Below are 57038 nucleotides of genomic sequence, written 5' to 3'. Positions count from 1 at the left end.
GAGCAACCGGTCGTAGGCCGCCAGCAAGTCCCGCAGGTTGTCCTCGCGCGTGACCCGCGACAGCGGAATCCCGGCCCCACCGGTGTGGCCGCGCAAGTCAAAGGTCAGGCACACGCAGCCCAGGCCGGCGATGCCTTTGGCCCGCTCGAGATCTCGCTCCTGGCTGCCGCCCCAACCGTGTACGAACAACACACCGGGAACCTTCGACTTGGGGCTGAGGAAGGTCCCGTTCATGTGTTCATCATCAATCGCAATCTGGATGGTCTCGCTTCTAGCCGTCATAGGATTGAACCGTTACATATTTGAGTAGGAAATCACCATTTTCCGCAGCGCCGCGATAAACCTCCGTGGCGCCGGGCGGCAGCGGTTGGTCGGTGTAGGTTTCGACTGAGGACACGCGAACCGCGCGGATCGATGGGTCCTCGACGAACACCTGCAAGGCAGCCAGTTCCGCGCTGCTGGCGCCGCCCATTCGCCAGGACTGCTCCAGCACGCCACCGCGAGGCTGGCCCCCGGTATCCGTCCCCTGGGCAATGTCGTAGTTGCGCCGCGAAGCAAAGAACGTGGGGAAAGCCTGGTTGGCGGCGTCATCGAATACCTGCGCCAGCCGGACCGCTTCGCGCACATCGTCCGGCAATTCCAGGCCGAGAAGCTCGATGTAGCCCCCTTGCGCCACCAGCAGGTCGGAGCCGCCGTAGACCTCTTCCCCTTCGTTGTCGTGGGTCAGGTGCTGCACGCCGCAGTAGCTCAAGACCTTGCCGTCGATAAAGCTTTGGCCGACGCTCTGGGTCTTGACCTCACTGAGATTCTGTTCCAGCACGATTCCCTCGCTGAACAATGCCTGGGCGTCTGGAGCCGCGACGATCTCATCGAATTGCCCGATGCTCCGGATGACTCGCTGGCCACGTCCGGCGCAAGCATGGATTGGCTTGAAGCGAATCGGCCCGGCGTAGAGCAAATGCTCTGCGGCCTGGCGCGCATCCTTGAGCGAAAACACGCTGATGCCGTCGAGCACAACGCCCCGGGTCAGCTTGGCGAAAAGCGGTGACCAGCCCTTCGGCGCGACCGCATCCTTATTCAACAGACCATGGGCAATCGCCTTGGTGCAGATGAAATCGTGGTCGACGTAACCGCCCCAAAGATCGTCCGGTCCCTCGACGCCCAGGCGCAACGCAGCCTCGGGACCGATCAGGGTTTGCGTAGGCAACAGGTACAGATCCCGCCCGGCGTGTTGCTGGCTGTCGTAACTGCCGCCGAACTCAAGGCCAAGGATATTCGCCAGCCAGCGCGCCAGCGCCCGATTGGTCTCGACTTCATGCAGGGGTGCCTGGGGATTGACCGAGTGGGCCACTACACATTTGTCACGATGGATCTGAGTCATGCGTTGTCCTTTCAACTGCGCTAAATAGCCGTAGCTATAAGGATTGCAGAGATCAGGCCAACGGCACGGCGGGGGACGAACGGTCAAGGAAACGGGGGGGATGAACGGATAATGTGGCACCGGGCCTGTTTCATTCTGCACGACGGGAAGCGGATGTCCGGCAATTTGCACGAAGTCTGAAGCCACAGAGGCTCCGTGTCAGCTTTTGGCAGCACTCGGGTTCACCCCGAACCTTGCCCGGTAATCACTCGGCGCCAGCCCGGTGATTTTCTTGAAGGTCGCTCGAAAGGCAGAAGGATCCTGATAACCGACGGTCCAGGCAATGTGGTCGATGGTACCGTTGGTGTACTCCAGCATTTCCCGCGCCTTGCCGACCCGCAGGTGCTGACAGTATTCGGTGGGTTTGAGGCCGGTAGCCGCGCGAAACCGGCGCAGGAACGTGCGTTCCTCCAGCCCGGCCTGTTCGGCCATCGCGCCAAGGGAAACATCCACCGCGCCGCTGCGTTGCAGCCAGTGCTGGACCTTCAGGATCGCTGCGTCGCCGTGACCCAGGATCGGCGCGAAATTGCTGCCGCACTGGCTCGCGCTGTCGCTGTGCTCGATCACCAGAAACTGCGCGGTGCGTGTGGCGATGCCGGGGCCGAGCAAGCGGTCCACCAGCCGCAGCCCGAGCTCCGACCAGGCCATGAGCCCGGCGGTGGTGATCAGGTCGCCGTCGTCGACAATGGGTTTATCGGCGTTGAGCTTGATCTTCGGATAACGTGCCGCAAAGGTCTTGGCCGAGGTCCAGTGGGTCGTGGCACTACGCCCATCCAGCAAACCGCTTTCAGCCAGCAGGATGGAGCCGACGCAAACCCCGCCCAGTACCGTGCCGCTAGCGTGTTGCGCCCGGAGCCAATCCATCAGCGTCTGTGTTGCGACAGCTTCATTGAAGCCGGCAATGGACGGTGGGATCAACAAGGCGACCAATGGCGCGTGCGGACCGGCATCACTGGCAAACACCCGCAACGGCGTTTCTCCGCCCGCCGTTTGCCAGTGGCTCACGCGTAGCCGCGGCAGCTGCACACTGGCATGCTCCGCCGCAATGCCATCCGCCACGGCGAACAGATCGGTCAAACCATGCACCGCGGCCATTTGCGCGCCGGGGTAGATCAGCACGCCGAGTTCGACGAATGCCCTTTCCTGCGCCATTTCAGTTTCCCAGTCTTTTTTTCAATCAATCGTTGCAAATCCCTGCTACGCACCAGAGTTCCATCGGTCGGCTTTCAAAGGCCAAATGAAAGTGTAATGATAATACCTATCATTAACACCTTTCCGACGAGCCCGTCATGTCAGCAACTTCCAATGGCAACGCTCAACTGCATGAACTCTACCGCGATCATCACGGCTGGCTGCACGCCTGGTTGCGTCGAAAGCTGGGCAACCATGACCACGCGGCGGACATCGCGCAAGACACATTCCTGCGCCTGCTGGTTTCCGGACGTATTCCCGGGGTAGTGGAAGGTCGCAGTTACCTGACCCAGATCGCCCGCAACCTGGTGATCGATCAGTGGCGTCGACAGCGAATCGAACGGGCCTACCTTGAAAGTATCGCTCATTTGCCCGAACCCCAGACGCCTTGCCTGGAGACACGAGCAATCATTCTCGAAACGCTTCAGAGAATCGACGCGATGCTCGACCGCATGCCAGGCAATGTGCGGACGGCCTTCCTGCTGTCGCAATTCGAAGGCCTGGGCTATGCGCAAATTGCCGAACGCCTGCAAGTCACCGTCAGCTCCGTACAAAAATACATGACCCGCGCCATCCTGGCCTGCTACCAGACGGTCTACGAAGAATGAATCGCCGCGCCGAGCTTCCGGTTTCGCCGGCCGTCGTCGAACAGGCGAGCGAGTGGCTGATGCTGCATTGGGGCGGCGAGATGACTGACGCTCAACAGCGGGCCTTTGTCCTGTGGCAGCGCGCCGATGCCGAACACGCCAGGGCCTGGCAGTGCTTGCAGGATCTGCAGCAGACCTTGGGTCGCGTCCCGCGCGACTGCGCTCAGGCCGTGCTCAAGGATGCGCCGCAGCGCTCGCGGCGGGACATGCTCAAGTTGCTTTCGCTGATGCTGGTCACTGGCGCAACCGGTTATTCGCTGCACAGCCAGAAACCCTGGCGCGGCGCATTGGCCGATCAACACACGGCGGTCGGCGAGATCCGTCGGCTGACGCTGGAGGACGGCACGCGCCTGGACCTGGATACCGACAGCGCCGTGGACGTGCGTTTTTCTGCCAGCCATCGACGCATTCGCCTGATCAAGGGGGCCATCCTACTGGAGACCGGACACAAACCCGAGTACCTCCAGCGGCCGTTGATCGTGCAGACCGGGGCAGGCGAGATACAGGCGCTGGGCACGCGCTTCTGCGTGGCCGAGGCCCAGCAAGGCATCCGAGTCGACCTTTACACGGGAATGCTGGAAGTACGGCCTATCGCCGCTGCCGCCCAAAGGCTGGTGGGAGGCCAGAGTCTCTGGTTCGACCAGGACCGACTCGGTGTCGTCACCGCCACCGACCCAAACGCCGGCGCCTGGAGCGAGGGCCACCTGATCGCCGAGCGCCAGCCGCTGGGTCAGTTTCTGTCGCAACTGAGCCGCTACCGGCCCGGCATCCTGCGCTGCGATCCGGCCGCCGCACCGTTGCTGATCACCGGTGTATTTCCTCTGGCCGACACCGACGCCATCCTGGCGGCGCTGGCCCGCTCGCTGCCCGTGCGTGTCCACCAGGCAACGCGTTATTGGGTCACGGTGAAGCGTCTCACGTGATTTTTTCGCCGGGCATTGTCGGTTTTTCCTGTTGATACGGGATAGCTCTGAAACCCTTCAATTGCTATCGCCAGGGAGTATCGCAGTGCCCGTCCAAGCCCCTCTCCATTTCTTGCGCAACGGTTTGTTCCTCGGTGCCCTGGCTGCAACGCCAATATTCTGCGCAACAGCCCAGGCTGAGCCCGCCAACATCGATGATGTTCGCCAGTACGATATCGCCGCGGGCCAGCTCGACCAGGCGTTGAACCAATTCGCCAGGACAGCCGGTGTGTTGCTGTCGGTGGACGCGCAACTGACCACCGGCAAGAGCACGCCGGGGCTCCACGGGCAATTCAACATTCCCGGGGCGCTGCAGCGTCTATTGGCGGGCTCGGGCTTGCAGGCCGTCAACAGCGGCAACGCCTGGTCTCTGCAGCTCGCACCCGCCAGCGCAACCTTGCAACTGGACGCCACACTGATCGGTGCCCGCAACCTTGGCGAAACCCCCTGGGGGCCCGTCGATGGCATCGTCGCCACGCGCAGCGCCACGGGCAGCAAGACCGACAGCGCCCTGGTGGAGGTGCCGCAAACCATCAACGTGGTCACGGCTGACGAGATCAAGGCCCGAGGCGCCCAAACCGTCACCCAAGCGTTGCGCTACACACCAGGCATCACTGGCGGCGGCTTCTCCGACCGGGTGAAGATTTTCGACGAGCCGACATCTCGCGGCATAACCCCAGTCCCTTTGTATCTGGACGGCCTGCACTTGCCATACGGCGGAGGCAGCACCGGCGGCGCGCTGCAGATCGAACCGTACTCGCTGGAGCGCATTGAAGTGCTCAAAGGACCGGCCTCGGTGCTGTACGGTCAGAACCAGCCTGGCGGCATCGTCAACATGGTCAGCAAGCGGCCAACCCTCGAACCCGTCCACGAAGTGGTGTTGAAGGCGGGCAGCTACGACCAGATGGGTGTCGGCGTGGATATCGGCGGGCCCCTGGATGAGCAAGGCACGCTGCTGTATCGCTTGACCGGGCTGGTCAACGACAGCAATTCGAGCATCGACTATGCCCAGCAGAAACGTCAATTCCTCGCGCCGAGCCTGACCTGGCTGCCCAACGAAGACACCAGCCTGACCCTGTTCGCCCAGTACCAACGCGATGACGCGGTTCCGGAAGCGCAAGGATTGCCCGCCCTGGGGACGGTGTTCAACAACCCCAACGGCAAGATTTCGCGGGACCTTTTCCTGGGCGAGCCGGGCGTGAATGACTACAAGCGCAACCAATATGCCCTGGGCTATGAGCTGAGCCATCGCCTGGACGATGTCTGGACCTTGAAGCAAAACGCTCGTTATGCCGTGGTGGACGACCATTACACCGCCCCGCTGCATGGCTATCGCTTCGTCAACAACCCCGTCACCGGCGCCGACGACAAACGCTACATGACCCGCTACGGCGTCGACTGGTCGCAGACCAACAAGGTCTTCGGCGTGGACAATATCGCCCAGGCCGAATTCGACAGTGGCCCGCTGAAACACACGCTGATCACCGGCCTGGATTACTACCGGTTCAATTCAAAGTTCAAAGGGCTGTACGACTACAATCCGCCGATCATCGACATCTTCAACCCGGTCCATGGGCAACCGCTCAACTTCGGCAATCTGTATCGATGGGACAACACCATCACCCAGACCGGCCTGTACATGCAGGACCAGATCAAGCTTGACCAATGGGTGCTGGTGCTCGGTGGCCGCTACGACTGGACCGAAGTGGACAACAAGGAACCGGTCAGCGGTGCCCATAGCAACGTTCGCGACAGTGCCTTCACCGGACGCGCCGGCCTGGTGTACCTGTTCGACAACGGCCTGGCTCCGTTCATCAGCTATGCCGAGTCATTCCAGCCGGTCAGCGGCCGTGATGTGTCCGGCAAACCGTTCGAGGCCACTACCGGCAAGCAGTATGAAATAGGCCTAAAGTTCCAGCCGCCAGGACAGCAGAGCTTTGTGCAGTTATCCGTTTATCAACTGGACCAGGAGAACATGCTGACCACCGACCTGGACAACCCGGGCTTCAACGGTCAGACCGGTGCCGTGCGCTCGACGGGTATCGAACTGGAAGGCAAGGCCAGCCTGAACAAATCACTGGACGTCATCGCTTCGGTCTCGCGCAACGATATTGAATACACCAAGGATAATGATGGCCGCCAAGGCAACCATCTGGCCGGCATCTCGCCGCTGACCGCCTCCGCCTGGGTCAACTACACGTTCCTGGGCGATACCCCGCTGGCCGGATTCGGTGCCGGGCTTGGTGTCCGTTATGTGCGCAGCAGTCCGGGAACCGAATACCCGGGCACTGCCACCGCGCCCTCCTTCGATGTGCCGTCCTTTACTGTTTACGACGCGCGCCTCTCCTACGACCTTGGCCAATCGCCGCTGGGCCTCAAGGGCGTAAAGGTCGACATGAACGTGGAAAACCTCGCCGACAAGAAGTACGTGGCACGCTGTACCAGCAACTGGGACTGCTACTACGGCGATGGTCGAACCATGACGACAAGCCTGACTTATAACTGGTGAACCGAGCCTGACAATGCAGCGCCATTGCCGCATTGTCAGTTTTCCCCCGCTTATTGTCGTTACGGCCAATCCTCGAAACCCGGACAAACGCCAATACTGGCGCCACATCCTGACTTAAACGAGGAAGCCCCCATGTCCAAGCAAGCGCTCATCGTCGTAGATATCCAGAACGACTACTTCCCCCAAGGAAAATGGCCTTTGGTCGGTGCAGAGACCGCCGCCGATAACGCCGCCAGGTTGATCGAGGCGTTTCGCCAGGCCGGAAACCAGGTCGTGCACATCCGTCACGAATTCACCTCCGACGAAGCGCCATTTTTTACGCCCGGCTCTGAAGGTGCGCAGTTGCATCCCAAGGTACTCAACCGCGCCGATGAACCGGTCGTGCTCAAGCACTTCGTCAATTCGTTTCGCGAAACCGAACTGCAAGCGATCCTCGAACAGCACGGCATCGAACGGTTGGTCGTGGTTGGTAGCATGAGCCACATGTGCATCGACGGCATTACCCGCGCTGCCGCTGACATGGGCTATGAGGTCACGGTGGTGCATGATGCCTGTGCCAGCCGCGACCTGGAATTCAACGGCCTCGTCGTCCCTGCGGCCCATGTCCACGCTGCGTTCATGTCGGCACTGGGGTTTGCCTATGCGAATGTGGTGAGTACCGGGCAATTCCTGAGCGGCAACCAGGCGTAGGCGCAGGCATCAACAGCAAGCGGAAATGACTAGGCGTGTGTGAGCGGTTACGACGAGAATGGCCAGATATCTTTCCAAGAGCCAGCCGCATGAAACGCAGACGCCCGCCGCGCCTGGTCGAATCCCCCTTCCCGATCGCTACCTCAGCGCCACGGCACCCGCCCACGTGGGATTGCTCAAGCGGCGTATCCAGGCCGGGATTCCTGGGGACCATGATCTACGTCGCGGCAATCTTGCTGGCCCTGCCTGCCTACTGGCTGGCAGTGTTTACCCTGATGCTGTTCAAGGTCGAAGGCCTGTCGCCGATTCACAAGCAGATAATTTTGGAACCGCTGATTATCGCGCTTATGTTCATCAGTGCGTTCGCGGCCGTCTGTACGATCAACTGGCTCGTCTCCAGGCCCAAGGTGCTTGGCTTCTGCTTTGACGAACGCCAGCAACGCCTCACCTTCACCCAGCGCCGTCCTGCCCGGGAAACCACCGAGAAATGCATCCCCTACAGCGACATCCATTACATCAAGCCCTACACCTTGAGCACTTTCGCTAACGTGAACCACTTTGATGTCGGCTACGCCGGGGTCGATGGCAAACCGATTTCGCTTCGGTTTCGGGTGGATATCACAGTGGCGGAAATGGAGTTCCATGCCACATGGTTGACGCAGTCGATTGGGGAGAGGATGCAGGAATTATTGGATCTTGACTTGTGAGCCGGTGGATCTGCCCTCCTGTAGTGGGAGGGCAAGACCTACCAGCGAATCAATGAAATTGTCCATGCTCCGGAATGTCGGCCAACTTCAAAGCGCGGCCACTATGGCCATTGATTCTCAAGGCTCGCGTGTCCTCGACCTTCAAGGACATTTCAAGCTGCTCCCACGCCGGACAAAAATCCCCCGTTTTTGTGATCGTCAAATCAATGAAGTCCAGGCCATATTCAAGGGTCCATTTGATGACGACGCAGTTGCCGTTTTTCCAGTCATGACTGATGCCGTCATCTTCAAACAACACGCCGCTGGAGGCACCTGAAGGCGCAGGAAAAATTACCAGCTCGCGACGCCGATCAACAGAGGGATCGTTAAGCTTGTGGCATTCACCGATCGGTATCGCAGCGCCCCCTCTCACCAACAAGGGCAAACGTTCCAAAGGCGCATCCAGAACAACGGATTGGCCACCTTCGTACCAGTCACCGGTATGCCAGTCGCACCATCCCGTCGCATTCAGGGGTAACCACACCTCGCGCTCGCGGGCGCCTTCCTCTACCACGCTGGCGACGAGGACGTCTCGGCCAAGAAGGAACTCGTCGTTTTCCTCGAACGTTTCAAGGTCATGCTCGTGGTCAAGAAACGTAGGTCGCAAGATGGGCTCATCTTCGTTACTGGCTTGCCACAGCAAGGTATAGAAGTAAGGCATCAAACTGTATCGGAGCCCGATGGCGTCACGGACCGCATCGGTGACCGTTGGGTGCATCCATGGCTCATTGACGGTGCCATCGTCGTTCCAGGAGTGAATGGTGAAGCGCGGATGCATCACACCATTCTGGACCCAACGGACAAACAGCTCCGGATCCGGCTTGTTACCCGAGAACCCACCTACATCGTGCCCGACGTTGTACAACCCTGACAGACTCATGCCCAGGCCCATGCGGGTGTTGTAGCGGAGGGTTTTCCAGTTGGTTCGGTTATCACCGCTCCAGGTCTGAACGTAGCGCTGCATGCCGGCGCAACCTGAGCGTGAGATGAGATAGGGCCGTTCCGATGGCGAAAACCGCTGTTGTGCCTCTAAAGACGCTCTCATCATCAGCAATGCCATGACAGGCCGGATATGTTTGATTGCTATTTCGCGCCCGAAGCCGTGGCAGCGTGCCTCACCGTCCCACACCTCGAACTCATTGTTATCGTTCCACGTGCATTCAATGCCCAGCTCCAACAGCTGTGTTGTGACATTGGACTGCCACCAGCTGACAGCGTCCGGGTTGGTGAAGTCCAGATGAGAGCCTTCATCGTCCCAAAAGACAGAGCGCTCTGGCATGTCGTGTTCAGAGTCTCCAATGAACATCTTTCGCCTGGCTACCTCGGCGTAGCGCGGATGGTCCTGCAAGAGACAAGGCTTGATGTTGGCAACCAGCCTGACGCCGGCATCACGGTAGGCCTGGGCAAGCGCCTTGGGGTCTGGGACCTTTTCACGGTTCCAGTTGAATACATAGCGTTTTTCGCCAATGGAGGTGTACCCGGATGACAGTTGAAAAGAGTCACACGGAATATCGTGCTGACGGCACAGATCAAGAAACTCCAGCAACTGTTCCTGGGCATTTTCGGCATCGGTGTAGCGCATCGTCGAGCCGCTGTAGCCCAGGCTCCATTTAGGCAGAAACAGGGTGCGTCCGGTCAGTCGAACAAAAGCCTTCGTCACGTCCAGTATGCGCGGGCCTGCAAGTACCCAGTAATCGAGGTCACCGGCATCCGCTTTGTACCGACGGTAGGGTCGGTGATAATTATCCAGCTCGTTCCCCAGATCAAACAGGCTGGTGTTCAGGTTGTCATAGAACATCCCGAAACTGGCCCCCTCCTGGTGCGTGATGACGAAGGGGATATGTTTGTACAGCGGGTCAGTGCTCGCAGCGTCATATCCCATTGCATCCAGGTTACGCATTTCAAAGCGTTTGCCGGCGCGATTCAAATCGCCGGTTTTTTCGCCGAGCCCGTAATAGCGATGTTCCGGCGCGCGAAGCTGGTAATGCTCCAGGCCGTCACCATGAGCATCAAGCGAATAGGCACCGGTGGGCCGATCCGAAACCAACGGCCTCCAGTCCTGGCCATCATGGTATTCCCATTGCAACCACAGCGGACGATTCACCGTGATGCGGAGTTTTCTGGTCGTGAGTACCAACCGGTCCTGAAACTCTTCGACCCGGTACGCGGGCAAAGAAAAATCCGCCAACGACTCGCGGGCCCGGCCCTCCCAGGCAACATCCTCCCGGGGCGCGATGCTCCAGGTCCGATCCAGTGCCAACGCGCCTGCACGCATGAGCAGGACACGCGCCAAACCGTCTTCGAGGATATGAATCCTGAAGAGATGTCGGCCCTCGACCAGAAGCTCGATGTAGCCCTTTTCCTGGGCCTGTAATTTCCAGACTTTAAGTGACTTCATTGGGCACGCACCGCTTCAGGTTTGGACACTCTGTCGGCGATAAACAAAATCATGAAAAATGCACCTATAAAGTCAAAGAGCCCCATGGCAATGAACAATGGGTTGAATCCTATTTTGTCCACGCTGACCCCGATGATCAGCGAGAAAATAAAGCTGGCAATCCAGGCGCATGAACCTCGCATTCCGTTCACAGTCGCCAACTCATCCCGATTAAACGTTTCGACGACCAGTGCGCTTAACATGCAGGAAATAATCTGGTGGCCAAAACCGCCGACGGAAATAAGCGCAATCGCAACATAGGGGTCTTTCACCTGAGTCATCACAGCTAACGAAAACATCAGGAACGCGCCGGTGATTGAACTGGCGATGATCGAGTTCACCCGGGTGCACTTGAAAAACCGATGGTAAGCGCGTGAGAGATAACCGCTGGCGATACTGCCCAGGTCCGCCGCCAGAAACGGAACCCAGGCAAACAGTACGATTTGCTTGAGGTCCATTCCTCTTTCGTTGGCCAGATACAGCGGCACCCAGAAACTCATGACTGCCCATGCCGGCTCTGCCATGAAGGCGGGAAGCGCGATACCGTAAAATCGCTTGTCCCGACCAATCTTTTTCAATGCTTTGAAAAAAGGCATTTGCTGGCCGATTTTTTCGCCGTCTTGTTGGATATGCTTCAACTCATCGGGCGATAAGCGCGGATGAATAGTGGGAGCGTGGTAGAGCCATCCCCAGACGGCGGCCCATATCAGGCCGATCCCGCCGGAAATCAGGAATGCGCCCTGCCAGCCCAGGCTTACATGAGCCAGATAGATGATGGGAGGGGCGAGCATCGCCCCCAGAGAAAAACCAACCCCTGCCCATCCCGCAGCGATAGGTCGTTCTTTCTTGGGAAACCAGTCCCCTATCGCCTTGGCATTGGCGGGTGTAGCCGCTGCCTCCGAAGCGCCCATGAAAAAACGCAGAATCGCCAGATGTACCCAACTCGCTGCCCCGGCATGAAGAAGGCACATCACTGACCATACGACGGCGCATATCACGAAGCCGAGCTTGAGCCCGATCGCATCGATCAGCCAGCCGCAGACGGGTTGGAAAACTGTGTAAGCAAGTTGAAACGAGGCGACGACCCACGAGTACTGTTCCGTCGACATGCTGAACGTGGTTTTCAGTTCCGGCGCCAGGATGCCCAATGAATTGCGGGTTATGTAGTTGACGGTGACGCCGAGTAAAAACAGCGAGAGCATCCACCAACGCAGATGCGGGATGAATTTTAGCTTGGCCGAAAGTCGAGCATTGCGTTCGATATCGATAGTCATCAATTCTTCGCCTGTCGCCGGATTTACCGGCGTTTTGTTTTTATTTGAGGCTTGAACGCTATGGCAACTGCTCATGATCCGTACAGAAGCAGGCGTGTATAAATTTACATCCACATCCGACGCGGCTCGACAGAAACCCAGGCACGCTAGGATTGATGGCCCTTTTCTGCTATGAAAGCTTTTACATAAATTGTCTCAATGGATAAGCCGCGGTGGGGAAGTTACGCATTGCTGAAATTGCGGCACAGACGGGCCTGTCCATCGCGACGGTGTCGCGGGTACTTGCTGGCAAATCCAATACCCGCCCCGCTACAAGAGAAAAAGTGCTGGCCGCGGCTCGTCAGCAGGGCGTGATGGAAGACCTCGCCAATGGCCGTTTCCTGCTCAACGGCCTGACCATCTTCGCGCCCTCGCGGGCCTTCAACGTTCGCTCGGATATCTTCTACTACAAAGTTATCCAGGGCATCACGCAGGCGGTCGCACAGCATGATGTTCGAGTTCGCTATTGCGAGCTTGAAGAGGTTGATAGCGACGCATTGCTGTTTTTACAGAAGATGAATCAGAAGGACACCGGTGCGGCGATCCTGATTGGCATTGATGATCCGCACATACACCAACTCGCGGCCGACCTCAGCAAGCCGACGGTACTGATCAACTGCATTGACCGCAGCATGCGCCTGCCCTCGATATCGCCCGACCACTTCTTGATCGGTCATTATTCGATAAATTATCTGTTTCAGATGGGGCACCGAAATGTACTGACCCTCCAGTGTCTCAGGCGGTACACAATGGATTTGCGGATACGTGGAATTCGTGATGCATGGAAGGAGCAAAATCTCGAATTCATCGAAACAAAACACCTGATGGTTGCCGAGGGTTTCGGCAGTGCTGAATCTGAAGCGCGGGTAGCGGCCTACCTGGAAAACTGCGCCCCCGACGACCGACCGACTGCCATCCTGGCCGGGGGCGACTTCATGGCAGCCGGCGCGGTTAAAGCGCTGCAGGATGCCGGCTTGAGGGTTCCTCAGGATGTTTCAGTGATGAGCATGGACGGGTTCAACCTGGCGGACATCAACGATATACCCCTTACCACGCTTCACGTGCCCCGCGATGAACTGGGCGCAGAGGCGATAAGGGTCTTGAGACAGCAACTTTTCGAACCGCGATCGCCTTGTAGCAATCTTCTTCTCGGTGGACACCTGATCACCGGCAGTTCGGTGCGGCGCATCAAGCACAGCGCCAAGCAAACGCCGGTCTATCAGAAGATTATCTATGACTGATCCATTCGCGGCATAACCCGTCATCCGTGCCTAATAGCACCGTGATTCACCCTGGGGCACCTTGGCTTACGCAGAGCGAAAAAAACCCTCCAGGCTTTGCAGCGAAGAGGGCTTTATCGAGCTTTCAGGTTTCAGTGGATGAGGAGACTCATCGAATGAAACCACTGCGGATCAGAACGGAATATCGTCATCAAAGCTGTCGAAATCCGGCGCCGGTTGCGGTGCGGCCTGTTGCGGAGCTGGGCGCTCGCGCTGTGGCTGTGGCGCCGATTGCGGACGAGGGGCTTGCTGGCGTGGAGCCGACTGCTGGTAGTTGTTGCCACCCTGCTGCTGGTCGCCTTGCGGACGGCCACCCAGCAACTGCATGGTGCCTTGCATGTCGACCACGATTTCGGTGGTGTAACGCTTGATGCCGTCTTTTTCCCACTCGCGGGTCTGCAGCTTGCCTTCGATGTAGACCTGCGAACCCTTGCGCAGGTATTCGCCGGCAATCTCCGCCACTTTGCCGAACATCGACACGCGGTGCCATTCGGTCTTCTCGACCTTCTGGCCCGTCTGCTTGTCGGTCCATTGTTCGCTGGTCGCCAGGCTCAGGTTGGTCACGGCGTTGCCGTTAGGCAGGTAGCGAACTTCTGGATCCTGGCCGCAAGTACCGACCAATATGACTTTGTTAACCCCACGGGCCATAACGTTCTCCTAGGCTTCGCACGCTGCCGGGGCCGGGTTGTTCACCAGGCGCTCAAGCGTCGCACGATCCAATAATTCGGTGTCCAGTTTGATATAAACGGCCGCCTCGTCGGCGACCACCACTGCATCGGTTACTCCAACGACGGCCCTGAGGCGCTCGGCCAGGCCTGCTTCGCGGATGGCTTCGGGCGACAACGGCAAGCGCAGGCTCGTCACATACGGAGGTTCGCGCATGGTAACAGCAAAAACCAGCCAAAGTGCAGCCAGCGCGGCACATCCCAGGAACACAACCGACAAACCGCCATGCTGGAACAGCCAGCCGCCGAGGATCCCGCCCAATGCCGAACCGAGGAACTGGCTGGTGGAATAAACCCCCATCGCCGTGCCCTTGCCGCCCGCCGGTGACACCTTGCTGATCAGCGACGGCAGTGACGCCTCCAACAGGTTGAACGCGGTGAAGAACACCACCGTGCCAATCACCAGGGCGCGCAGGCTGTCGCCGAACTGCCAGAAGAATAGCTCAGTGAGCATGAGCGTCACGACGGCGCCGAGCAAAACTCGTTTCATTTTGCGTCGCTTCTCGCCATAGATAATGAACGGAATCATGGCGAAGAACGAAATGACCAGTGCCGTCAGATAGACCCACCAGTGCTGCTCCTTGGGCAGGCCGGCCTTTTCCACCAGCGCCAGCGGCAAGGCCACGAAGCTGGACATCAACATGGCATGCAGCACGAAGATGCCCAGGTCCAGGCGCAGCAGGTCAGGATGCTTGAGCGTCGGCACCAGCGCCTGGCGGGCCACCCCGGATTCGCGGTGCTGTAATGGCCCGGTGGAGCGCGGCACGATCAACGCGACGATGAGGATGCCCACCAGTGCCATGGCACCGGTCGCCAGGAACAACCCCGACAACCCAAAGGCACGGGTCAACAACGGTCCTACAACCATGGCGACGGCGAACGACAGACCAATCGTCATGCCGATCATCGCCATGGCTTTTGTGCGATGTTGCTCGCGGGTCAGGTCCGACAGTAACGCCATGACGGCAGCGGAAATGGCACCCGCTCCTTGTAGGATCCGTCCGGCGATCACGCCCCAGATCGAATCGGCATTCGCCGCCAGCACACTGCCGAGGGCGAACACGATGAGCCCCAGGTAAATCACCGGGCGCCGGCCGATCCGGTCGGAAATGATCCCGAAGGGAATCTGGAAAATCGCCTGGGTCAGGCCGTAGGCGCCGATGGCGAGCCCGATGAGGGCCGGGGTCGCGCCCGCCAGGTCCATGCCATAGGTCGCCAGTACCGGCAACACCATGAACATGCCGAGCATGCGGAAGGCGAACACCAGGGCCAGACCGCCTGCCGCGCGGGTCTCGCCGCTACTCATGCGTTCGGTGTGGGGATCTTGCATGGAAAAACCTCGTGTGAACCGGCGGGGATTCTACCAGTCCCATCGATTGAGGGGGTATATGGCGACCGTTTGCCGCGCAGTCTTCATGTATGGCTTTCAATAGTGTGCATCCATCCAGTATTTGCCCGTATACTCCTACGTTTTCGACGCCCGCCGAGCGAGGCCACTTTGGACAAGATCCTGATTCGTGGGGCCCGTACCCACAACCTGAAGAACATCGACCTGACCCTGCCCCGGGACAAGCTGATCGTCATCACCGGCCTGTCCGGATCCGGCAAATCATCCCTGGCCTTCGACACCTTGTACGCCGAAGGCCAGCGCCGCTATGTCGAATCGCTGTCGGCCTACGCCCGGCAGTTCCTGTCGATGATGGAAAAACCCGACGTCGATACCATCGAAGGCCTGTCGCCAGCGATCTCCATCGAACAGAAGTCGACGTCCCACAACCCGCGGTCGACGGTCGGCACCATTACCGAGATCTACGACTACCTGCGCTTGCTGTATGCGCGAGTCGGTATCCCCCGCTGCCCTGATCACGACACCCCGTTGGAAGCCCAGACCGTCAGCCAGATGGTCGACCTGGTGCTCGCCCAGCCGGAAGGCAGCAAGCTGATGCTGCTCGCACCGGTGATTCGCGAGCGCAAGGGCGAACACCTGATGGTCTTCGAAGAATTGCGCGCCCAGGGCTTCGTACGCGCCCGGGTCAACGGCAAGCTGTGTGAGCTCGACGAACTGCCGAAGCTGGATAAACAGAAGAAGCACTCGATCGATGTGGTGGTAGACCGCTTCAAGGTCCGCGCCGACCTGCAACAGCGCCTGGCCGAATCCTTCGAGACCGCGCTGAAGCTGGCCGACGGCATCGCCCTGGTGGCGCCGATGGACGACGAACCCGGTGAAGAGATTATCTTCTCGGCACGCTTCGCCTGCCCGATCTGCGGCCACGCCATCAGCGAGCTGGAACCCAAGCTGTTTTCCTTCAACAACCCGGCCGGCGCCTGCCCGACCTGCGACGGCCTGGGGGTCAAGCAGTTCTTCGACACCAAGCGGCTGGTCAACGGCGAGCTGACCCTGGCCGAAGGCGCGATTCGTGGCTGGGACAGGCGCAACGTCTATTACTTCCAGATGCTCGGGTCGCTGGCGGCCCATTACAAGTTCAGCCTGGACAAACCATTCAACGAGCTGCCTGCGGACCAGCAGAAATTCATCCTGCACGGCAGCGGCACGCAGAACGTCGATTTCAAATACCTGAACGACCGTGGTGATATCGTCAAGCGCTCCCACCCGTTCGAAGGCATCGTGCCCAACCTGGAACGGCGTTACCGCGAGACCGAATCGGCCAGCGTGCGCGAAGAACTCGCCAAGTTCCTCAGCACCCAGCCCTGCCCGGACTGCCGCGGCACCCGTTTGCGCCGGGAGGCGCGGCACGTGTGGGTGGGTGAGAAAACCCTGCCGGCGGTGACCAGCCTGCCGATCGGCGATGCCACTGACTATTTCGGCGGCTTGAAGCTCACCGGCCGTCGTGGCGAAATCGCCGACAAGATCCTCAAGGAGATCCGCGAACGCTTGCAGTTCCTGGTGAACGTCGGCCTGGACTACCTGACCCTCGACCGCAGCGCGGATACCCTGTCCGGCGGTGAGGCCCAGCGTATTCGCCTGGCAAGCCAGATCGGTGCCGGGCTCGTGGGCGTCATGTACATCCTCGACGAACCGTCCATTGGCTTGCACCAGCGGGACAACGACCGGTTGCTCGGCACGCTGAAACACCTGCGCGATATCGGCAATACGGTGATCGTGGTCGAACACGATGAAGACGCGATTCGCCTCGCCGATTACGTCGTGGATATCGGCCCCGGCGCGGGCGTGCACGGCGGACACATCGTCGCCCAGGGCACCGCCGCCGAAGTCATGGCGCACCCCGACTCGCTGACCGGCAAATACCTGTCGGGCCGGGTGAAGATCAAGGTGCCGGCCAAGCGTACCCCACGCAATAAAAAGCTGTCGTTGACCCTCAAGGGCGCACGCGGCAACAACCTGCGCAACGTCGACCTGGAAATCCCGATCGGCCTGCTGACCTGCGTAACCGGTGTTTCCGGCTCCGGCAAGTCGACGCTGATCAACAACACGCTGTTTCCCCTCAGTGCCACCGCGCTGAACGGTGCCACCACCCTGGAAGCCGCCGCGCACGACAGCATCAAGGGCCTGGAGCATCTGGATAAAGTTGTCGACATCGACCAGAGCCCGATCGGCAGGACGCCACGCTCCAACCCGGCGACCTATACCGGGTTGTTCACGCCGATCCGCGAACTGTTCGCCGGCGTACCTGAATCACGCTCGCGGGGCTACGGCCCGGGCCGCTTCTCGTTCAACGTCAAGGGCGGGCGCTGCGAAGCCTGCCAGGGCGATGGCCTGATCAAGGTGGAGATGCATTTCCTGCCCGACATCTATGTGCCGTGCGACGTGTGCAAGAGCAAGCGCTATAACCGTGAAACGCTGGAGATCAAGTACAAGGGCAAGAACATCCACGAAACCCTCGAAATGACGATCGAGGAGGCCCGAGCGTTCTTCGACGCAGTACCGGCATTGGCGCGCAAGCTACAGACATTGATGGATGTGGGGCTTTCGTACATCAAGCTCGGGCAGTCGGCGACGACCTTGTCCGGCGGCGAGGCGCAGCGGGTCAAGCTGTCCCGTGAACTGTCCAAGCGCGATACCGGCAAGACCCTGTATATCCTCGACGAGCCGACCACAGGCCTGCACTTCGCCGATATTCAGCAATTGCTCGATGTATTGCATCGGCTTCGCGACCACGGCAACACCGTTGTGGTCATCGAGCACAACCTGGATGTGATCAAGACGGCTGACTGGCTGGTAGACCTCGGGCCGGAAGGCGGCTCCAAGGGCGGCCAGATCATCGCCGTAGGTACGCCGGAGCAAGTGGCAGAGATGAAGCAGTCTCACACCGGCTATTACCTCAAGCCGTTGCTGGAGCGTGACCGGGACTGAAACACCGGGCATGAAAAAGCCCCTGTCATCTCATCGATGGCAGGGGCTTTTTTATCCCGCAATAAATACATCAGAACTGCGATTGCAGGTAATTCTCCAGCCCGATCAACTTGATCAGACCCAACTGCTTTTCAAGCCAGTAAGTGTGGTCTTCTTCAGTATCGTTGAGCTGCACCCGCAGGATCTCGCGAGTGACGTAGTCGTTGTGCTGTTCGCACAGCTCGATGCCTTTGCACAGCGCCGCACGGACTTTGTATTCCAGACGCAGGTCGGCGGCGAGCATGTCAGGTACGGTGGTACCGATGTCCAGGTCGTCCGGGCGCATGCGTGGCGTGCCTTCGAGCATCAGGATCCGGCGCATCAAGGCGTCGGCGTGCTGCGCCTCTTCTTCCATCTCATGGTTGATACGTTCGTAGAGCTCGGTAAAACCCCAATCCTCGTACATCCGCGAGTGGATGAAATATTGATCACGGGCTGCCAGTTCGCCTGTCAGCAACGTGTTGAGGTAATCGATTACGTCTGGGTGACCTTGCATCGCCCTACATCTCCACAAGCTTTGAAAGGCCCTAGTTTGAACCAAGCTGACTGCAAGGTCACTCGCCTATCGCAATAAAAGTGAAGAAAATCCGAGAAAAGCAGGGTAAATAACGCAAAAACCGCCCAAATGAGGGCGGTTCTGCTTCTCGTTTAGACTTAGTTAAGCTGTACGCCCAAGGCTTTTGCGATACCTTCTCCATAGGCAGCGTCTGCCTTGAAGAAATGCTGCAGCTGGCGATCGACAACATCCGCCGAGACCCCCGCCATCGCACCGGCGATATTGCTGATCAACAGCGCTTTCTGCTCATCGTTCATCAAGCGGAACAGTGCACCGGCATGGCTGTAGTAGTCGGTATCTTCGCGATGATCATACCGATCCGCCGCACCGCTGAGGGCCAGTGCCGGCTCCGCATAACGTGGCGCCTGCTTCGGCGCCTCCACGAAGCTGTTTGGCTCATAGTTCGGAGCCGCGCCGCCATTGCTGCCGAACGCCATGGCGCCGTCGCGCTGGTAGGTATTGACCGGGCTGCGCGGCGCGTTCACCGGCAACTGCTGATGGTTGGTACCTACGCGGTAGCGGTGTGCATCAGCATAGGCAAACACACGCCCCTGCAGCATGCGATCAGGCGAGAGACCCACACCCGGCACCATGTTGCTAGGCCCGAATGCCGCTTGCTCCACTTCGGCGAAGTAGTTCAGCGGGTTACGGTTGAGCTCCAGCTCGCCGACTTCGATTAGCGGAAACTCTTTCTGCGACCAGGTCTTGGTCACATCGAACGGGTTTTCGTAATGGGCCGCGGCCTGTGCCTCGGTCATGATCTGGATGCAGACACTCCATTTCGGGAAGTCACCGCGCTCGATCGCGTTGAACAGGTCGCGCTGGGCATAATCCGGATCGGTGCCCGCCAGGCGTGCAGCGTCGGCCGGCGCGAGGTTCTTGATGCCCTGCTTGGTCTTGTAGTGCCATTTCACCCAGTGACGCTCACCCAGGGCATTGATCAGGCTGTAGGTGTGGCTGCCGAAACCGTGCATGTGACGGTAGCCGTCAGGAATACCGCGGTCAGAGAACAGAATGGTGACCTGATGCAACGCTTCGGGCGAGTGCGACCAGAAGTCCCACATCATCTGGGCACTTTTGAGGTTGCTTTGTGGCAGGCGCTTCTGGGTGTGAATGAAGTCTGGAAACTTCAGTGGGTCGCGGATGAAAAACACCGGTGTGTTGTTGCCGACGATGTCCCAGTTACCTTCTTCGGTGTAGAACTTCAGGGCGAAACCGCGTGGATCGCGCTCGGTATCGGCGGAGCCGCGCTCGCCACCCACGGTAGAGAAGCGCAGGAAAGTCGGCGTCTGCTTGCCGACCGACTCGAACAACTTGGCGCTGGTGTATTGAGTGATGTCGCGAGTTACGGTGAAGGTGCCGTAAGCGCCCGAGCCCTTGGCGTGCACACGACGCTCTGGAATGTTTTCGCGATTGAAATGAGCAAGCTTCTCGATCAGGTGGAAATCGTCGAGCAGCAGCGGGCCACGTGGGCCGGCGGAGCGAGAGTTCTGGTTATCGGCGACAGGAGCGCCACTGGCGGTCGTAAGCGTTTTGGTCTGGCTCATGCTCAAATCTTCCTAGGTCGGTTCGGACTGCCGGCTAATCGGCTGGTGAGGAGTATTAATCATGTTAGTGACAGTATCCAAATTCATTAAATCATGGGCTTCGATAGTCATTATCTAATAAGCAAGATTGCCAATAGCCAGGCCAGGCGAAACGGCTAAAGCACTTTTCAATCGAGCACAAAAAACCGGGCACTAGGCCCGGTTCTTCGTTGCAGACTGTCGTCTTACTCGGCGCTTACAGCTTCGCCGGCAGTAGCACGATCAACCAACTCGACGTACGCCATAGGCGCGTTGTCGCCAGCGCGGAAACCGCACTTGAGGATGCGCAGGTAGCCACCCTCACGGGTAGCGTAACGCTTGCCCAGGTCGTTGAAGAGCTTACCAACGATAGCTTTCGAACGGGTACGGTCGAAAGCCAGGCGGCGGTTAGCCAGGCTGTCTGTCTTGGCCAGAGTGATCAGCGGCTCGGCAACGCGGCGCAGTTCTTTGGCTTTCGGCAGTGTAGTTTTGATCAGCTCGTGCTCGAACAGCGACACCGCCATGTTTTGGAACATGGCCTTGCGGTGCGAGCTGGTGCGGCTCAGGTGACGACCACTTTTACGATGACGCATGGTTCATTCCTTACCAAACACAACGTTCGGTGATTACGACGATCAGGCAGTCGCCTTGTCGTCCTTCTTAAGACTTGCAGGCGGCCAGTTGTCGAGGCGCATGCCGAGGGACAGACCGCGGGAGGCCAGAACGTCCTTGATTTCAGTCAAGGATTTCTTGCCAAGGTTCGGAGTCTTCAACAGCTCTACTTCGGTACGCTGAATCAGGTCACCGATGTAGTAGATGTTTTCCGCCTTAAGGCAGTTAGCCGAACGTACAGTCAGTTCCAGATCGTCAACCGGGCGAAGCAGGATCGGATCGATCTCGTCTTCCTGCTCGACAACCACTGGCTCACTGTCACCCTTGAGGTCGACGAACGCAGCCAACTGCTGTTGCAGGATGGTTGCAGCGCGGCGGATAGCCTCTTCAGGATCCAGGGTACCGTTGGTTTCCAGATCAATAACCAGCTTGTCCAGGTTGGTACGCTGTTCGACACGGGCGTTTTCCACCACGTATGCGATACGGCGAACCGGGCTGAACGAAGAGTCAAGCTGCAAGCGACCGATGCTGCGGCTTTCGTCTTCATCGCTCTGACGCGAGTCTGCCGGTTCATAACCACGACCACGAGCTACGGTGAGCTTCATGTTCAGGGCGCCGTTAGACGCCAGGTTAGCGATTACGTGATCGGGGTTAACGATCTCGACATCATGATCCAGCTGAATATCGGCAGCGGTAACCACCCCCGAACCCTTCTTCGACAAGGTCAGCGTAACTTCGTCACGACCGTGCAGCTTGATAGCCAGACCTTTAAGGTTCAACAGGATTTCAATTACGTCTTCCTGTACACCTTCGATGGCGCTGTACTCGTGGAGCACACCGTCAATCTCGGCCTCGACTACTGCACAGCCGGGCATTGAGGACAACAGGATGCGGCGCAGCGCGTTGCCCAGGGTGTGGCCGAAACCACGCTCGAGAGGCTCGAGTGTGATCTTGGCGCGGGTTGGACTGACAACCTGCACATCAATATGGCGGGGTGTCAGGAACTCATTTACCGAAATCTGCATGGATGCACCTATTTTCTAGCCCTTACTTGGAGTAGAGCTCGACAATCAGGCTTTCGTTGATGTCGGCGGACAGATCACTGCGAGCAGGAACGTTCTTGAAAACGCCCGACTTCTTCTCAGTGTCTACTTCTACCCATTCTACGCGGCCACGTTGGGCACACAGATCGAGAGCTTGGACAATGCGAAGTTGGTTTTTTGCTTTCTCGCGAACAGCAACCACGTCACCAGCACGAACCTGGTAGGACGGAACGTTCACGGTCTGGCCGTTAACGCTGATCGACTTGTGCGATACCAGCTGACGGGATTCGGCACGAGTAGAACCGAAACCCATACGGTATACAACGTTGTCCAGACGGCATTCGAGCAGCTGCAACAGGTTTTCGCCGGTTGCGCCTTTCTTGCCAGCAGCTTCTTTGTAGTAGCCGCTGAATTGACGCTCGAGAACGCCGTAGATACGACGGACCTTCTGCTTTTCACGCAGTTGGGTGCCGTAATCGGACTGGCGACCGCGGCGTTGGCCGTGGATACCAGGTGCTGCTTCAATGTTGCACTTCGATTCGATCGCGCGCACGCCGCTCTTCAGGAAGAGATCGGTGCCTTCGCGACGAGCGAGTTTGCATTTTGGACCAATGTAACGAGCCATTCTTTACAATCTCCTGGATTACACGCGGCGCTTCTTCGGCGGACGGCACCCGTTGTGCGGGATTGGCGTCACGTCGGTGATGCTGGCGATCTTGTAGCCACAGCCGTTCAAAGCGCGGACTGCGGATTCACGACCTGGACCTGGACCTTTGACGTTGACGTCGAGGTTTTTCAGGCCGTATTCCAGCGCAGCTTGACCAGCACGTTCAGCAGCTACTTGAGCAGCGAACGGGGTGGACTTGCGGGAACCGCGGAAACCCGAACCACCGGAGGTAGCCCAGGAAAGAGCGTTACCTTGACGGTCGGTAATGGTCACGATGGTGTTGTTAAAAGATGCATGGATGTGGGCGATGCCATCAACCACTGTCTTTTTAACTTTTTTACGAGGACGAGCAGCAGGTTTTGCCATGATTAAATTCCTGTCGATTCGCTGGGGCGATTACTTGCGGATCGGCTTACGCGGACCTTTACGGGTACGCGCGTTGGTCTTGGTACGCTGACCGCGTACTGGCAGACCACGACGATGACGCAGACCGCGATAGCAACCGAGGTCCATCAAGCGCTTGATTTTCATGTTGATTTCGCGACGCAGGTCACCTTCAGTGGTGAACTTCGCCACTTCGCCACGCAGCTGTTCAATTTGCTCGTCGCTCAGATCCTTGATCTTTGCTGCTGGGTTGACCCCAGTCTCTGCACAAATTTTCTGTGCAGTAGTGCGACCAACACCATAGATGTAGGTCAGCGAGATAACAGTATGCTTGTTATCTGGAATGTTGACGCCTGCAATACGGGCCATTCAGTGGGACTCCAATTGACAGCTACCTACGCCCCGGAAGCCAAGAAATAGGGCGCGAGATAATATCGCTGTAATAACAAATAATCAACCCGGCAGCGCACTAGCTGCCGGGCTTAAAGCACAATCACACTCAGCCTTGGCGCTGTTTGTGACGCGGTTCCGCGCTGCAAATTACCCGAACAACACCTTCGCGGCGAATAATCTTGCAGTTACGGCACAGCTTTTTCACCGATGCACGAACTTTCATCACCAACTCCTCGAACCTTATGGACGCTACTCAGCGCAACATGCCGCTGCCGTAGCCCTTCAGGTTGGCTTTCTTCATCAGGGATTCGTACTGGTGCGAAACGAGGTGCGATTGTACTTGGGACATGAAGTCCATCACAACCACGACCACGATCAGCAACGAGGTCCCGCCAAGGTAGAACGGAACGTTTGCCGCAACCACCAGGAACTGGGGAAGCAAGCACACGGCCGTCATGTAAAGAGCACCGAACAAGGTCAAACGCGTCAGAACGCCATCAATGTAGCGCGCCGACTGCTCGCCCGGACGGATACCCGGAATAAAGGCACCGGACTTCTTCAGGTTTTCCGCTACGTCTTTCGGATTGAACATCAACGCCGTATAGAAGAAGCAGAAGAAAATAATCCCTGCACTAAACAGCAGAATATTCAACGGCTGACCAGGAGCGATCGACTGCGAGATGTCCTGCAACCAGCCCATACCTTCAGACTGGCCGAACCAGGCACCCAACGAAGCCGGGAACAGCAAGATGCTGCTCGCGAAAATGGCCGGGATAACGCCGGCCATGTTCACCTTCAACGGCAAGTGGCTGGTCTGCGCAGCAAATACCTTGCGGCCCTGCTGACGCTTGGCGTAGTGAACAGCGATACGACGCTGGCCACGCTCAATGAACACCACGAAACCGATAATCGCTACTGCCAGCAAACCGATGGCAACCAGGGCGAAGATGTTGATATCACCCTGACGCGCAGACTCGAAAGACTGCCCGATCGCTCTCGGAAGACCGGCGACGATACCTGCGAAGATCAACATCGAGATACCGTTGCCAACACCACGCTCAGTAATCTGCTCACCCAGCCACATCATGAACATCGCACCCGCCACAAAAGTGGTTACCGCGACGAAATGGAAGCCAAAGTCACCAGTGAACGCTACGCCCTGCCCCGCCAGACCGATGGACATGCCAACAGCCTGGACGAGAGCGAGGACGACAGTGAGGTAGCGGGTGTACTGGCTGATCTTGCGACGGCCAGCTTCACCTTCCTTCTTCAACTGCTCCAGCTGCGGACTGACAGCGGACATCAGCTGCATGATGATCGATGCCGAAATGTACGGCATGATCCCCAGTGCAAAGATGCTCATCCGCTCCAGCGCGCCGCCGGAAAACATGTTGAACAAGCTAAGAATGGTCCCCTCATTCTGTCGAAACAGGTCCGCGAGTCGGTCCGGGTTGATACCTGGAACCGGGATGTGTGCGCCTATTCGGTAGACGATAATCGCCAGGAACAGAAAACGCAGACGAGCCCAGAGTTCAGACATACCGCCTTTGCCGAGCGCAGAGAGAGCACCTTGCTTAGCCATTTATTCCTCGAACTTGCCGCCAGCTGCTTCGATAGCCGCACGCGCACCTTTGGTGGCGCCGATTCCCTTTCCGATGGTGACAGCACGAGCAACTTCGCCCGACAGCATGATTTTCACACGCTGTACGTTCTGGTTGATCACGTTGGCATCCTTCAGGGACTGCACGGTGACGATGTCGCCATCCACCTTGGCCAGCTCGGACAGACGCACTTCTGCGCGGTCCATGGCTTTCAGGGAAACGAAACCGAACTTCGGCAGGCGACGATGCAGCGGCTGTTGACCGCCTTCAAAGCCTGGAGCAATGGTGCCACCGGAGCGGGAGGTCTGACCCTTGTGGCCACGGCCACCGGTCTTGCCCAAACCACTACCGATACCACGGCCCGGACGATGCTTTTCGCGACGGGAACCCGGCGCTGGACTCAGATCATTGAGTTTCATCGATTAACCCTCGACACGCAGCATGTAGTAAGCCTTGTTGATCATCCCGCGATTCTCGGGAGTATCCTGGACTTCTACAGTGTGACCGATGCGACGCAGACCCAGACCCTTAACGCACAGTTTGTGGTTAGGGATGCGGCCGGTCATGCTTTTGATCAGCGTAACTTTTACGGTAGCCATGATCAGAAGATCTCCTTGACGCTTTTGCCACGCTTGGCGGCAATGGATTCAGGAGACTGCATTGCTTTCAAACCCTTGAAGGTGGCGTGAACCACGTTTACCGGGTTAGTCGAGCCGTAGCACTTGGCCAGAACGTTCTGAACGCCAGCAACTTCGAGGACAGCACGCATAGCGCCGCCAGCGATGATACCGGTACCTTCAGAAGCAGGCTGCATGTACACCTTCGAAGCGCCATGGGCAGACTTCATTGCGTACTGCAGGGTGGTGCCGTTCAGATCAACCTGGATCATGTTGCGGCGAGCAGCTTCCATTGCCTTCTGGATCGCAGCAGGCACTTCACGCGACTTGCCACGGCCGAAGCCAACACGCCCTTTACCATCACCTACCACGGTCAACGCGGTGAAAGTGAAGATACGGCCGCCTTTAACGGTTTTGGCTACGCGGTTAACTTGAACCAGCTTCTCGATGTAGCCTTCGTCGCGCTTTTGGTCGTTATTTGACATAACTTAGAACTCCAGCCCAGCTTCACGAGCAGCATCAGCCAGCGCCTTGACGCGGCCGTGGTACTTGAAGCCAGAGCGGTCGAAAGCCACCTGCGAGACGCCAGCGGCTTTAGCACGCGTAGCGACCAGCTGGCCAACCTTAGTGGCCGCGTCGATGTTGCCAGTGGCGCCATCACGCAGTTCTTTATCCAAAGTCGAGGCACTTGCCAGGACTTTGTTGCCGTCGGCCGAAATGACCTGGGCGTAGATGTGCTGCGACGAGCGGAACACGCAGAGACGCACGACTTCGAGTTCGTGCATTTTCAGGCGTGCTTTGCGAGCGCGACGCAGTCGAGTAACTTTTTTGTCGGTCATTTGCTATGCCCTACTTCTTCTTGGCTTCTTTACGACGGACGACTTCGTCCGCGTAGCGCACACCTTTGCCTTTGTACGGCTCTGGTGGACGGAAGTCGCGGATCTCGGCGGCCACTTGACCTACCAGCTGCTTGTCGATGCCCTTGATCAGGATATCGGTCTGGCTAGGAGTCTCAGCGGTGATGCCTTCCGGCAGTTCATAATCCACTGGGTGCGAGAAGCCAAGAGCCAGGTTCAGCACTGTGCCTTTTGCTTGCGCTTTGTAACCAACACCGACCAGCTGGAGCTTGCGCTCGAAGCCTTGGCTTACGCCTTGGACCATGTTGTTTACCAACGCACGAGTGGTACCAGCCATTGCGCGAGTCTGTTGATCGCCATTGCGAGCAGCGAAACGCAGCTCACCAGCTTCTTCAACGATCTCAACGGACGAATGGATGTTCAGTTGCAGAGTGCCCTTGGCACCCTTCACCGAAAGCTGTTGGCCTGCGAATTTGACTTCGACACCGGCTGGCAGCTTAACGGGGTTCTTAGCGACGCGTGACATGCTTATCCCCCCTTAGAACACAGTGCAAAGAACTTCGCCGCCGACACCGGCAGCGCGCGCAGCACGATCCGTCATCACACCTTTGTTGGTGGAGACGATAGACACACCGAGACCGCCACGAACTTTTGGCAGATCATCGACGGACTTGTACTGACGCAGGCCTGGACGGCTAACGCGCTTCACTTCCTCGATGACCGGACGGCCTTCGAAGTACTTAAGCTCGATGGACAGCAGAGGCTTGATTTCGCTGCTGATCTGATAACCCGCAATGTAACCTTCGTCCTTCAGGACTTTGGCAACAGCTACCTTCAACGTAGAAGATGGCATGCTTACGACGGACTTTTCAGCCATCTGGGCATTACGGATACGAGTTAGCATGTCCGCTAACGGGTCCTGCATACTCATGGGCTAGACGCTCCTAATACACAAAAAATTAGCCTTTCGGCTAGTACGTGTCGCCGAGCGCATCCGTGCAATAAAAACACGGGCTCAGGCGAGCCGGGTATTCTAGACACACCCCACAAATGAATCAAGCCCCAAAAGGGGCTTGATTCAAGTTCAAGGTCACCGACGGTCAGGATCTTGCGATCCCGAGCGCCGCGACTTTGACAGTGCTTACCAGCTGGCCTTGACCAGACCTGGAACGTCACCACGCATTGCAGCTTGACGCAGCATGTTACGGCCGAGGCCGAACTTGCGGTACACGCCGTGCGGACGACCAGTCAGGCGGCAGCGGTTACGCATGCGCGAAGCGCTGGCGTCACGTGGCTGCTTCTGCAGTGCTACGGTAGCTTCCCAACGCGCTTCTGGACTTGCGTTCAGATCAACGATGATAGCTTTCAGCGCTGCACGCTTGGTGGCGTACTTGGCAACGGTGAGCTGACGCTTCAGCTCACGGTTCTTCATGCTCTTCTTGGCCATTGTCCTACTCCAATCAGTTGCGGAACGGGAATTTGAAAGCACGCAGCAGTGCGCGACCTTCTTCATCCGTCCGAGCAGTGGTGGTCAGGGTAATGTCCAGACCGCGGAGAGCGTCGATCTTGTCGTAATCGATTTCCGGGAAAATGATCTGCTCTTTCACGCCCATGCTGTAGTTGCCACGACCATCGAAGGACTTGGCATTCAGGCCGCGGAAGTCGCGAACCCGAGGCAGGGAGATCGACAGCAGACGATCCAGGAACTCGTACATACGCTCACGGCGCAGGGTCACTTTGACGCCGATCGGCCAACCTTCACGGACTTTGAAGCCAGCGATGGATTTCCGAGCGTAAGTCACAACGACTTTCTGACCGGTGATCTTTTCCAGGTCGGCTACAGCGTGCTCGATGACTTTTTTGTCGCCGATCGCTTCGCCCAGACCCATGTTCAGGGTGATTTTGGTAACGCGCGGAACTTCCATCACGTTCGAAAGCTTAAGTTCTTCCTTAAGCTTCGGTGCGATTTCCTTCCGGTAAATCTCTTTTAGTCGTGCCATGGTCTCATCTACCTAGCAGTGTTCAAGCATCAACCGCTTTTTGGGTCGACTTGAAGACACGAATTTTCTTGCCGTCTTCTACTTTGAAACCAACGCGGTCAGCCTTGTTGGTTTCGCCGTTGAAAATGGCGACGTTAGAAGCATCCAGTGGAGCTTCTTTTTCGACGATACCGCCCTGCACGCCCGACATCGGGTTAGGCTTGGTATGACGCTTGACCAGGTTCAGACCGCCAATAACCAAACGGTTGTTAGCGAGAACCTTAAGCACCTTACCGCGCTTACCTTTGTCTTTGCCGGCGATCACGATGATCTCGTCGTCACGACGAATCTTTTGCATGTCGGATCTCCTTACAGCACTTCTGGGGCGAGCGAGACGATCTTCATGAACTTCTCAGTACGAAGTTCACGGGTCACTGGCCCAAAGATACGGGTGCCGATTGGCTCTTGCTTGTTGTTCAGCAGAACAGCAGCGTTGCCATCAAAGCGGATGATGGAGCCGTCAGCACGACGAACACCATGGCGAGTGCGGACTACAACAGCAGTCATCACTTGACCTTTCTTCACCTTACCGCGAGGAATTGCTTCCTTGACGGTAACTTTGATGATGTCACCGATACCAGCGTAACGACGATGGGAGCCACCCAGCACCTTGATGCACATAACACGGCGAGCGCCGCTGTTATCGGCCACATCGAGCATGGATTGAGTCTGAATCATATAATTTCTCCGACCCCTAGCCCTTAGACTTCCACAGCGCGTTCGAGAACATCAACCAGCGCCCAAGACTTGGTCTTGGCCATCGGACGAGTTTCACGAATAGTGACTTTGTCGCCGATGTGGCACTGATTGGTTTCGTCGTGCGCGTGCAGCTTAGTCGAACGCTTAACGTATTTACCGTAGATCGGGTGCTTAACGCGACGCTCGATCAGAACGGTGATGGTTTTGTCCATCTTGTCGCTGACAACACGGCCAGTCAGCGTACGGACAGTTTTTTCGGCTTCAGCCATGATTACTTACCTGCCTGCTGGTTGAGCACAGTTTTCACGCGAGCGATGTCACGCTTAACTTGCGAGAGCAGATGAGACTGCCCCAACTGGCCAGTTGCCTTCTGCATACGCAGATTGAACTGGTCGCGCAGCAGGCCGAGCAGTTGCTCGTTCAGCTGCTGTGCTGATTTTTCACGAAGTTCATTCGCTTTCATCACATCACCGTCCGTTTAACAAAGGAGGTGGCGAGCGGCAGCTTTGCAGCAGCCAGGGCGAAAGCCTCACGCGCCAGCTCTTCAGAAACACCCTCGATTTCATACAGGACTTTGCCTGGCTGAATCTGGGCAACCCAGTACTCCACGTTACCCTTACCTTTACCCATCCGAACTTCGAGTGGCTTCTTGGTGACAGGCTTGTCCGGGAATACACGGATCCAGATCTTGCCGCCACGTTTTACGTGACGGGTCAGAGCACGACGCGCTGACTCGATCTGACGAGCGGTGAGACGACCACGAGCAACAGACTTCAGCGCGAACTCGCCGAAGCTGACTTTGCTACCGCGCAATGCCAGGCCACGGTTGTGACCGGTCATCTGCTTGCGGAACTTCGTACGCTTTGGTTGCAACATTTGGCGTACCCCTTACTTAGCAGCTTTTTTACGAGGCGCTGGTGCTTGTGGTTTCAGTTCTTCTTGGCGACCACCAATTACTTCGCCTTTGAAGATCCAAACCTTTACACCGATCACACCGTAAGTGGTGTGAGCTTCGTAGTTGGCATAGTCGATGTCGGCACGCAGGGTGTGCAATGGCACACGACCTTCGCGATACCATTCAGTACGTGCGATTTCAGCACCGCCGAGACGACCGCTCACTTGGATTTTGATGCCTTTGGCACCAATGCGCATGGCGTTCTGTACAGCGCGCTTCATAGCGCGACGGAACATTACGCGACGCTCCAGCTGCTGAGCTACGCTCTGCGCAACCAGCATACCGTCGAGCTCCGGCTTGCGGATCTCTTCGATATTGATGTGCACAGGCACACCCATTTGCTTGGTCAGGTCCTGACGCAGTTTCTCAACATCTTCACCTTTCTTCCCGATAACGATACCTGGACGAGCGGTGTGGATGGTGATACGTGCAGTCTGAGCCGGACGATGGATATCGATACGGCTGACGGACGCGCTTTTTAGTTTGTCTTGGAGATACTCACGCACCTTCAGATCAGCGAACAAGTAGTCCGCATAAGTCCGACCGTCTGCGTACCAGACGGAGGTGTGCTCCTTGACGATTCCCAGGCGAATGCCAATGGGATGTACTTTCTGACCCATCTCTTCGACTCCGTTACTTGTCAGCAACCTTGACAGTGATATGGCAAGACCGCTTGACGATGCGATCAGCACGGCCTTTGGCACGTGGCATGATGCGCTTCAGCGAACGCCCTTCGTTGACGAAAACGGTGCTGACCTTCAGGTCATCAACGTCTGCGCCTTCGTTATGCTCGGCGTTGGCTACGGCCGACTCCAGCACTTTTTTCATGATCTCGGCGGCTTTCTTACTGCTGAAAGCCAACAGGTTGAGCGCTTCGCCCACCTTCTTCCCGCGGATCTGGTCGGCGACCAAGCGGGCTTTCTGGGCGGAGATTCGAGCGCCCGACAACTTAGCGGCTACTTCCATTTCCTTACCCCTTAACGCTTGGCTTTCTTGTCAGCCACGTGCCCACGATATGTGCGGGTACCGGCGAACTCGCCCAGTTTGTGGCCGACCATGTCTTCGTTCACGAGAACTGGGACGTGCTGGCGACCGTTGTGTACAGCGATGGTCAGACCGACCATCTGTGGCAGGATCATCGAACGACGCGACCAGGTCTTAACTGGTTTGCGATCGTTCTTTTCCGCCGCCACTTCGATCTTCTTCAGTAGGTGAAGATCAATAAAAGGACCTTTTTTCAGAGAACGTGGCACTGTCGTATCCCTCTATTTACTTGCGACGACGGACGATCATTTTGTCGGTACGCTTATTACCACGAGTCTTCGCGCCCTTAGTCGGGAAGCCCCATGGCGATACCGGATGACGACCACCAGAGGTACGACCTTCACCACCACCATGTGGGTGGTCAACCGGGTTCATGGCAACACCACGAACGGTTGGGCGAACGCCACGCCAGCGCTTGGCACCAGCTTTACCCAACGAACGCAGGCTGTGCTCGGAGTTCGAGACTTCGCCCAGGGTCGCACGGCATTCAGCCAGGACTTTACGCATCTCACCAGAACGCAGACGCAGGGTCACGTAGACACCTTCACGAGCGATCAGCTGAGCCGAAGCACCAGCGGAACGAGCGATTTGCGCGCCTTTACCTGGCTTCAATTCGATGCCGTGTACGGTGCTACCAACTGGAATGTTGCGCAGTTGCAGAGCGTTGCCCGGCTTGATCGGTGCCAGAGCACCTGCGATCAGCTGGTCGCCAGCGCTCACGCCTTTAGGGGCGATGATGTAGCGACGCTCGCCATCTGCGTACAGCAGCAGAGCGATGTGAGCAGTACGGTTTGGATCGTATTCGATACGCTCGACGGTGGCAGCGATGCCATCCTTGTCGTTGCGACGGAAGTCGACCAGACGATAATGCTGCTTATGACCACCACCAATGTGACGAGTGGTAATACGGCCATTGTTGTTACGACCACCAGACTTCGATTTTTTCTCGAGCAGCGGTGCGTGAGGAGCGCCTTTATGCAGCTCCTGGTTGACCACCTTGACCACAAAACGGCGGCCAGGGGAAGTCGGTTTGCATTTAACGATTGCCATGATGCACCCCTTCCTTACTCAGCACTGCTGCTGAAATCGAGATCTTGGCCTGGCTGAAGGGAGATAACTGCCTTCTTCCAGTCATTACGCTTGCCCAGACCGCGAGCAGTGCGCTTGCTCTTACCCAGAACGTTCAGGGTAGTAACGCGCTCTACTTTCACGCTGAACAGGCTTTCGACGGCCTTCTTGATTTCCAGCTTGGTTGCATCGGTTGCAACCTTGAAAACGAACTGGCCTTTCTTGTCTGCCAGAACCGTAGCCTTCTCGGAAACGTGCGGGCCAAGCAGAACTTTAAATACGCGTTCCTGGTTCATCCCAGCAGCTCCTCGAATTTCTTCACGGCCGACACGGTGATCAACACCTTGTCGTATGCGATCAGACTGACCGGATCGGAACCCTGCACGTCACGGACATCGACGTGTGGCAGGTTGCGAGCAGCCAGGTACAGGTTCTGATCAACAGCGTCAGACACGATCAGGACGTCAGTCAGGCCCATGCCATTCAGCTTGTTCAGCAGATCTTTGGTTTTCGGTGCTTCAACAGCGAAGTCCTGAACCACGACCAGACGATCAGTACGCACCAGCTCAGCAAGGATGGAACGCATTGCTGCGCGATACATCTTCTTGTTCAGCTTCTGGGTGTGATCCTGAGGACGAGCTGCGAAAGTGGTACCGCCGCCACGCCAGATAGGGCTACGGATAGTACCGGCACGAGCACGGCCAGTACCTTTCTGACGCCATGGGCGCTTACCGCCACCACGAACGTCGGAACGGGTCTTTTGCTGCTTGCTACCTTGACGGCCGCCGGCCATGTAGGCCACGACTGCTTGGTGAACCAGCGTCTCGTTGAATTCGCCGCCAAATGTCAGTTCGGAAACTTCGATCGCTTGAGCGTCATTTACATTTAATTGCATGTCAGCTTCCCCTTAACCGCGAGCCTTGGCTGCTGGACGTACAACCAAGTTGCCGCCAGTAGCGCCAGGAACAGCGCCCTTGACCAACAACAGATTGCGTTCAGCGTCCACGCGCACTACTTCGAGGGACTGCACGGTCACGCGCTCGGCGCCCATATGACCGGACATTTTTTTGCCCTTGAATACACGACCAGGAGTCTGGCACTGGCCGATAGAGCCTGGAACGCGGTGGGATACGGAGTTACCGTGGGTGTTATCTTGCCCGCGGAAGTTCCAACGCTTGATCGTACCCTGGAAGCCTTTACCCTTGGACTGACCGGTTACATCAACCAGTTGACCAGCAGCGAAGATTTCAGCGTTGATCAGATCGCCGGCCTGGTACTCGCCTTCTTCAAGGCGGAATTCCATTACGGTACGACCAGCGGCAACGTTCGCCTTGGCGAAGTGGCCAGCTTGAGCAGCTGTTACACGCGAAGCACGACGCTCGCCGACAGTGACTTGCACTGCACGATAGCCATCGGTCTCTTCAGTTTTGAACTGGGTGACGCGATTCGGCTCGATCTCAATGACCGTGACCGGAATGGAGACACCTTCTTCGGTGAAAATACGGGTCATACCGCATTTACGACCGACTACACCAATAGTCATGTTGTAAACCTCATGAGTGTACGGGGCTTTCACCCGCTATGGCCGCCCATTTCAGAGCGTTACACGACTAAGACCGAGTCTTAGCCGAGGCTGATCTGCACTTCCACACCGGCCGCAAGATCGAGCTTCATAAGAGCATCAACGGTTTTATCCGTTGGCTGGACGATGTCCAGAACGCGCTTATGAGTACGGATCTCGTACTGGTCACGCGCGTCTTTGTTGACGTGCGGGGAGACCAGAACGGTGAACCGCTCTTTACGGGTAGGCAGTGGAATTGGACCACGCACTTGAGCACCAGTACGTTTCGCGGTTTCCACGATTTCCTGGGTGGATTGGTCGATCAGGCGATGGTCAAAAGCCTTCAACCTGATACGGATTTGCTGATTTTGCATTGGATTTCAGACTCCGGCTGCTATTCCCACCGGGCGCAATACGCCCGTTAAAAGGAGGCGCAATTCTATAGACGCCCCCGATAGGTGTCAACCCAATAAAAAAGCCCCCGCTAAGCGGGGGCTTTTCAACTCACCGAGCCAACTCTACAAGAGAGTCTTACTCGATGATTTTGGCTACGACGCCAGCGCCGACGGTACGACCGCCTTCACGGATAGCGAAACGCAGACCGTCTTCCATTGCGATGGTCTTGATCAGGGTGACAACCATTTTGATGTTGTCGCCCGGCATTACCATTTCAACGCCTTCCGGCAGCTCGCAGTTACCGGTCACGTCAGTGGTCCGGAAGTAGAACTGTGGACGGTAGCCTTTGAAGAACGGAGTGTGACGACCGCCTTCTTCTTTGCTCAGAACGTACACTTCAGCTTCGAACTTGGTGTGCGGCTTGACCGAACCCGGCTTAACCAGAACCTGGCCACGCTCAACGTCGTCACGCTTGGTACCACGCAGCAGAACGCCGCAGTTCTCGCCAGCACGACCTTCGTCGAGCAGCTTACGGAACATTTCAACACCGGTGCAGGTGGTGACGGTGGTGTCACGCAGACCTACGATTTCCAGCGGATCCTGAACCTTGACGATACCGCGCTCGATACGACCAGTCACAACAGTACCGCGACCGGAGATCGAGAATACGTCTTCGATAGGCATCAGGAACGGCTTGTCGATAACACGAACTGGCTCTGGGATGTAGCTGTCCAGAGTTTCTACCAGACGCTTCACAGCGGTGGTACCCATTTCGTTGTCGTCCTGACCGTTCAGAGCCATCAGAGCCGAACCGATGATGATTGGGGTGTCATCACCTGGGAAGTCGTAAGTGCTCAGCAGATCGCGCACTTCCATCTCAACCAGTTCCAGCAGCTCAGCGTCGTCAACCATGTCAGCCTTGTTCAGGAAAACAACGATGTACGGAACGCCTACCTGACGGGACAGCAGGATGTGCTCACGGGTTTGTGGCATCGGACCATCGGCGGCCGAGCAAACCAGGATCGCGCCGTCCATCTGGGCAGCACCGGTGATCATGTTCTTCACATAGTCAGCGTGACCTGGGCAGTCAACGTGAGCGTAGTGACGAATCGAAGAGTTGTACTCAACGTGCGCGGTGTTGATGGTGATACCACGAGCCTTTTCTTCCGGAGCGCTGTCGATTTTGTCGAAAGCAACAACGGCCGAACCGAAAACTTCGGAGCAGACGCGAGTCAGAGCAGCGGTCAGAGTGGTTTTACCGTGGTCAACGTGACCAATGGTGCCAACGTTGACGTGCGGTAGGGAACGATCAAATTTTTCTTTAGCCACGACAATTAACTCCTTGCCTAAAGGGCTGAATCAGCCTTGCTTTTTGGTAACAGTCTCGACGATATGCGACGGAGCTGTATTGTATTTTTTGAATTCCATAGAGTAGCTTGCGCGACCCTGAGACATGGAACGAACGTCGGTCGCGTAACCGAACATTTCACCCAACGGAACCTCGGCGCGGATAACCTTGCCGGAAACCGTATCTTCCATACCCAGAATCATGCCACGACGACGGTTAAGGTCGCCCATGACATCACCCATGTAGTCTTCAGGCGTAACGACTTCTACTGCCATGATCGGCTCGAGCAACTCACCACCGCCCTTCTGGGCCAGTTGCTTGGTTGCCATGGAAGCAGCCACCTTGAACGCCATCTCGTTGGAGTCGACGTCGTGGTAAGAACCATCAAACACTGTTGCCTTCAGGCCGATCAGCGGATAGCCGGCAACAACGCCGTTCTTCATCTGCTCTTCGATACCCTTCTGGATCGCCGGGATGTATTCCTTAGGAACAACACCACCTACGACTTCGTTCACGAATTGCAGACCTTCCTGACCTTCGTCAGCCGGTGCAAAACGGATCCAGCAGTGACCGAACTGGCCACGACCGCCGGACTGGCGAACGAACTTGCCTTCGATTTCACAGTTCTTCGTGATGCGTTCACGATAGGAAACCTGAGGCTTGCCGATGTTGGCTTCGACGTTGAACTCACGGCGCATCCGGTCAACCAGGATGTCCAGGTGCAGCTCGCCCATGCCGGAGATGATCGTCTGACCAGTCTCTTCATCAGTCTTGACGCGGAAAGACGGGTCTTCCTGAGCAAGTTTGCCCAGAGCGATACCCATTTTTTCCTGGTCATCCTTGGTCTTGGGCTCAACGGCAACCGAAATAACCGGCTCCGGGAAGTCCATGCGAACCAGGATGATTGGCTTGTCAGCGTTGCACAAGGTTTCGCCAGTGGTGACGTCCTTCATGCCGATCAAGGCCGCGATGTCACCAGCGCGTACTTCCTTGATTTCTTCACGGGCGTTTGCGTGCATCTGCACCATACGACCCACACGCTCTTTCTTGCCTTTTACCGAGTTGATCACGCCGTCGCCGGAGGCCAACACGCCCGAGTAAACCCGAACAAAGGTCAAGGTACCCACGAATGGGTCGGTAGCGATCTTGAATGCCAAAGCCGCGAACGGCTCGTCGTCACTTGCGTGACGCTCCATTTCCTCTTCCTCGTTATCCGGGTTGGAACCCTTGATAGCAGGAATGTCGGTTGGAGCAGGCAGGAAGTCGATAACGGCGTCGAGAACCAGGGGAACACCCTTGTTCTTGAAGGAAGAACCACAAACAGCCAGAACGATCTCACCAGCGATAGTACGCTGACGCAGAGCGGCCTTGATTTCCTCGTTGGTGAGTTCTTCACCCTCGAGGTACTTGTTCATCAGCTCTTCGTTGGCTTCGGCCGCAGCCTCGACCATGTTGCCGCGCCACTTCTCGGCTTCTTCCAGCAATTCAGCAGGAATGTCCTTGCGAACAGGAACCATGCCCTTGTCGGAATCGTTCCAGTAGACAGCTTGCATGTTGATCAGATCGATCTGACCCTGGAAGTTGTCTTCGGAACCGATAGCCAACTGGATCGGCACCGGAGTGTGACCCAGACGCTGCTTGATCTGAGCGATCACGCGCAGGAAGTTGGCACCAGCACGGTCCATCTTGTTTACGTAAACAAGACGTGGAACGCCGTATTTGTTGGCCTGACGCCATACGGTTTCCGACTGAGGCTCAACACCCGAAGTACCGCAGAACACAACGACCGCGCCGTCGAGTACACGCAAGGAACGTTCAACTTCAATGGTGAAGTCTACGTGGCCCGGGGTATCGATAACGTTGAAGCGATGCTCGTGCGGGTACTGCTTCTCGGAACCTTTCCAGAAGGCGGTGATAGCAGCAGAAGTAATGGTAATACCACGCTCCTGCTCCTGCACCATCCAGTCTGTGGTCGCGGCGCCGTCATGCACCTCGCCCATTTTGTGACTTTTGCCGGTGTAAAAAAGGACGCGCTCGGTGGTGGTGGTCTTACCAGCATCCACGTGAGCAACGATACCGATGTTACGGTAGCGATTAATCGGTGTAGTACGAGCCATAAAGCCCTCGCAAATTGAGTGACGCTAAAATTAGAAGCGGTAGTGCGAGAAAGCCTTGTTGGCTTCAGCCATACGGTGCACGTCTTCACGCTTCTTAACTGCAGCACCTTTACCTTCAGCAGCGTCCAACAGTTCACCAGCCAAACGCAGAGCCATGGACTTCTCGCCGCGCTTGCGGGCGAAGTCTACCAGCCAGCGCATTGCCAGGGCGTTACGACGGGAAGGACGAACTTCGACCGGAACCTGGTAAGTAGCACCGCCTACACGGCGCGACTTCACTTCGACCAGCGGAGCGATGGCGTCGAGAGCTTTCTCGAAGATTTCCAGGGGATCGCTGTTCTTGCGTTCCTTAACTTTGTCCAGTGCGCCATAAACAATACGCTCGGCAACGGCTTTCTTGCCGCTCTCCATAACGTGGTTCATGAACTTGGCGAGGATCTGGCTTCCGTATTTCGGATCGTCCAGAATCTCACGTTTGGCTGCTACGCGACGTCTTGGCATGATAAGCCCTCAAGCGGTCTTCAGGTTAGCCCGGGACAGCTCACGCTTGCCCGACCTTACTCTTATCGACTCAATAAAAATGAAAAACTGCAAAACGACCGATTACTTCGGACGCTTGGTACCGTACTTCGAACGACCCTGGTTACGACCTTTGACGCCGGAAGTATCCAAAGAACCGCGGACGGTGTGGTAACGAACACCTGGCAAGTCTTTTACACGACCGCCGCGGATCAGTACCACGCTGTGCTCTTGCAGGTTGTGGCCTTCACCGCCGATGTACGAGGAAACCTCGAAACCGTTGGTCAGGCGCACACGGCATACTTTACGCAGTGCCGAGTTAGGTTTTTTCGGCGTGGTGGTATACACACGGGTGCATACGCCACGACGTTGCGGGCAGTTCTGCAGCGCAGGCACGTCGGATTTCTCGACGATACGCTTACGCGGCTGACGTACCAGCTGGTTGATAGTTGCCATCTACTAGCTCCACTGTTGTCTTGCGACGCTATTGTCTTACAAGAAAAGCAAAATGGCAGGAACGAATTCCCGCCAAATTTAGGGGATCAAGAGTCTAAAGAGGATCTTGTCCCCAGTCAAGGCAAGGCCCCGACCTCCCCACTCGCCGGATCTCGACAATTTGTCTCGATCCGCCGAACGGGGCGACCAGGGCCAGGCACTCAATCAGCTCAGAACTCAGTTACCACTCGAGTTCAGTGCTTCGGTCAGTGCAGCTTCCACTTCACTGGCGCTTACGCGCAACGGCTTGTCTGCTTCACGGCGGCGCTTGCGCTCGCTGTGGTAGGCCAAACCGGTACCGGCCGGGATCAGACGACCCACGACCACGTTTTCTTTCAGGCCGCGCAGGTAGTCGCGCTTGCCGGTTACCGCCGCTTCGGTCAGTACCCGCGTGGTTTCCTGGAAGGAAGCCGCCGAGATGAACGATTCGGTGGACAACGACGCCTTGGTGATACCCAGCAGTACGCGAGTGAACTTGGCAAGGAACTTGTCCTCGTTCGCCAGGCGCTCGTTCTCCACCAGTACGTGAGTCAGTTCCATCTGGTCGCCCTTGATGAAGCTGGAATCGCCGGACTCGGAGATCTCAACTTTACGCAGCATCTGACGCAGGATGGTCTCGATGTGCTTGTCGTTGATCTTCACGCCTTGCAGACGATAAACGTCCTGGATCTCGTTCACGATGTACTTGGCCAGCGCACTCACACCCAGCAGACGCAGGATGTCGTGTGGATCGCTCGGACCGTCGGAAATAACTTCGCCGCGGTTTACCTGTTCGCCTTCGAAGACGTTCAGGTGACGCCACTTCGGAATCAGTTCTTCGTACGGATCGCTACCGTCGTTCGGGGTGATGACCAGACGGCGCTTGCCCTTGGTTTCTTTACCGAACGCGATGGTGCCGCTGACTTCAGCCAGAATCGAGGCTTCTTTCGGACGACGGGCTTCGAACAGGTCGGCAACACGCGGCAGACCACCGGTGATGTCGCGGGTTTTCGAAGTTTCTTGCGGAATACGAGCGATAACATCACCGATCGCGATCCGCGCGCCGTCCGCCACACCGACCAAGGCGTTGGCTGGCAGGAAGTACTGAGCGATTACGTCAGTGCCTGGCAGCAACAGATCCTTGCCGTTGTCGTCGACCATCTTCACGGCTGGACGGATGTCCTTGCCGGCAGCTGGACGATCTTTGGCGTCGAGTACCTCAATGTTGGTCATACCGGTCAATTCGTCAGTCTGACGCTTGATCGTGATGCCTTCTTCCATGCCCACGTAGGTCACGGTACCTTTCATTTCGGTAACGATCGGGTGAGTGTGCGGATCCCACTTGGCCACGATAGCGCCAGCGTCGACCTTGTCGCCTTCCTTCACCGAAATCACCGCACCGTACGGCAGCTTGTAGCGCTCGCGCTCACGACCGAAGTCGTCGGCAATCGCCAGCTCACCGGAACGGGACACAGCCACCAGGTGACCGTCGACACGCTCAACGTGCTTCAGGTTGTGCAGACGGACAGTACCGCCATTCTTCACCTGAACGCTGTCGGCCGCGGAGGTCCGGCTTGCCGCACCACCGATGTGGAACGTACGCATGGTCAGCTGGGTACCCGGCTCACCAATGGACTGGGCAGCAATAACGCCGACCGCTTCACCGATGTTCACCTGGTGACCACGAGCCAGATCGCGGCCGTAGCACTTGGCGCAGATGCCGTAGCGGGTTTCGCAACTGATCGGCGAACGTACGATCACTTCGTCGATGCTGTTGAGCTCGATGAACTCGACCCACTTCTCGTCAACCAGGGTGCCCGCAGGAACGATGACGTCCTCGGTACCCGGCTTGAACACGTCACGGGCAATGACACGACCCAATACGCGCTCACCCAGCGGCTCGACAACGTCACCGCCTTCAATGTGCGGCGTCATGACCAGGCCGTGTTCGGTGCCGCAATCGATCTCGGTCACAACCAGATCCTGCGCCACGTCTACCAGACGACGAGTCAGGTAACCGGAGTTCGCGGTTTTCAACGCGGTATCCGCAAGACCCTTACGAGCACCGTGAGTGGAGATGAAGTACTGAAGTACGCTCAAACCTTCACGGAAGTTCGCGGTAATCGGCGTCTCGATGATGGAGCCGTCCGGCTTGGCCATCAGGCCACGCATACCGGCGAGCTGACGGATCTGCGCAGCAGAACCCCGTGCGCCCGAGTCGGCCATCATGTACATCGAGTTGAACGATTCCTGGTCGACTTCGTTGCCGTGGCGGTCGATGACCTTCTCTTTCGAGAGGTTGGCCATCATCGCCTTGGATACTTCGTCGTTCGCCTTCGACCAAAGGTCGATTACCTTGTTGTACTTCTCGCCCTGGGTTACCAGGCCGGACGCGTACTGGCTCTCGATCTCCTTCACTTCCTCGGTGGCAGCACCGATGATGCGGGCTTTTTCATCAGGGATAACGAAGTCGTTAACACCGATGGAAACGCCGGAGATGGTCGAATAGGCAAAACCGGTGTACATCAGCTGGTCAGCGAAGATCACGGTCTCTTTCAGACCAACCACGCGGTAGCACTGGTTGATCAGCTTGGAGATCGCCTTTTTCTTCATAGGCAGGTTGACGACGTCAAACGACAGGCCGGGTGGAACAACCTGGAACAACAGCGCACGGCCGACAGTGGTGTCGACGATGCGAGTGTTCTTGACGCTGCCACCATCACGATCGTTAACGGTCTCGTTGATCCGCACCTTGACCTTGGCGTGCAGTGCGGCTTCGCCAGCACGGAACACCCGGTCGACTTCCTGCAGGTCCGCGAAAACACGACCTTCGCCCTTGGCGTTGATCGCTTCACGCGTCATGTAGTACAGACCCAATACAACGTCCTGCGACGGAACGATGATTGGCTCACCGTTGGCTGGCGACAGGATGTTGTTGGTCGACATCATCAACGCACGCGCTTCGAGCTGGGCTTCCAGCGTCAGCGGTACGTGCACGGCCATCTGGTCGCCGTCGAAGTCGGCGTTGTACGCAGCACAGACCAGCGGGTGTAGCTGGATAGCCTTTCCTTCGATCAGTACCGGTTCAAACGCCTGGATACCCAGACGGTGAAGGGTCGGTGCACGGTTGAGCAGCACTGGGTGTTCGCGAATCACTTCGGCAAGAACGTCCCAGACTTCTGGCAGCTCGCGCTCGACCATTTTCTTGGCGGCTTTGATGGTGGTAGCGAGACCACGCATTTCCAGCTTGCCGAAAATGAACGGCTTGAACAGTTCCAGTGCCATTTTCTTAGGCAGACCGCACTGGTGCAGACGCAGGGTCGGACCTACGGTAATTACCGAACGACCCGAGTAGTCAACACGCTTACCGAGCAAGTTCTGACGGAAACGACCTTGCTTACCCTTGATCATGTCAGCCAGGGATTTCAGAGGACGCTTGTTCGAACCAGTGATAGCGCGGCCACGACGACCGTTGTCGAGCAGTGCGTCGACCGCTTCCTGCAACATACGCTTTTCGTTGCGCACGATGATGTCCGGAGCGGACAGATCGAGCAGGCGCTTCAAGCGGTTGTTACGGTTGATCACTCGACGATACAGATCGTTGAGGTCGGAAGTCGCGAAACGACCGCCATCCAGCGGAACCAGTGGACGCAGGTCTGGCGGCAGTACCGGCAGAACGGTCAGCACCATCCACTCTGGCAGGTTGCCGGAACCCTGGAAGGCTTCCATCAACTTCAGACGCTTGGACAGCTTCTTGATCTTGGTTTCGGAGTTGGTTTGCGGAATCTCTTCGCGCAGACGACCAATCTCGTGCTCCAGGTCGATAGCGTGCAGCAGCTCGCGGACAGCTTCGGCACCCATGCGGGCATCGAAATCGTCGCCGAACTCTTCCAGCGCTTCGAAGTATTGCTCGTCGTTGAGCAACTGGCCTTTTTCAAGGGTGGTCATGCCTGGATCGATAACGACATAGCTCTCGAAGTAGAGAACGCGCTCGATATCACGCAGGGTCATGTCCATCAGCAAGCCGATACGGGACGGCAGCGATTTCAGGAACCAGATGTGGGCAACCGGCGAAGCCAGCTCGATGTGCGCCATGCGCTCACGACGAACTTTAGCCAGCGCAACTTCAACGCCGCACTTCTCGCAGATCACGCCGCGATGCTTCAAGCGCTTGTACTTACCGCACAGGCACTCGTAATCCTTTACCGGGCCAAAGATCTTGGCGCAGAACAGGCCGTCACGCTCGGGTTTGAACGTACGGTAGTTGATGGTTTCCGGCTTTTTAACTTCACCGAACGACCACGAACGGATCATCTCAGGCGAGGCCAATCCAATACGGATGGCGTCGAACTCTTCGACTTGACCCTGGTTTTTCAGCAAATTCAGTAGGTCTTTCAAGGCCTTTCCTCCTGGCGGAGCAGAGAGCGGGCAAGACAGCCCCGCTCTCGATTCGCGTCACGTGTTATTCGGTTTCCAGATCGATATCGATGCCGAGGGAACGAATTTCCTTGATCAACACGTTGAAGGACTCGGGCATGCCCGGCTCCATACGGTGATCGCCGTCCACGATGTTCTTGTACATCTTGGTCCGGCCGTTCACATCGTCCGACTTCACTGTGAGCATTTCTTGCAGAGTGTAAGCAGCACCGTACGCTTCCAGTGCCCAGACCTCCATCTCCCCGAAACGCTGACCACCGAACTGCGCCTTACCACCCAGCGGCTGCTGGGTAACCAGGCTGTAAGAACCGGTAGAACGAGCGTGCATCTTGTCGTCTACCAAGTGGTTCAGCTTCAGCATGTACATGTAGCCAACGGTAACCGGACGCTCGAACTTGTTGCCGGTACGGCCGTCGAACAGCTGCATCTGGCCGCTTTCCGGCAGGTCTGCCAGTTTCAGCATGGCCTTGATTTCGCTTTCCTTGGCACCGTCGAACACCGGGGTAGCCATTGGAACGCCGCCGCGCAGGTTCTTCGCCAGATCCAGGATTTCCTGGTCGGAGAAGGTATCCAGCTCTTCGTTGCGCCCGCCGATCTCGTTGTAGATCTCGTGCAGGAACTTACGCAGGTCCGCGACCTTGCGCTGCTCTTCGATCATGCGGTTGATCTTCTCGCCCAGACCTTTGGCCGCAAGGCCCAGGTGGGTTTCGAGGATCTGACCGACGTTCATACGCGAAGGTACGCCCAACGGGTTGAGGACCACATCGACCGGGGTGCCGTTGGCATCGTGCGGCATGTCTTCAACTGGCATGATCACCGAGACCACACCTTTGTTACCGTGACGACCGGCCATCTTGTCGCCCGGCTGGATGCGACGACGGATTGCCAGGTAAACCTTGACGATCTTCAGCACGCCTGGAGCCAGGTCATCGCCCTGCTGCAGTTTGCGCTTCTTGTCTTCGAACTTGTCGTCCAGCAGACGGCGGCGATCAACGATGTAGGCCTGGGCCTTCTCGAGCTGCTCGTTCAGAGCGTCTTCAGCCATGCGCAGTTTGAACCACTGACCATGCTCAAGACCGTCGAGAACTTCGTCGGTGATTTCCTGACCTTTCTTCAGGCCTGCGCCGCCTTCTGCCTTGTGGCCTACCAGAGCGGAACGCAGACGTTCGAAAGTCGCGCCTTCAACGATACGGAACTCTTCGTTCAGATCCTTGCGGATCTCGTCGAGCTGAGTCTTCTCGATGGACAGTGCACGAGCATCACGCTCGACGCCGTCGCGAGTGAAGACCTGTACGTCGATGACGGTACCCTTGGTGCCGGTAGGCACACGCAGGGAGGTGTCTTTCACGTCGCTGGCTTTTTCACCGAAGATGGCACGCAGCAGTTTCTCTTCCGGAGTCAGTTGGGTCTCGCCTTTCGGAGTGACCTTGCCGACCAGGATGTCGCCTGCGCCTACTTCGGCACCTACGTAAACGATACCGGCTTCGTCCAGTTTGTTCAGTGCAGCCTCACCCACGTTCGGGATGTCCGCGGTGATTTCTTCCGGGCCAAGCTTGGTGTCACGGGCCACACAGGTCAGTTCCTGAATGTGGATCGTGGTGAAGCGGTCTTCCTGAACCACACGCTCGGACAGGCAGATGGAGTCTTCGAAGTTGAAGCCGTTCCATGCCATGAACGCGATGCGCATGTTCTGACCCAGTGCCAGTTCACCCATGTCGGTGGACGGGCCGTCGGCCATGATGTCGCTGCGCTGAACCCGATCACCCTTGCTCACCAGCGGACGCTGGTTGATGCAGGTGTTCTGGTTGGAGCGGGTGTACTTGGTCAGGTTGTAGATGTCGACACCGGCTTCGCCAGTTTCAACTTCGTCATCGGCAACACGAACCACGATACGGCTGGCATCGACGGAGTCGATCACGCCACCACGACGAGCCACGACGCAAACGCCGGAGTCGCGGGCAACGTTACGCTCCATGCCGGTACCTACCAGCGGCTTGTCGGCACGCAGGGTCGGTACAGCTTGACGCTGCATGTTCGAACCCATCAACGCACGGTTGGCGTCGTCGTGCTCGAGGAACGGGATCAGCGACGCAGCAACCGAAACTACCTGCTTGGGCGATACGTCCATCAGGGTGACGTCTTCCGGCGCCTTGACGGTGAACTCGTTCAAGTGACGAACCGCTACCAGCTCGTCGGTCAGGACTTTCTTGTCGTTCATCGTGGCCGAAGCCTGGGCGATCACATGATCAGCTTCTTCGATGGCGGACAGGAATACGATCTCGTCGGTAACCAGGGCGTCTTTCACCACACGGTACGGGCTCTCAAGGAAACCGTACTGGTTGGTGCGCGCATAGGCAGCCAGGGAGTTGATCAGACCGATGTTCGGACCTTCCGGCGTTTCGATCGGGCATACGCGACCGTAGTGAGTCGGGTGTACGTCACGAACTTCGAAGCCTGCACGCTCACGAGTCAGACCGCCTGGGCCGAGTGCGGAGACACGACGCTTGTGGGTGATCTCGGACAGCGGGTTGTTCTGGTCCATGAACTGCGACAGCTGGCTCGAACCGAAGAACTCCTTCACCGCCGCAGCCACTGGCTTGGCGTTGATCAGGTCTTGCGGCATCAGGCCTTCGCTTTCAGCCATCGACAGACGTTCCTTGACCGCGCGCTCGACACGCACCAGGCCAACACGGAACTGGTTTTCGGCCATCTCGCCTACGCAGCGGACACGACGGTTACCCAGGTGGTCGATGTCATCGACGATGCCTTTGCCGTTACGGATGTCGACCAGGGTCTTAAGCACCGCAACGATGTCGTCCTTGTTCAGCACGCCCGAACCTTCGATCTCGGTACGACCGATACGACGGTTGAACTTCATCCGGCCGACCGCAGACAGGTCATAGCGCTCAGGGCTGAAGAACAGGTTGTTGAACAGGGTCTCGGCGGCATCCTTGGTTGGTGGCTCGCCAGGACGCATCATGCGATAGATCTCTACCAGGGCTTCCAGTTGGTTGCCGGTGGAGTCGATCTTCAGCGTATCGGAGATGAACGGACCGCAGTCGATATCGTTGGTGTACAGAGTCTCGATGCGAACAACCTGAGCCTTGGCGATTTTCGCCAGGATCTCGGTGGTCAGCTCGGTGTTGCACTCGGCAATGATCTCGCCAGTGGCCGGATGCACGATGACCTTGGCGGTGGTGCGACCCAGGACGTAGTCCATCGGCACCTGCAGCTCTTTGATCCCGGCTTTTTCCAGCTGGTTGATGTGGCGAGCGGTGATACGACGACCTTGCTCGACAATAACCTTGCCCTTGTCATCCTGGATATCCAGGACGGCGATTTCACCGCGCAGGCGCTGAGGCACCAACTCCAGGCTCAGGTTTTCACCCTGCACATGGAAGACGTTGGTGGTGTAGAACGCGTCCAGCACTTCCTCGGTGGTATAGCCGAGCGCGCGCAGCAGTACCGATGCAGGCAGCTTGCGACGACGGTCGATACGCACGAATACGCAGTCTTTCGGGTCGAACTCGAAGTCCAGCCACGAACCGCGGTAAGGAATGATGCGCGCGGAGTAGAGCAGTTTGCCGGAGCTGTGCGTCTTGCCACGGTCGTGGTCGAAGAACACGCCCGGAGAACGGTGCAGCTGGGAAACGATTACACGCTCGGTACCGTTGATTACGAAGGTACCGTTTTCAGTCATCAGGGGGATTTCACCCATGTAGACTTCTTGCTCTTTGATGTCCTTGATCGCTTTGTTCGACGATTCTTTGTCGAAAATGATCAGGCGCACTTTTACCCGCAAAGGTACGGCGTAAGTCACACCGCGCAATACGCATTCTTTGACATCAAATGCCGGTTCGCCCAGGCGATAACCGACGTACTCCAGCGCAGCATTGCCGGAGTAGCTGATGATCGGGAAAACGGATTTGAAGGCCGCATGCAGGCCCACGTCGCGGAACTGATCTTTAGTCGCTCCCGCTTGCAAGAATTCACGATACGAATCCAGCTGGATGGCCAGGAGGTACGGCACATCCATGACGTCCGGCAACTTGCTAAAGTCCTTGCGGATACGTTTTTTCTCAGTATATGAGTAAGCCATCAGCGTTCCCCAGCTTGGTCACCTGCTTGTTTGGCCCCTCCCGACGGGAGCAGCCAGAAAATCGTGCAAACCCCTTGGTTTGCGCCACCACATCGGGTGGTTACAGCGCGTGATCAGCACCGACCCAGTCGGCTGCCAATAACGGAAAAAGGCCGGTGGCAAGAGCCACCAGCCATCAGCCTGTCGCTTAACGCTCGGGCTGGAGACGCAAAGTCGATGCTTACTTCAGCTCGACTTTAGCGCCTGCTTCTTCCAGTACTGCTTTGGCTTTGTCGGCTGCGTCTTTGGCAACAGCTTCCAGAACCATGGCAGGAGCGCCGTCAACTACAGCCTTGGCTTCTTTCAGGCCCAGACCGGTCAGTTCACGTACTGCCTTGATCACGTTAACTTTCTTCTCGCCAGCTTCGGTCAGCATGACGTTGAATTCGGTTTGCTCTTCAGCAACGGCAGCAGCAACAGCTGGACCAGCGGAAGCAGCAGCAGCGGTAACACCGAATTTTTCTTCGAAAGCTTTGATCAGTTCAACAACTTCCATTACGGACATGTTGCCAACGGCTTCGAGGATATCGTTTTGAGAGATAGACATGACTCTAAATTCCTGGATTGGGGGACGGCCTACGCGACCATCGAAATAAACAAAAAACGCGAAAAGGAGTGTCGAGCCTTAGGCTGCGGCAGCTTCTTTCTGGTCGCGCAGTGCCGCCAGAGTACGAGCCAATTTGCTGGTTGCGCCTTGAATCACGCTCATCAGCTGAGAAATTGCTTCGTCACGGGTCGGCAGAGTTGCCAGTACGTCGATCTGGTTAGCTGCGAGGAACTTGCCCTCGAACGCAGCTGCCTTAATCTCGAACTTGTCCTGACCTTTGGCGAATTCCTTGAACAAACGGGCAGCAGCGCCTGGATGTTGGGTGGAGAACGCGATCAAGGTCGGGCCGGTGAACACGTCGTTGAGAACACTGTATTCAGTGTCAGCAACAGCGCGCTTGAGCAGGGTGTTACGTACAACACGTACGTAAACGCCAGCTTCACGAGCCTCTTTACGGAGTCCGGTCATAGCGCCTACTGTTACGCCACGGGCATCAGCCACGACAGCGGACAGAGCAGCTTTGGCAGCCTCGTTGACTTCAGCGACGATGGCCTTCTTGTCTTCGAGTTTAATTGCCACGGGTTTAACTCCTGCTTGTTACCGTTTCATCCGATCGAAACCGAATGTCGTTTTGGTGTCTGATTCGGTAAGGAACCGGGAGCACCATCTGCGTAGGCTTGTGGTTTAAGACTTGCGTCGCCTACGGTCTTGGACAGCCCCCGCCAGGCAGGGACCCCAATATGTGATTGGCGCAATCGCTTGCGCCAACCTGAGTCTTACGCGTCGAGCGAGCTCTGATCGATGATCAGACCTGGGCCCATAGTGGTGCTCAGGGTAACGCGCTTGACGTAGATACCTTTCGAAGAAGCTGGCTTGATACGCTTCAGATCAGCGATCAGGGCTTCAACGTTTTCCTTCAGCTTGACGGCGTCGAAGCCGATCTTGCCAACGGAAGTGTGGATGATGCCGTTTTTGTCGGTGCGATAACGAACCTGACCAGCCTTGGCGTTTTTAACCGCGGTGGCTACGTCTGGAGTCACGGTACCAACCTTAGGGTTAGGCATCAGGCCACGTGGACCGAGGATCTGACCCAACTGACCTACAACACGCATGGCATCCGGGGATGCGATCACGACGTCATAGTTCAGGTCGCCGCCTTTCATTTCGGCAGCCAGGTCGTCCATGCCTACGCGATCAGCGCCAGCAGCCAGAGCAGCTTCAGCTGCAGGGCCCTGGGTGAACACGGCAACACGTACGGTCTTGCCAGTGCCGTGTGGCAGCACGGTAGCGCTACGAACGACCTGGTCGGATTTACGTGGGTCAACGCCCAGGTTTACAGCAACGTCGAACGACTCGCTGAACTTGACAGTCGACAGCTCGGCCAGCAGAGCGGCGGCGTCTACAAAGTTGTAGGCCTTGCCTGCTTCGATTTTGCCGGCGATAGCCTTTTGACGCTTGGTCAGCTTAGCCATTACACACCCTCCACGTTAAGGCCCATGCTACGAGCAGAACCGGCGATAGTACGCACGGCTGCATCCATATCAGCTGCAGTCAGATCCGCGTTTTTGGTTTTCGCGATTTCTTCCAGCTGAGCACGGGTAACGGTGCCAACCTTAACGGTGTTTGGACGAGCGGAACCGCTGGTCAAACCTGCAGCCTTCTTCAGCAGAACCGAAGCAGGGGTGCTTTTTGTTTCGAAAGTGAAGCTACGGTCGCTGTAGACAGTGATGATCACTGGAGTCGGCAGACCTGGCTCAAGACCCTGGGTACGGGCGTTGAAAGCCTTGCAGAATTCCATGATGTTCACGCCGTGCTGACCCAGTGCAGGACCAACGGGTGGGCTTGGGTTAGCCTGAGCGGCCTTCACTTGCAGCTTGATGTAAGCGGTAATCTTCTTGGCCATGAGGCACTCCAATTACGGGTTCGAACGCCTCGAAAGGCTCCCCGGTTGCTTGCGCGTTTATCCCAGTGACGACAAAACCCCACAGCCTTGGGCTGCGGGGTTGGGATGCCTGCTCAATCAGACCTTTTCGACCTGACTGAACTCCAACTCTACCGGAGTAGAGCGACCGAAAATGAGCACTGCCACTTGGATCCGGCTCTTTTCGTAGTTAACTTCTTCGACCGTACCATTGAAATCGGCGAATGGACCATCAGTGACCCGTACAACTTCACCTGGTTCAAACAACGTCTTCGGCTTCGGCTTGTCGCTACCATCAGCGACGCGACGCAGAATTGCTTCTGCCTCTTTGTCAGTGATCGGCGCAGGCTTGTCGGCGGTTCCGCCGATGAAGCCCATCACCCGAGGGGTATCCTTGACCAAGTGCCAAGTCCCTTCGTTCATATCCATCTGTACCAGCACATAGCCTGGAAAGAACTTGCGTTCACTTTTGCGCTTCTGGCCGTTACGCATCTCCACCACTTCTTCAGTGGGGACCAGAATCTCGCCGAAGCCATCTTCCATGCCAGCCAGCTTTACGCGCTCTATCAGCGAGCGCATTACATGCTTCTCGTAACCCGAGTAAGCATGCACAACGTACCAACGCTTAGCCACGGGACACCCTTAGCCAACAATCAAGGAAACAAGCCAGCCGAGCAGGGAATCAAGCCCCCACAACAGCAACGCCATTACCAGAACAACAGCCACAACGATCAACGTGGTCTGCGTGGTTTCTTGGCGAGTCGGCCATACGACTTTACGAATCTCGGTGCGAGCTTCCTTAGCGAGTACAAAGAAAGACTTGCCCTTGGCTGTTTGCAGGCCTACAAAGGCAGCAACAGCAGCAATAGCAAGCAATGCAAGTACGCGGTACAGGATCGGCGAAGCAGAAAAATACTGATTGCCAACAACGCCAACAACCACCAAAGCGACTACCACTAGCCACTTGAGCAGATCGAAGCGAGAGCCTTGAGCTTCAGCTTTAGGAGTCATCTATGAAGATCCTGTGAAAAGAAAGCCAGACACACCAAGTGAATCTGGCAGGTCAGGAGGGAATCGAACCCCCAACCTACGGTTTTGGAGACCGTCGCTCTGCCAATTGAGCTACTGACCTAAAACAAAATCAGGCCGACCATTATGCCGGCCCGAAAAAGACATTACAACTGTTTACTCGATGACCTTGGCTACGACGCCGGCGCCGACGGTACGACCGCCTTCACGGATAGCGAAACGCAGACCGTCTTCCATCGCGATGGTCTTGATCAGAGTGACAGTCATCTGGATGTTGTCACCTGGCATTACCATTTCAACGCCTTCTGGCAGCTCGCAGTTACCAGTCACGTCAGTTGTACGGAAGTAGAACTGTGGACGGTAGCCTTTGAAGAACGGAGTATGACGGCCGCCTTCTTCCTTGCTCAGAACGTAAACTTCTGCGGTGAACTTGGTGTGCGGCTTGACGGTGCCCGGCTTGACCAGAACCTGGCCACGCTCAACGTCGTCACGCTTGGTGCCGCGCAGCAGCACGCCGCAGTTCTCGCCAGCACGACCTTCGTCGAGCAGCTTGCGGAACATCTCAACGCCGGTGCAGGTAGTTTTCTGAGTGTCGCGCAGACCGACGATCTCAACTTCTTCCTGGATACGGACGATGCCACGCTCAACACGACCAGTCACAACAGTACCGCGACCAGAGATCGAGAATACGTCTTCGATTGGCATCAGGAACGGCTTGTCGATAGCGCGCTCAGGCTCTGGGATGTAGCTGTCCAGAGTCTCAACCAGCTTCTTGACCGCAGTGGTACCCATTTCGTTGTCGTCTTGGCCGTTCAGAGCCATCAGAGCCGAACCGATGATGATTGGAGTGTCATCACCCGGGAAATCGTAAGTGCTCAGCAGGTCACGCACTTCCATCTCAACCAGTTCCAGCAGCTCAGCGTCGTCAACCATGTCAGCCTTGTTCAGGAAGACAACGATGTACGGAACGCCTACCTGACGGGACAGCAGGATGTGCTCACGAGTTTGCGGCATCGGACCATCAGCGGCCGAGCAAACCAGGATCGCACCATCCATCTGGGCAGCACCGGTGATCATGTTTTTTACGTAGTCGGCGTGACCTGGGCAGTCAACGTGCGCGTAGTGACGCACAGCCGAATCGTATTCAACGTGAGCGGTGTTGATGGTGATACCGCGAGCTTTTTCTTCCGGGGCGCTGTCGATCTTGTCGAAGTCAACCTTGGCCGAACCGAAAACTTCGGAGCAGACACGGGTCAGAGCAGCGGTCAGCGTGGTTTTACCGTGGTCGACGTGACCGATGGTACCAACGTTGACGTGCGGCTTATTACGTTCGAACTTTTCCTTAGCCATCGAAATCACCCCTAGGAGAAGAATTTAGCGATTCACACGAGCCATTAAAACAAAGGCAGATATTTTCATATCTGCCTTGTAATATGGAGCTCTTGAGCGGATTTGAACCGCTGACCTCACCCTTACCAAGGGTGTGCTCTACCAACTGAGCTACAAGAGCAAAACACTTTGCACAACCTGCAAACTTGGAGCGGGTAGCGGGAATCGAACCCGCATCATCAGCTTGGAAGGCTGAGGTTCTACCACTAAACTATACCCGCGGAGCTTGCAGCTCACGCTAAAAATGGTGGAGGGGGAAGGATTCGAACCTTCGAAGTCGTAGACGTCAGATTTACAGTCTGATCCCTTTGGCCGCTCGGGAACCCCTCCTAAGCGAGCCGGCATTCTATATCATGCCAGCCTTCTGTCAAGCATTTTCTCATAAAAAACCTGAGGTTAGCTGCGTTGACGCCGCTTCGTACCGATGACCGTTAAAGGTCTTCACTGCGAAGCGGGCGCCATTCTATGCAAACTACCCAGCAGGCGCAACCCCTTCGCAAGGCATTATTTTATGTTTTAACTCATTGAAATCTTTGGAAAGGTTTTGAAGCAGCACCTCATTCATCTTCGCCGCGCTGTCCGGTGGAACCTGGACCCAGAATCCACCAGACTCTGGAGACGCTGGCGAGCTAAACGTAACGGTACGGCCCGCAACCCCCGAAGAAGCCAGTCGCTGCTCCAATTGCCTGGCCAGCTCCGGGCGAACGAAGCCACCCAGGTAATTGCAGTTCTTTTGCCCTTCACTCGATTTACCCGGCTCACGCCTGACTAGCGCATCCGCCGTCTCGCTCAAGAGATGAATGTCTTGCTGCGAACCCCGATACAGGCTCAGCGGAGTGACATCCTTGGCGCGAAGCGGGACCTCCTGCTGATGCCAGATGTAATAGAAGCCATTTAAAACCAGCAACAATAAAAACAGCCACCGCATAGAAAACCTCAAGACAAAGGACAAGCCATCGCCAAACCAACAAAAACCAGGTCAGGCACCACCTTGGCATCTGGAACAACCCCGGAAACCAGATCGGCATCCCCTCCCGTTAGAAACACCTCGAAATCCTCTCCCCAATATCGCCGCGCCAATTCAAGCTGAGTCAGCACGAAGCCTCTCAACATCAGCATACAACCACGCTCCACCGCCTCGACCGTTGCCCTGCCAGGAGCAAGACTCTCGTGAGCCCGTTCTGCAGCAGTATCGTCATAGCGGATTCGCCGGGTATGGGTACGTAACTGGTTACGCATCAGAGGCATCCCAGGGCAGATGAACCCTCCCAAGTGCTGCCCGTCAGGCGCTACGAAATCTGCCGTGATTGCCGTACCAAAATCCAGAACCAGGCATGCGCCCGAAGCCAGGTGGTACCCACCGAGCAAAGCCAGCCATCGATCAAGCCCCAAGCGCTCATAGTCTTCATAACCGTTTGTAACGCCCGCCATCTCTTGGGTAGGTGTTGCGCGAGCCACGGAGACCCCAAATGTCTCTACCAGGGAGGCGACCAACGAATCGGTCTCCTCAGGAGTCCTGACGCTGACAAGACGGCATTTCTTCAGCTGAAATTTATCTGAGCCTGTCAGGCTCGCGAGCAAATCGCTATCCGAGCCGACTACCCCACCGCCGACAGGGGTGACGCCATCTGCACGAACAACACGCCACTTGATAAAACTGTTGCCGCAATCAAGCTCAAGAATCATCACGCAACCTCAAGCTGAGCTCGCCACCACTGAATGTCTTTTCCACACCATCCACCTTCAAACGCAGCGCACCTTGGCGATCAATGCCCATCACCACGCCGTCGATACGATTGATACCGGCAATCAGCGACACAGCCCGCCCCTGCCACAAATGATATTGCTCCCACTCCGACTGGATCGCTGCGAATCCCGACGCATGATGCAGCTCCAGATACCCCTGAAGCTTTCCACTCATTCGCGCCACCAACTCGTTCCGGTCAAAATCACGACCCGCTTCAAGGCTCATGGACGTCCACTGCTGATCAACCTCATCAGTCGATTGCATATTCACGTTTACGCCGACACCCAGGACAACGTGACAAACGTCCGCAGGGTCCCCTACCAGCTCAAGCAGTATGCCGGCGATTTTCTTTTCACCTACCAACACATCGTTAGGCCACTTTAGCCCTGCCTCAACAACTCCCATATCACGCAACGAATGCATGACGGCGAGCCCAACGACAAGACTGAGCCCCTCAATCTGCCGCATGCCACCGTCAATGCGCAGCACCAGACTGTAATAGAGATTTTCGGCGAATGGACTGACCCATTTGCGGCCGCGACGTCCCCGACCGGCCATTTGCCGCTCGGCCAGAACAAGGAATGGCGCTTCCACCCCACGCCCGATGGACCGCAGCGCTTCGGCATTGGTGGAGTCAATGGAATCAAACAGGTGAACAGGCCACTCACAGCCTTCTGCCGCGCGGATTTCGGCCGCATCCAAAAGCAACAGCGGCTTCGCCAGGCGATACCCCTTGCCCCGAACCTTATGTACAGACAAGCCTAATTCCGCCTCCAGGTGCTGCAATTGTTTCCATACCGCACTACGACTGATACCTAACCCAGCACCCAGCGCCTGGCCCGAATGGAAACGGCCGTCCTTCAGAAGTTTTAGCAACGTGAGCATACGAACTGCGCCTGATAACGAGGCCCGCATGATAGCCATGCACAAGACGGTTGCATAGAAACACCCAAGCGCTTTCCTGCGGGCAAAACAAAACCCCTACCTGCGTCAGCAGATAGGGGTTTCGGAATTTAATCTTGACGATGACCTACTCTCACATGGGGAAACCCCACACTACCATCGGCGATGCATCGTTTCACTTCTGAGTTCGGGATGGGATCAGGTGGTTCCAATGCTCTATGGTCGTCAAGAAATTCGGTAGCCAGCGCGTGCCTTGCGGTCACGTTCCAGCGAATGGGTATGCGATAGTTTGTGGGTTTTGACTCGAACTTTCGGTTCATCTCGTCTTCACACACCGCAATCTGGCCTCTTTCGAGTCTACAGATTGCTTGGGTGTTATATGGTCAAGCCTCACGGGCAATTAGTACAGGTTAGCTCAACGCCTCACAGCGCTTACACACCCTGCCTATCAACGTCGTAGTCTTCGACGGCCCTTCAGGGGACTCAAGGTCCCAGTGAGATCTCATCTTGAGGCAAGTTTCCCGCTTAGATGCTTTCAGCGGTTATCTTTTCCGAACATAGCTACCCGGCAATGCCACTGGCGTGACAACCGGAACACCAGAGGTTCGTCCACTCCGGTCCTCTCGTACTAGGAGCAGCCCCTCTCAAATCTCAAACGTCCACGGCAGATAGGGACCGAACTGTCTCACGACGTTCTAAACCCAGCTCGCGTACCACTTTAAATGGCGAACAGCCATACCCTTGGGACCGGCTTCAGCCCCAGGATGTGATGAGCCGACATCGAGGTGCCAAACACCGCCGTCGATATGAACTCTTGGGCGGTATCAGCCTGTTATCCCCGGAGTACCTTTTATCCGTTGAGCGATGGCCCTTCCATACAGAACCACCGGATCACTAAGACCTACTTTCGTACCTGCTCGACGTGTCTGTCTCGCAGTCAAGCGCGCTTTTGCCTTTATACTCTACGACCGATTTCCGACCGGTCTGAGCGCACCTTCGTACTCCTCCGTTACTCTTTAGGAGGAGACCGCCCCAGTCAAACTACCCACCATACACTGTCCTCGATCCGGATAACGGACCTGAGTTAGAACCTCAAAGTTGCCAGGGTGGTATTTCAAGGATGGCTCCACGCAGACTGGCGTCCACGCTTCAAAGCCTCCCACCTATCCTACACAAGCAAATTCAAAGTCCAGTGCAAAGCTATAGTAAAGGTTCACGGGGTCTTTCCGTCTAGCCGCGGATACACTGCATCTTCACAGCGATTTCAATTTCACTGAGTCTCGGGTGGAGACAGCGCCGCCATCGTTACGCCATTCGTGCAGGTCGGAACTTACCCGACAAGGAATTTCGCTACCTTAGGACCGTTATAGTTACGGCCGCCGTTTACCGGGGCTTCGATCAAGAGCTTCGCGTTAGCTAACCCCATCAATTAACCTTCCGGCACCGGGCAGGCGTCACACCCTATACGTCCACTTTCGTGTTTGCAGAGTGCTGTGTTTTTAATAAACAGTCGCAGCGGCCTGGTATCTTCGACCGGCGTGGGCTTACGCAGCAAGTGCTTCACCCTCACCGGCGCACCTTCTCCCGAAGTTACGGTGCCATTTTGCCTAGTTCCTTCACCCGAGTTCTCTCAAGCGCCTTGGTATTCTCTACCCAACCACCTGTGTCGGTTTGGGGTACGGTTCCTGGTTACCTGAAGCTTAGAAGCTTTTCTTGGAAGCATGGCATCAACCACTTCGTCACCCAAAGGGTAACTCGTCATCAGCTCTCGGCCTTAAGATCCCGGATTTACCTAAGATCTCAGCCTACCACCTTAAACTTGGACAACCAACGCCAAGCTGGCCTAGCCTTCTCCGTCCCTCCATCGCAATAACCAGAAGTACAGGAATATTAACCTGTTTTCCATCGACTACGCTTTTCAGCCTCGCCTTAGGGACCGACTAACCCTGCGTCGATTAACGTTGCGCAGGAAACCTTGGTCTTTCGGCGTGGGTGTTTTTCACACCCATTGTCGTTACTCATGTCAGCATTCGCACTTCTGATACCTCCAGCAAGCTTCTCAACTCACCTTCACAGGCTTACAGAACGCTCCTCTACCGCATCACTTGCGTGATACCCGT

The 57038-nt window shown here is 56.9% G+C and carries 60 protein-coding genes, 4 tRNA genes and 2 rRNA genes (2 of these 66 running past the window's edge); 7 read left to right on the top strand and 59 right to left on the bottom strand.

Translation table 11 applies throughout. The features are described from left to right. The 3 genes from J3P94_RS03870 to J3P94_RS03860 form a co-directional block, all read right to left on the bottom strand. On the bottom strand, window positions 1–282 hold the beginning of the coding sequence (locus tag J3P94_RS03870; protein WP_434571500.1) for an alpha/beta hydrolase family protein. Its footprint begins 477 nt before the window's first position; only the first 282 of its 759 coding nucleotides appear in the window; its start codon is at window positions 280–282; its stop codon lies off the left edge, out of view. Next, window positions 272–1381 (bottom strand): DUF3182 family protein, encoded by a 1110-nt coding sequence (locus J3P94_RS03865; protein ID WP_434571498.1) that lies wholly within the window; start codon window positions 1379–1381, stop codon window positions 272–274. The genes J3P94_RS03870 and J3P94_RS03865 overlap by 11 nt, the downstream gene beginning before the upstream one ends. Before the next feature lie 198 nt (window positions 1382–1579). Further along, entirely contained in the window at window positions 1580–2572 is a 993-nt protein-coding gene (locus tag J3P94_RS03860) for a GlxA family transcriptional regulator (protein WP_434571496.1), read from the bottom strand. Window positions 2573–2709: 137 nt separating this feature from the next. Here J3P94_RS03860 and J3P94_RS03855 point away from each other — a divergent pair, with 137 nt between their 5' ends. From J3P94_RS03855 to J3P94_RS03835, 5 genes are all read left to right on the top strand, one after another. Next, window positions 2710–3219, top strand: coding sequence for a sigma-70 family RNA polymerase sigma factor (locus tag J3P94_RS03855; protein WP_434571494.1), 510 nt, complete (start codon window positions 2710–2712; stop codon window positions 3217–3219). Next, window positions 3216–4181: a FecR domain-containing protein gene (locus J3P94_RS03850; RefSeq protein ID WP_434571492.1), complete on the top strand. Its 966-nt coding sequence runs from the start codon at window positions 3216–3218 to the stop codon at window positions 4179–4181. The genes J3P94_RS03855 and J3P94_RS03850 overlap by 4 nt, the downstream gene beginning before the upstream one ends. An 85-nt stretch (window positions 4182–4266) precedes the next feature. Then, entirely contained in the window at window positions 4267–6729 is a 2463-nt protein-coding gene (locus J3P94_RS03845) for a TonB-dependent siderophore receptor (protein WP_434571490.1), read from the top strand. Between the two features lie 132 nt (window positions 6730–6861). Then, window positions 6862–7419 carry a cysteine hydrolase family protein gene (locus J3P94_RS03840; RefSeq protein WP_434571488.1) on the top strand — a complete coding sequence of 186 codons (558 nt, stop codon included), beginning with the start codon at window positions 6862–6864 and terminating at the stop codon, window positions 7417–7419. 89 nt (window positions 7420–7508) lie between these two features. Next, the gene (locus J3P94_RS03835; RefSeq protein WP_434571486.1) at window positions 7509–8126 is read left to right on the top strand and encodes a hypothetical protein; all 618 of its coding nucleotides are present in this window, start codon (window positions 7509–7511) and stop codon (window positions 8124–8126) included. Window positions 8127–8175: 49 nt separating this feature from the next. Here J3P94_RS03835 and J3P94_RS03830 read toward each other — a convergent pair whose 3' ends face one another. Beyond that, window positions 8176–10563 carry a TIM-barrel domain-containing protein gene (locus tag J3P94_RS03830; RefSeq protein ID WP_434571485.1) on the bottom strand — a complete coding sequence of 796 codons (2388 nt, stop codon included), beginning with the start codon at window positions 10561–10563 and terminating at the stop codon, window positions 8176–8178. Beyond that, window positions 10560–11876, bottom strand: coding sequence for an MFS transporter (locus tag J3P94_RS03825; RefSeq protein ID WP_434571483.1), 1317 nt, complete (start codon window positions 11874–11876; stop codon window positions 10560–10562). The genes J3P94_RS03830 and J3P94_RS03825 overlap by 4 nt, the downstream gene beginning before the upstream one ends. Before the next feature lie 212 nt (window positions 11877–12088). Here J3P94_RS03825 and J3P94_RS03820 point away from each other — a divergent pair, with 212 nt between their 5' ends. Next, the gene (locus J3P94_RS03820) at window positions 12089–13156 is read left to right on the top strand and encodes a LacI family DNA-binding transcriptional regulator (RefSeq protein WP_434571481.1); all 1068 of its coding nucleotides are present in this window, start codon (window positions 12089–12091) and stop codon (window positions 13154–13156) included. Window positions 13157–13327: 171 nt separating this feature from the next. Here the strand turns inward: J3P94_RS03820 and J3P94_RS03815 are convergent, their stop codons facing one another. Together J3P94_RS03815 and J3P94_RS03810 are read right to left on the bottom strand one after the other, a co-directional pair. Further along, on the bottom strand, window positions 13328–13843 hold the full coding sequence (locus J3P94_RS03815) for a single-stranded DNA-binding protein (protein WP_024778338.1): 516 nt from the start codon (window positions 13841–13843) through the stop codon (window positions 13328–13330). 9 nt (window positions 13844–13852) lie between these two features. After that, a complete protein-coding gene (locus J3P94_RS03810; RefSeq protein ID WP_434571479.1) occupies window positions 13853–15250 on the bottom strand; it encodes an MFS transporter in 1398 nt (465 codons plus the stop codon). A 168-nt stretch (window positions 15251–15418) separates the two neighbouring features. Between J3P94_RS03810 and uvrA the strand changes: the two genes are divergently transcribed. Further along, window positions 15419–18253 (top strand): excinuclease ABC subunit UvrA, encoded by a 2835-nt coding sequence (gene uvrA, locus J3P94_RS03805; RefSeq protein ID WP_434571478.1) that lies wholly within the window; start codon window positions 15419–15421, stop codon window positions 18251–18253. Between the two features lie 70 nt (window positions 18254–18323). On the opposite strand, the gene bfr is transcribed toward uvrA, so the two are convergent. From bfr to J3P94_RS03545, 52 genes are all read right to left on the bottom strand, one after another. Next, complete coding sequence (gene bfr / locus J3P94_RS03800; protein WP_024778335.1) at window positions 18324–18788, bottom strand: bacterioferritin; 465 nt, start codon at window positions 18786–18788, stop codon at window positions 18324–18326. A gap of 158 nt (window positions 18789–18946) precedes the next feature. Next, a complete protein-coding gene (locus J3P94_RS03795) occupies window positions 18947–20395 on the bottom strand; it encodes a catalase (RefSeq protein WP_434571476.1) in 1449 nt (482 codons plus the stop codon). Window positions 20396–20619: 224 nt separating this feature from the next. Continuing rightward, complete coding sequence (gene rplQ / locus J3P94_RS03790) at window positions 20620–21006, bottom strand: 50S ribosomal protein L17 (protein WP_003176402.1); 387 nt, start codon at window positions 21004–21006, stop codon at window positions 20620–20622. A 42-nt stretch (window positions 21007–21048) separates the two neighbouring features. Then, window positions 21049–22050 carry a DNA-directed RNA polymerase subunit alpha gene (locus J3P94_RS03785; RefSeq protein ID WP_003186012.1) on the bottom strand — a complete coding sequence of 334 codons (1002 nt, stop codon included), beginning with the start codon at window positions 22048–22050 and terminating at the stop codon, window positions 21049–21051. A 22-nt stretch (window positions 22051–22072) separates the two neighbouring features. Next, on the bottom strand, window positions 22073–22693 hold the full coding sequence (gene rpsD / locus J3P94_RS03780) for a 30S ribosomal protein S4 (protein WP_003176404.1): 621 nt from the start codon (window positions 22691–22693) through the stop codon (window positions 22073–22075). A gap of 18 nt (window positions 22694–22711) precedes the next feature. After that, a complete protein-coding gene (gene rpsK / locus J3P94_RS03775; protein WP_002555466.1) occupies window positions 22712–23101 on the bottom strand; it encodes a 30S ribosomal protein S11 in 390 nt (129 codons plus the stop codon). A gap of 30 nt (window positions 23102–23131) precedes the next feature. After that, window positions 23132–23488, bottom strand: a complete 357-nt coding sequence (gene rpsM / locus J3P94_RS03770; RefSeq protein WP_009045849.1) for a 30S ribosomal protein S13 — start codon at window positions 23486–23488, stop codon at window positions 23132–23134. 130 nt (window positions 23489–23618) lie between these two features. Further along, complete coding sequence (rpmJ, locus tag J3P94_RS03765) at window positions 23619–23735, bottom strand: 50S ribosomal protein L36 (protein WP_002555468.1); 117 nt, start codon at window positions 23733–23735, stop codon at window positions 23619–23621. A gap of 30 nt (window positions 23736–23765) precedes the next feature. Then, a complete protein-coding gene (gene secY, locus J3P94_RS03760) occupies window positions 23766–25094 on the bottom strand; it encodes a preprotein translocase subunit SecY (RefSeq protein WP_018612224.1) in 1329 nt (442 codons plus the stop codon). After that, a complete protein-coding gene (gene rplO / locus J3P94_RS03755; RefSeq protein ID WP_003186032.1) occupies window positions 25095–25532 on the bottom strand; it encodes a 50S ribosomal protein L15 in 438 nt (145 codons plus the stop codon). Between the two features lie 3 nt (window positions 25533–25535). Next, window positions 25536–25712 (bottom strand): 50S ribosomal protein L30, encoded by a 177-nt coding sequence (rpmD, locus tag J3P94_RS03750; protein ID WP_003176408.1) that lies wholly within the window; start codon window positions 25710–25712, stop codon window positions 25536–25538. A 2-nt stretch (window positions 25713–25714) separates the two neighbouring features. Further along, window positions 25715–26215, bottom strand: a complete 501-nt coding sequence (gene rpsE / locus J3P94_RS03745) for a 30S ribosomal protein S5 (protein ID WP_003186035.1) — start codon at window positions 26213–26215, stop codon at window positions 25715–25717. Window positions 26216–26218: 3 nt separating this feature from the next. Next, window positions 26219–26569, bottom strand: coding sequence for a 50S ribosomal protein L18 (gene rplR, locus J3P94_RS03740; RefSeq protein WP_003186037.1), 351 nt, complete (start codon window positions 26567–26569; stop codon window positions 26219–26221). A gap of 10 nt (window positions 26570–26579) precedes the next feature. Then, a complete protein-coding gene (gene rplF / locus J3P94_RS03735) occupies window positions 26580–27113 on the bottom strand; it encodes a 50S ribosomal protein L6 (RefSeq protein WP_003186039.1) in 534 nt (177 codons plus the stop codon). 12 nt (window positions 27114–27125) lie between these two features. Further along, the gene (gene rpsH / locus J3P94_RS03730) at window positions 27126–27518 is read right to left on the bottom strand and encodes a 30S ribosomal protein S8 (RefSeq protein ID WP_003186040.1); all 393 of its coding nucleotides are present in this window, start codon (window positions 27516–27518) and stop codon (window positions 27126–27128) included. Between the two features lie 210 nt (window positions 27519–27728). Beyond that, window positions 27729–28034 (bottom strand): 30S ribosomal protein S14, encoded by a 306-nt coding sequence (rpsN, locus tag J3P94_RS03725; protein WP_003186042.1) that lies wholly within the window; start codon window positions 28032–28034, stop codon window positions 27729–27731. 13 nt (window positions 28035–28047) lie between these two features. Continuing rightward, window positions 28048–28587 carry a 50S ribosomal protein L5 gene (rplE, locus tag J3P94_RS03720; protein ID WP_030140492.1) on the bottom strand — a complete coding sequence of 180 codons (540 nt, stop codon included), beginning with the start codon at window positions 28585–28587 and terminating at the stop codon, window positions 28048–28050. 22 nt (window positions 28588–28609) lie between these two features. Next, entirely contained in the window at window positions 28610–28924 is a 315-nt protein-coding gene (gene rplX, locus J3P94_RS03715) for a 50S ribosomal protein L24 (protein ID WP_003176416.1), read from the bottom strand. 11 nt (window positions 28925–28935) lie between these two features. Then, a complete protein-coding gene (gene rplN / locus J3P94_RS03710) occupies window positions 28936–29304 on the bottom strand; it encodes a 50S ribosomal protein L14 (RefSeq protein ID WP_002555479.1) in 369 nt (122 codons plus the stop codon). 23 nt (window positions 29305–29327) lie between these two features. Next, window positions 29328–29594 carry a 30S ribosomal protein S17 gene (gene rpsQ / locus J3P94_RS03705; RefSeq protein WP_003194644.1) on the bottom strand — a complete coding sequence of 89 codons (267 nt, stop codon included), beginning with the start codon at window positions 29592–29594 and terminating at the stop codon, window positions 29328–29330. A gap of 2 nt (window positions 29595–29596) precedes the next feature. Continuing rightward, the gene (gene rpmC, locus J3P94_RS03700; RefSeq protein WP_002555481.1) at window positions 29597–29788 is read right to left on the bottom strand and encodes a 50S ribosomal protein L29; all 192 of its coding nucleotides are present in this window, start codon (window positions 29786–29788) and stop codon (window positions 29597–29599) included. Then, entirely contained in the window at window positions 29788–30201 is a 414-nt protein-coding gene (rplP, locus tag J3P94_RS03695) for a 50S ribosomal protein L16 (RefSeq protein WP_003186052.1), read from the bottom strand. The genes rpmC and rplP overlap by 1 nt, the downstream gene beginning before the upstream one ends. A 12-nt stretch (window positions 30202–30213) precedes the next feature. After that, window positions 30214–30900: a 30S ribosomal protein S3 gene (gene rpsC, locus J3P94_RS03690; RefSeq protein ID WP_003176422.1), complete on the bottom strand. Its 687-nt coding sequence runs from the start codon at window positions 30898–30900 to the stop codon at window positions 30214–30216. 13 nt (window positions 30901–30913) lie between these two features. Further along, entirely contained in the window at window positions 30914–31246 is a 333-nt protein-coding gene (rplV, locus tag J3P94_RS03685; protein WP_003103908.1) for a 50S ribosomal protein L22, read from the bottom strand. A gap of 11 nt (window positions 31247–31257) precedes the next feature. After that, window positions 31258–31533, bottom strand: a complete 276-nt coding sequence (gene rpsS, locus J3P94_RS03680) for a 30S ribosomal protein S19 (protein WP_002555486.1) — start codon at window positions 31531–31533, stop codon at window positions 31258–31260. 16 nt (window positions 31534–31549) lie between these two features. After that, window positions 31550–32374: a 50S ribosomal protein L2 gene (rplB, locus tag J3P94_RS03675; RefSeq protein WP_003186055.1), complete on the bottom strand. Its 825-nt coding sequence runs from the start codon at window positions 32372–32374 to the stop codon at window positions 31550–31552. 14 nt (window positions 32375–32388) lie between these two features. Then, window positions 32389–32688 carry a 50S ribosomal protein L23 gene (gene rplW, locus J3P94_RS03670; RefSeq protein WP_002555488.1) on the bottom strand — a complete coding sequence of 100 codons (300 nt, stop codon included), beginning with the start codon at window positions 32686–32688 and terminating at the stop codon, window positions 32389–32391. Then, a complete protein-coding gene (rplD, locus tag J3P94_RS03665) occupies window positions 32685–33287 on the bottom strand; it encodes a 50S ribosomal protein L4 (protein ID WP_186615425.1) in 603 nt (200 codons plus the stop codon). The genes rplW and rplD overlap by 4 nt, the downstream gene beginning before the upstream one ends. 12 nt (window positions 33288–33299) lie before the next feature. Continuing rightward, the gene (gene rplC, locus J3P94_RS03660) at window positions 33300–33935 is read right to left on the bottom strand and encodes a 50S ribosomal protein L3 (RefSeq protein WP_003186059.1); all 636 of its coding nucleotides are present in this window, start codon (window positions 33933–33935) and stop codon (window positions 33300–33302) included. Window positions 33936–34015: 80 nt separating this feature from the next. After that, window positions 34016–34327 carry a 30S ribosomal protein S10 gene (gene rpsJ / locus J3P94_RS03655; RefSeq protein WP_003186070.1) on the bottom strand — a complete coding sequence of 104 codons (312 nt, stop codon included), beginning with the start codon at window positions 34325–34327 and terminating at the stop codon, window positions 34016–34018. 157 nt (window positions 34328–34484) lie between these two features. Then, window positions 34485–35678, bottom strand: coding sequence for an elongation factor Tu (tuf, locus tag J3P94_RS03650; RefSeq protein WP_003186071.1), 1194 nt, complete (start codon window positions 35676–35678; stop codon window positions 34485–34487). Between the two features lie 30 nt (window positions 35679–35708). Next, on the bottom strand, window positions 35709–37814 hold the full coding sequence (gene fusA, locus J3P94_RS03645; RefSeq protein ID WP_053125865.1) for an elongation factor G: 2106 nt from the start codon (window positions 37812–37814) through the stop codon (window positions 35709–35711). A 30-nt stretch (window positions 37815–37844) separates the two neighbouring features. Beyond that, window positions 37845–38315: a 30S ribosomal protein S7 gene (gene rpsG / locus J3P94_RS03640; protein ID WP_003186074.1), complete on the bottom strand. Its 471-nt coding sequence runs from the start codon at window positions 38313–38315 to the stop codon at window positions 37845–37847. 102 nt (window positions 38316–38417) lie between these two features. After that, entirely contained in the window at window positions 38418–38789 is a 372-nt protein-coding gene (gene rpsL / locus J3P94_RS03635) for a 30S ribosomal protein S12 (protein WP_003186084.1), read from the bottom strand. Between the two features lie 216 nt (window positions 38790–39005). Then, entirely contained in the window at window positions 39006–43205 is a 4200-nt protein-coding gene (gene rpoC, locus J3P94_RS03630) for a DNA-directed RNA polymerase subunit beta' (protein ID WP_305498443.1), read from the bottom strand. 64 nt (window positions 43206–43269) lie between these two features. Further along, the gene (gene rpoB, locus J3P94_RS03625) at window positions 43270–47343 is read right to left on the bottom strand and encodes a DNA-directed RNA polymerase subunit beta (protein WP_434571472.1); all 4074 of its coding nucleotides are present in this window, start codon (window positions 47341–47343) and stop codon (window positions 43270–43272) included. 220 nt (window positions 47344–47563) lie between these two features. Next, window positions 47564–47929 carry a 50S ribosomal protein L7/L12 gene (rplL, locus tag J3P94_RS03620; RefSeq protein WP_003206098.1) on the bottom strand — a complete coding sequence of 122 codons (366 nt, stop codon included), beginning with the start codon at window positions 47927–47929 and terminating at the stop codon, window positions 47564–47566. A gap of 78 nt (window positions 47930–48007) precedes the next feature. Then, window positions 48008–48508: a 50S ribosomal protein L10 gene (rplJ, locus tag J3P94_RS03615; protein WP_003206099.1), complete on the bottom strand. Its 501-nt coding sequence runs from the start codon at window positions 48506–48508 to the stop codon at window positions 48008–48010. 197 nt (window positions 48509–48705) lie between these two features. Continuing rightward, window positions 48706–49401 carry a 50S ribosomal protein L1 gene (gene rplA / locus J3P94_RS03610; RefSeq protein ID WP_030138521.1) on the bottom strand — a complete coding sequence of 232 codons (696 nt, stop codon included), beginning with the start codon at window positions 49399–49401 and terminating at the stop codon, window positions 48706–48708. Continuing rightward, window positions 49401–49832, bottom strand: coding sequence for a 50S ribosomal protein L11 (gene rplK, locus J3P94_RS03605; RefSeq protein WP_003176435.1), 432 nt, complete (start codon window positions 49830–49832; stop codon window positions 49401–49403). The genes rplA and rplK overlap by 1 nt, the downstream gene beginning before the upstream one ends. A gap of 117 nt (window positions 49833–49949) precedes the next feature. Then, entirely contained in the window at window positions 49950–50483 is a 534-nt protein-coding gene (gene nusG / locus J3P94_RS03600; protein ID WP_010443972.1) for a transcription termination/antitermination protein NusG, read from the bottom strand. Window positions 50484–50492: 9 nt separating this feature from the next. Then, window positions 50493–50861 (bottom strand): preprotein translocase subunit SecE, encoded by a 369-nt coding sequence (gene secE, locus J3P94_RS03595; RefSeq protein WP_024776457.1) that lies wholly within the window; start codon window positions 50859–50861, stop codon window positions 50493–50495. A gap of 45 nt (window positions 50862–50906) precedes the next feature. Next, window positions 50907–50982 (bottom strand) — tRNA-Trp (locus tag J3P94_RS03590). 53 nt (window positions 50983–51035) lie between these two features. Next, a complete protein-coding gene (tuf, locus tag J3P94_RS03585; protein WP_003186103.1) occupies window positions 51036–52229 on the bottom strand; it encodes an elongation factor Tu in 1194 nt (397 codons plus the stop codon). Window positions 52230–52313: 84 nt separating this feature from the next. After that, a tRNA-Thr gene (locus J3P94_RS03580) sits at window positions 52314–52389 on the bottom strand. A 26-nt stretch (window positions 52390–52415) separates the two neighbouring features. Next, window positions 52416–52489: transfer RNA gene (locus J3P94_RS03575), tRNA-Gly, on the bottom strand. Window positions 52490–52513: 24 nt separating this feature from the next. Further along, a tRNA-Tyr gene (locus J3P94_RS03570) sits at window positions 52514–52598 on the bottom strand. Between the two features lie 142 nt (window positions 52599–52740). Further along, window positions 52741–53196, bottom strand: coding sequence for a hypothetical protein (locus J3P94_RS03565; protein WP_434571469.1), 456 nt, complete (start codon window positions 53194–53196; stop codon window positions 52741–52743). Window positions 53197–53204: 8 nt separating this feature from the next. Next, on the bottom strand, window positions 53205–53954 hold the full coding sequence (locus tag J3P94_RS03560) for a pantothenate kinase (RefSeq protein WP_434571467.1): 750 nt from the start codon (window positions 53952–53954) through the stop codon (window positions 53205–53207). Continuing rightward, the gene (gene birA, locus J3P94_RS03555; RefSeq protein WP_434571465.1) at window positions 53944–54900 is read right to left on the bottom strand and encodes a bifunctional biotin--[acetyl-CoA-carboxylase] ligase/biotin operon repressor BirA; all 957 of its coding nucleotides are present in this window, start codon (window positions 54898–54900) and stop codon (window positions 53944–53946) included. The genes J3P94_RS03560 and birA overlap by 11 nt, the downstream gene beginning before the upstream one ends. A 132-nt stretch (window positions 54901–55032) precedes the next feature. Beyond that, window positions 55033–55148, bottom strand: a 5S ribosomal RNA gene (gene rrf / locus J3P94_RS03550). A gap of 149 nt (window positions 55149–55297) precedes the next feature. Further along, window positions 55298–57038, bottom strand: a 23S ribosomal RNA gene (locus J3P94_RS03545) (it continues 1151 nt past the right edge of the window).

The organism is Pseudomonas sp. Z3-8 (genome assembly GCF_051131975.1).
Classification (GTDB): Bacteria; Pseudomonadota; Gammaproteobacteria; order Pseudomonadales; family Pseudomonadaceae; genus Aquipseudomonas.
The sequence above is the reverse complement of the archived record's forward strand: the minus strand, read 5'-3'. Positions and strand labels throughout refer to the sequence as shown.

Bases quoted from the DNA above. Each gene is read 5' to 3' on its own strand.
- J3P94_RS03865 (WP_434571498.1), bottom strand. From the start codon at position 1,381: ATGACTCAGATCCATCGTGACAAATGTGTAGTGGCCCACTCGGTCAAT.
- J3P94_RS03860 (WP_434571496.1), bottom strand. From the start codon at position 2,572: ATGGCGCAGGAAAGGGCATTCGTCGAACTCGGCGTGCTGATCTACCCC.
- J3P94_RS03855 (WP_434571494.1), top strand. From the start codon at position 2,710: ATGTCAGCAACTTCCAATGGCAACGCTCAACTGCATGAACTCTACCGC.
- J3P94_RS03850 (WP_434571492.1), top strand. From the start codon at position 3,216: ATGAATCGCCGCGCCGAGCTTCCGGTTTCGCCGGCCGTCGTCGAACAG.
- J3P94_RS03840 (WP_434571488.1), top strand. From the start codon at position 6,862: ATGTCCAAGCAAGCGCTCATCGTCGTAGATATCCAGAACGACTACTTC.
- J3P94_RS03835 (WP_434571486.1), top strand. From the start codon at position 7,509: ATGAAACGCAGACGCCCGCCGCGCCTGGTCGAATCCCCCTTCCCGATC.
- J3P94_RS03830 (WP_434571485.1), bottom strand. From the start codon at position 10,563: ATGAAGTCACTTAAAGTCTGGAAATTACAGGCCCAGGAAAAGGGCTAC.
- J3P94_RS03825 (WP_434571483.1), bottom strand. From the start codon at position 11,876: ATGACTATCGATATCGAACGCAATGCTCGACTTTCGGCCAAGCTAAAA.
- J3P94_RS03815 (WP_024778338.1), bottom strand. From the start codon at position 13,843: ATGGCCCGTGGGGTTAACAAAGTCATATTGGTCGGTACTTGCGGCCAG.
- J3P94_RS03810 (WP_434571479.1), bottom strand. From the start codon at position 15,250: ATGCAAGATCCCCACACCGAACGCATGAGTAGCGGCGAGACCCGCGCG.
- bfr (WP_024778335.1), bottom strand. From the start codon at position 18,788: ATGCAAGGTCACCCAGACGTAATCGATTACCTCAACACGTTGCTGACA.
- J3P94_RS03795 (WP_434571476.1), bottom strand. From the start codon at position 20,395: ATGAGCCAGACCAAAACGCTTACGACCGCCAGTGGCGCTCCTGTCGCC.
- rplQ (WP_003176402.1), bottom strand. From the start codon at position 21,006: ATGCGTCATCGTAAAAGTGGTCGTCACCTGAGCCGCACCAGCTCGCAC.
- J3P94_RS03785 (WP_003186012.1), bottom strand. From the start codon at position 22,050: ATGCAGATTTCGGTAAATGAGTTCCTGACACCCCGCCATATTGATGTG.
- rpsD (WP_003176404.1), bottom strand. From the start codon at position 22,693: ATGGCTCGTTACATTGGTCCAAAATGCAAACTCGCTCGTCGCGAAGGC.
- rpsK (WP_002555466.1), bottom strand. From the start codon at position 23,101: ATGGCAAAACCTGCTGCTCGTCCTCGTAAAAAAGTTAAAAAGACAGTG.
- rpsM (WP_009045849.1), bottom strand. From the start codon at position 23,488: ATGGCCCGTATTGCAGGCGTCAACATTCCAGATAACAAGCATACTGTT.
- rpmJ (WP_002555468.1), bottom strand. From the start codon at position 23,735: ATGAAAGTTCGTGCATCGGTGAAAAAGCTGTGCCGTAACTGCAAGATT.
- secY (WP_018612224.1), bottom strand. From the start codon at position 25,094: ATGGCTAAGCAAGGTGCTCTCTCTGCGCTCGGCAAAGGCGGTATGTCT.
- rplO (WP_003186032.1), bottom strand. From the start codon at position 25,532: ATGAAACTCAATGATCTGAGTCCAGCGCCGGGTTCCCGTCGCGAAAAG.
- rpmD (WP_003176408.1), bottom strand. From the start codon at position 25,712: ATGGCTACCGTAAAAGTTACGCTGATCAAAAGCATGACCGGCCGCATC.
- rpsE (WP_003186035.1), bottom strand. From the start codon at position 26,215: ATGTCAAATAACGACCAAAAGCGCGACGAAGGCTACATCGAGAAGCTG.
- rplR (WP_003186037.1), bottom strand. From the start codon at position 26,569: ATGACCGACAAAAAAGTTACTCGACTGCGTCGCGCTCGCAAAGCACGC.
- rplF (WP_003186039.1), bottom strand. From the start codon at position 27,113: ATGTCACGCGTCGCTAAGAACCCCGTTAAGCTGCCAGCCGGTGTCGAA.
- rpsH (WP_003186040.1), bottom strand. From the start codon at position 27,518: ATGAGTATGCAGGACCCGTTAGCGGACATGCTAACTCGTATCCGTAAT.
- rpsN (WP_003186042.1), bottom strand. From the start codon at position 28,034: ATGGCCAAGAAGAGCATGAAGAACCGTGAGCTGAAGCGTCAGCTCACC.
- rplE (WP_030140492.1), bottom strand. From the start codon at position 28,587: ATGGCACGACTAAAAGAGATTTACCGGAAGGAAATCGCACCGAAGCTT.
- rplX (WP_003176416.1), bottom strand. From the start codon at position 28,924: ATGCAAAAGATTCGTCGTGACGACGAGATCATCGTGATCGCCGGCAAA.
- rplN (WP_002555479.1), bottom strand. From the start codon at position 29,304: ATGATTCAGACTCAATCCATGCTCGATGTGGCCGATAACAGCGGCGCT.
- rpsQ (WP_003194644.1), bottom strand. From the start codon at position 29,594: ATGGCTGAAGCCGAAAAAACTGTCCGTACGCTGACTGGCCGTGTTGTC.
- rpmC (WP_002555481.1), bottom strand. From the start codon at position 29,788: ATGAAAGCGAATGAACTTCGTGAAAAATCAGCACAGCAGCTGAACGAG.
- rplP (WP_003186052.1), bottom strand. From the start codon at position 30,201: ATGTTGCAACCAAAGCGTACGAAGTTCCGCAAGCAGATGACCGGTCAC.
- rpsC (WP_003176422.1), bottom strand. From the start codon at position 30,900: ATGGGTCAGAAAGTACATCCCATTGGCATTCGCCTGGGAATCGTCAAG.
- rplV (WP_003103908.1), bottom strand. From the start codon at position 31,246: ATGGAAGTAGCCGCTAAGTTGTCGGGCGCTCGAATCTCCGCCCAGAAA.
- rplB (WP_003186055.1), bottom strand. From the start codon at position 32,374: ATGGCAATCGTTAAATGCAAACCGACTTCCCCTGGCCGCCGTTTTGTG.
- rplW (WP_002555488.1), bottom strand. From the start codon at position 32,688: ATGAACCAGGAACGCGTATTTAAAGTTCTGCTTGGCCCGCACGTTTCC.
- rplD (WP_186615425.1), bottom strand. From the start codon at position 33,287: ATGCAATTAAATGTAAATGACGCTCAAGCGATCGAAGTTTCCGAACTG.
- rplC (WP_003186059.1), bottom strand. From the start codon at position 33,935: ATGACTATTGGTGTAGTCGGTCGTAAATGCGGTATGACCCGTATTTTC.
- rpsJ (WP_003186070.1), bottom strand. From the start codon at position 34,327: ATGCAAAATCAGCAAATCCGTATCAGGTTGAAGGCTTTTGACCATCGC.
- fusA (WP_053125865.1), bottom strand. From the start codon at position 37,814: ATGGCTCGTACTACACCGATTAATCGCTACCGTAACATCGGTATCGTT.
- rpsG (WP_003186074.1), bottom strand. From the start codon at position 38,315: ATGCCAAGACGTCGCGTAGCAGCCAAACGTGAGATTCTGGACGATCCG.
- rpsL (WP_003186084.1), bottom strand. From the start codon at position 38,789: ATGGCAACTATCAACCAGCTGGTACGTCAGCCGCGTAAGCGTATCGTC.
- rpoB (WP_434571472.1), bottom strand. From the start codon at position 47,343: ATGGCTTACTCATATACTGAGAAAAAACGTATCCGCAAGGACTTTAGC.
- rplL (WP_003206098.1), bottom strand. From the start codon at position 47,929: ATGTCTATCTCTCAAAACGATATCCTCGAAGCCGTTGGCAACATGTCC.
- rplA (WP_030138521.1), bottom strand. From the start codon at position 49,401: ATGGCTAAGCTGACCAAGCGTCAAAAGGCTATCGCCGGCAAAATCGAA.
- rplK (WP_003176435.1), bottom strand. From the start codon at position 49,832: ATGGCCAAGAAGATTACCGCTTACATCAAGCTGCAAGTGAAGGCCGCT.
- secE (WP_024776457.1), bottom strand. From the start codon at position 50,861: ATGACTCCTAAAGCTGAAGCTCAAGGCTCTCGCTTCGATCTGCTCAAG.
- tuf (WP_003186103.1), bottom strand. From the start codon at position 52,229: ATGGCTAAGGAAAAGTTCGAACGTAATAAGCCGCACGTCAACGTTGGT.
- J3P94_RS03565 (WP_434571469.1), bottom strand. From the start codon at position 53,196: ATGCGGTGGCTGTTTTTATTGTTGCTGGTTTTAAATGGCTTCTATTAC.
- J3P94_RS03560 (WP_434571467.1), bottom strand. From the start codon at position 53,954: ATGATTCTTGAGCTTGATTGCGGCAACAGTTTTATCAAGTGGCGTGTT.
- birA (WP_434571465.1), bottom strand. From the start codon at position 54,900: ATGCTCACGTTGCTAAAACTTCTGAAGGACGGCCGTTTCCATTCGGGC.